Annotated in this window: 55 protein-coding genes; 20 read left to right on the forward strand and 35 right to left on the reverse strand. The window is 63.7% G+C overall.

Annotated features, from left to right (window positions below):
• Nucleotides 1-341: 341 nt before the first annotated feature.
• From VLT15_06900 to VLT15_06950, 11 genes are all read right to left on the reverse strand, one after another.
• Nucleotides 342-1700, reverse strand: coding sequence for a TrpB-like pyridoxal phosphate-dependent enzyme (locus VLT15_06900; GenBank protein HSR44941.1), 1359 nt, complete (start codon nucleotides 1698-1700; stop codon nucleotides 342-344).
• Nucleotides 1701-1840: 140 nt separating this feature from the next.
• Nucleotides 1841-3604: a hypothetical protein gene (locus tag VLT15_06905; protein ID HSR44942.1), complete on the reverse strand. Its 1764-nt coding sequence runs from the start codon at nucleotides 3602-3604 to the stop codon at nucleotides 1841-1843.
• A gap of 79 nt (nucleotides 3605-3683) precedes the next feature.
• Nucleotides 3684-4997, reverse strand: coding sequence for a protoporphyrinogen oxidase (gene hemG / locus VLT15_06910; GenBank protein ID HSR44943.1), 1314 nt, complete (start codon nucleotides 4995-4997; stop codon nucleotides 3684-3686).
• Complete coding sequence (hemH, locus tag VLT15_06915) at nucleotides 4994-5962, reverse strand: ferrochelatase (protein ID HSR44944.1); 969 nt, start codon at nucleotides 5960-5962, stop codon at nucleotides 4994-4996. The genes hemG and hemH overlap by 4 nt, the downstream gene beginning before the upstream one ends.
• Before the next feature lie 7 nt (nucleotides 5963-5969).
• Complete coding sequence (hemN, locus tag VLT15_06920) at nucleotides 5970-7355, reverse strand: oxygen-independent coproporphyrinogen III oxidase (protein ID HSR44945.1); 1386 nt, start codon at nucleotides 7353-7355, stop codon at nucleotides 5970-5972.
• A complete protein-coding gene (gene hemE / locus VLT15_06925; GenBank protein HSR44946.1) occupies nucleotides 7352-8347 on the reverse strand; it encodes a uroporphyrinogen decarboxylase in 996 nt (331 codons plus the stop codon). The genes hemN and hemE overlap by 4 nt, the downstream gene beginning before the upstream one ends.
• Entirely contained in the window at nucleotides 8344-9612 is a 1269-nt protein-coding gene (gene hemL, locus VLT15_06930; GenBank protein HSR44947.1) for a glutamate-1-semialdehyde 2,1-aminomutase, read from the reverse strand. The genes hemE and hemL overlap by 4 nt, the downstream gene beginning before the upstream one ends.
• Nucleotides 9609-10592, reverse strand: a complete 984-nt coding sequence (gene hemB, locus VLT15_06935) for a porphobilinogen synthase (GenBank protein ID HSR44948.1) — start codon at nucleotides 10590-10592, stop codon at nucleotides 9609-9611. The genes hemL and hemB overlap by 4 nt, the downstream gene beginning before the upstream one ends.
• Nucleotides 10589-11275 (reverse strand): uroporphyrinogen-III synthase, encoded by a 687-nt coding sequence (locus tag VLT15_06940; GenBank protein ID HSR44949.1) that lies wholly within the window; start codon nucleotides 11273-11275, stop codon nucleotides 10589-10591. The genes hemB and VLT15_06940 overlap by 4 nt, the downstream gene beginning before the upstream one ends.
• Entirely contained in the window at nucleotides 11272-12135 is an 864-nt protein-coding gene (gene hemC / locus VLT15_06945; GenBank protein ID HSR44950.1) for a hydroxymethylbilane synthase, read from the reverse strand. Before hemC ends, VLT15_06940 begins: the two co-directional genes overlap by 4 nt.
• On the reverse strand, nucleotides 12125-13357 hold the full coding sequence (locus VLT15_06950) for a hypothetical protein (protein ID HSR44951.1): 1233 nt from the start codon (nucleotides 13355-13357) through the stop codon (nucleotides 12125-12127). Before VLT15_06950 ends, hemC begins: the two co-directional genes overlap by 11 nt.
• 260 nt (nucleotides 13358-13617) lie before the next feature.
• Between VLT15_06950 and VLT15_06955 the strand changes: the two genes are divergently transcribed.
• The 3 genes from VLT15_06955 (at nucleotide 13618) to VLT15_06965 (ending at nucleotide 16789) form a co-directional block, all read left to right on the forward strand.
• Complete coding sequence (locus tag VLT15_06955; protein HSR44952.1) at nucleotides 13618-14430, forward strand: prephenate dehydratase domain-containing protein; 813 nt, start codon at nucleotides 13618-13620, stop codon at nucleotides 14428-14430.
• Nucleotides 14431-15063, forward strand: coding sequence for a nucleoside deaminase (locus tag VLT15_06960; GenBank protein ID HSR44953.1), 633 nt, complete (start codon nucleotides 14431-14433; stop codon nucleotides 15061-15063).
• Between the two features lie 145 nt (nucleotides 15064-15208).
• Entirely contained in the window at nucleotides 15209-16789 is a 1581-nt protein-coding gene (locus VLT15_06965; GenBank protein ID HSR44954.1) for a NapC/NirT family cytochrome c, read from the forward strand.
• 135 nt (nucleotides 16790-16924) lie between these two features.
• Here VLT15_06965 and VLT15_06970 read toward each other — a convergent pair whose 3' ends face one another.
• The 8 genes from VLT15_06970 to VLT15_07005 all read right to left on the reverse strand — a co-directional run bounded on the left by VLT15_06970 (nucleotide 16925) and on the right by VLT15_07005 (nucleotide 26611).
• Nucleotides 16925-18436, reverse strand: a complete 1512-nt coding sequence (locus VLT15_06970) for a c-type cytochrome domain-containing protein (GenBank protein ID HSR44955.1) — start codon at nucleotides 18434-18436, stop codon at nucleotides 16925-16927.
• Nucleotides 18429-19478, reverse strand: coding sequence for a cytochrome c3 family protein (locus VLT15_06975; protein ID HSR44956.1), 1050 nt, complete (start codon nucleotides 19476-19478; stop codon nucleotides 18429-18431). Before VLT15_06975 ends, VLT15_06970 begins: the two co-directional genes overlap by 8 nt.
• Nucleotides 19479-19668: 190 nt before the next feature.
• Entirely contained in the window at nucleotides 19669-21792 is a 2124-nt protein-coding gene (locus tag VLT15_06980; protein ID HSR44957.1) for a hypothetical protein, read from the reverse strand.
• A gap of 148 nt (nucleotides 21793-21940) precedes the next feature.
• Entirely contained in the window at nucleotides 21941-22630 is a 690-nt protein-coding gene (locus VLT15_06985) for a cytochrome c3 family protein (protein ID HSR44958.1), read from the reverse strand.
• A gap of 106 nt (nucleotides 22631-22736) precedes the next feature.
• Entirely contained in the window at nucleotides 22737-23339 is a 603-nt protein-coding gene (locus VLT15_06990; GenBank protein ID HSR44959.1) for a redoxin domain-containing protein, read from the reverse strand.
• Nucleotides 23336-24169 (reverse strand): tetratricopeptide repeat protein, encoded by an 834-nt coding sequence (locus tag VLT15_06995; GenBank protein HSR44960.1) that lies wholly within the window; start codon nucleotides 24167-24169, stop codon nucleotides 23336-23338. The genes VLT15_06990 and VLT15_06995 overlap by 4 nt, the downstream gene beginning before the upstream one ends.
• Entirely contained in the window at nucleotides 24166-24579 is a 414-nt protein-coding gene (locus VLT15_07000) for a cytochrome c-type biogenesis protein (GenBank protein HSR44961.1), read from the reverse strand. Before VLT15_07000 ends, VLT15_06995 begins: the two co-directional genes overlap by 4 nt.
• Nucleotides 24572-26611: a cytochrome c-type biogenesis CcmF C-terminal domain-containing protein gene (locus VLT15_07005; protein HSR44962.1), complete on the reverse strand. Its 2040-nt coding sequence runs from the start codon at nucleotides 26609-26611 to the stop codon at nucleotides 24572-24574. Before VLT15_07005 ends, VLT15_07000 begins: the two co-directional genes overlap by 8 nt.
• Before the next feature lie 258 nt (nucleotides 26612-26869).
• Between VLT15_07005 and ccmA the strand changes: the two genes are divergently transcribed.
• The 4 genes from ccmA (at nucleotide 26870) to VLT15_07025 (ending at nucleotide 29455) form a co-directional block, all read left to right on the forward strand.
• Nucleotides 26870-27526: a heme ABC exporter ATP-binding protein CcmA gene (ccmA, locus tag VLT15_07010; protein HSR44963.1), complete on the forward strand. Its 657-nt coding sequence runs from the start codon at nucleotides 26870-26872 to the stop codon at nucleotides 27524-27526.
• The gene (locus VLT15_07015; GenBank protein ID HSR44964.1) at nucleotides 27523-28203 is read left to right on the forward strand and encodes a heme exporter protein CcmB; all 681 of its coding nucleotides are present in this window, start codon (nucleotides 27523-27525) and stop codon (nucleotides 28201-28203) included. The genes ccmA and VLT15_07015 overlap by 4 nt, the downstream gene beginning before the upstream one ends.
• Nucleotides 28200-28925: a cytochrome c biogenesis protein CcsA gene (gene ccsA, locus VLT15_07020; protein HSR44965.1), complete on the forward strand. Its 726-nt coding sequence runs from the start codon at nucleotides 28200-28202 to the stop codon at nucleotides 28923-28925. Before VLT15_07015 ends, ccsA begins: the two co-directional genes overlap by 4 nt.
• A 107-nt stretch (nucleotides 28926-29032) precedes the next feature.
• On the forward strand, nucleotides 29033-29455 hold the full coding sequence (locus VLT15_07025) for a cytochrome c maturation protein CcmE (GenBank protein ID HSR44966.1): 423 nt from the start codon (nucleotides 29033-29035) through the stop codon (nucleotides 29453-29455).
• 75 nt (nucleotides 29456-29530) lie between these two features.
• Here VLT15_07025 and VLT15_07030 read toward each other — a convergent pair whose 3' ends face one another.
• The 10 genes from VLT15_07030 to VLT15_07075 all read right to left on the reverse strand — a co-directional run bounded on the left by VLT15_07030 (nucleotide 29531) and on the right by VLT15_07075 (nucleotide 38688).
• Nucleotides 29531-29995 carry a cytochrome c gene (locus tag VLT15_07030; protein HSR44967.1) on the reverse strand — a complete coding sequence of 155 codons (465 nt, stop codon included), beginning with the start codon at nucleotides 29993-29995 and terminating at the stop codon, nucleotides 29531-29533.
• Nucleotides 29988-30494: a Rieske 2Fe-2S domain-containing protein gene (locus tag VLT15_07035; GenBank protein HSR44968.1), complete on the reverse strand. Its 507-nt coding sequence runs from the start codon at nucleotides 30492-30494 to the stop codon at nucleotides 29988-29990. Before VLT15_07035 ends, VLT15_07030 begins: the two co-directional genes overlap by 8 nt.
• A complete protein-coding gene (locus tag VLT15_07040) occupies nucleotides 30491-31027 on the reverse strand; it encodes a hypothetical protein (protein ID HSR44969.1) in 537 nt (178 codons plus the stop codon). Before VLT15_07040 ends, VLT15_07035 begins: the two co-directional genes overlap by 4 nt.
• A complete protein-coding gene (locus tag VLT15_07045; GenBank protein ID HSR44970.1) occupies nucleotides 31014-31751 on the reverse strand; it encodes a cytochrome b N-terminal domain-containing protein in 738 nt (245 codons plus the stop codon). The genes VLT15_07040 and VLT15_07045 overlap by 14 nt, the downstream gene beginning before the upstream one ends.
• Nucleotides 31748-33544, reverse strand: a complete 1797-nt coding sequence (locus tag VLT15_07050; GenBank protein HSR44971.1) for an FAD-dependent oxidoreductase — start codon at nucleotides 33542-33544, stop codon at nucleotides 31748-31750. The genes VLT15_07045 and VLT15_07050 overlap by 4 nt, the downstream gene beginning before the upstream one ends.
• A gap of 122 nt (nucleotides 33545-33666) precedes the next feature.
• Complete coding sequence (locus VLT15_07055; GenBank protein ID HSR44972.1) at nucleotides 33667-36057, reverse strand: c-type cytochrome; 2391 nt, start codon at nucleotides 36055-36057, stop codon at nucleotides 33667-33669.
• The gene (locus VLT15_07060; GenBank protein HSR44973.1) at nucleotides 36054-36749 is read right to left on the reverse strand and encodes a cytochrome b N-terminal domain-containing protein; all 696 of its coding nucleotides are present in this window, start codon (nucleotides 36747-36749) and stop codon (nucleotides 36054-36056) included. The genes VLT15_07055 and VLT15_07060 overlap by 4 nt, the downstream gene beginning before the upstream one ends.
• Entirely contained in the window at nucleotides 36746-37228 is a 483-nt protein-coding gene (locus tag VLT15_07065; GenBank protein HSR44974.1) for a ubiquinol-cytochrome c reductase iron-sulfur subunit, read from the reverse strand. The genes VLT15_07060 and VLT15_07065 overlap by 4 nt, the downstream gene beginning before the upstream one ends.
• An 87-nt stretch (nucleotides 37229-37315) precedes the next feature.
• Nucleotides 37316-38383, reverse strand: coding sequence for a hypothetical protein (locus tag VLT15_07070; protein ID HSR44975.1), 1068 nt, complete (start codon nucleotides 38381-38383; stop codon nucleotides 37316-37318).
• Entirely contained in the window at nucleotides 38380-38688 is a 309-nt protein-coding gene (locus tag VLT15_07075) for a hypothetical protein (GenBank protein ID HSR44976.1), read from the reverse strand. The genes VLT15_07070 and VLT15_07075 overlap by 4 nt, the downstream gene beginning before the upstream one ends.
• Nucleotides 38689-38820: 132 nt before the next feature.
• Here VLT15_07075 and VLT15_07080 point away from each other — a divergent pair, with 132 nt between their 5' ends.
• From VLT15_07080 to VLT15_07115, 8 genes are all read left to right on the forward strand, one after another.
• Nucleotides 38821-39024 carry a helix-turn-helix domain-containing protein gene (locus VLT15_07080; GenBank protein HSR44977.1) on the forward strand — a complete coding sequence of 68 codons (204 nt, stop codon included), beginning with the start codon at nucleotides 38821-38823 and terminating at the stop codon, nucleotides 39022-39024.
• A 75-nt stretch (nucleotides 39025-39099) separates the two neighbouring features.
• Nucleotides 39100-39330 carry an ATP-dependent Clp protease adaptor ClpS gene (locus VLT15_07085; protein ID HSR44978.1) on the forward strand — a complete coding sequence of 77 codons (231 nt, stop codon included), beginning with the start codon at nucleotides 39100-39102 and terminating at the stop codon, nucleotides 39328-39330.
• Entirely contained in the window at nucleotides 39327-39779 is a 453-nt protein-coding gene (locus VLT15_07090; protein HSR44979.1) for a DUF2017 family protein, read from the forward strand. Before VLT15_07085 ends, VLT15_07090 begins: the two co-directional genes overlap by 4 nt.
• A gap of 20 nt (nucleotides 39780-39799) precedes the next feature.
• On the forward strand, nucleotides 39800-40975 hold the full coding sequence (locus VLT15_07095) for a class I SAM-dependent RNA methyltransferase (protein ID HSR44980.1): 1176 nt from the start codon (nucleotides 39800-39802) through the stop codon (nucleotides 40973-40975).
• Between the two features lie 78 nt (nucleotides 40976-41053).
• Nucleotides 41054-42202: a M15 family metallopeptidase gene (locus tag VLT15_07100; GenBank protein ID HSR44981.1), complete on the forward strand. Its 1149-nt coding sequence runs from the start codon at nucleotides 41054-41056 to the stop codon at nucleotides 42200-42202.
• 4 nt (nucleotides 42203-42206) lie between these two features.
• The gene (locus VLT15_07105) at nucleotides 42207-43253 is read left to right on the forward strand and encodes an XdhC/CoxI family protein (GenBank protein ID HSR44982.1); all 1047 of its coding nucleotides are present in this window, start codon (nucleotides 42207-42209) and stop codon (nucleotides 43251-43253) included.
• Between the two features lie 56 nt (nucleotides 43254-43309).
• On the forward strand, nucleotides 43310-43900 hold the full coding sequence (locus VLT15_07110; GenBank protein HSR44983.1) for a nucleotidyltransferase family protein: 591 nt from the start codon (nucleotides 43310-43312) through the stop codon (nucleotides 43898-43900).
• Between the two features lie 77 nt (nucleotides 43901-43977).
• Nucleotides 43978-44382 carry a DUF4332 domain-containing protein gene (locus VLT15_07115; protein ID HSR44984.1) on the forward strand — a complete coding sequence of 135 codons (405 nt, stop codon included), beginning with the start codon at nucleotides 43978-43980 and terminating at the stop codon, nucleotides 44380-44382.
• A gap of 104 nt (nucleotides 44383-44486) precedes the next feature.
• Here VLT15_07115 and VLT15_07120 read toward each other — a convergent pair whose 3' ends face one another.
• From VLT15_07120 to VLT15_07135, 4 genes are all read right to left on the reverse strand, one after another.
• A complete protein-coding gene (locus VLT15_07120) occupies nucleotides 44487-45005 on the reverse strand; it encodes a hypothetical protein (protein ID HSR44985.1) in 519 nt (172 codons plus the stop codon).
• A complete protein-coding gene (locus VLT15_07125) occupies nucleotides 45002-45385 on the reverse strand; it encodes a helix-turn-helix domain-containing protein (GenBank protein HSR44986.1) in 384 nt (127 codons plus the stop codon). Before VLT15_07125 ends, VLT15_07120 begins: the two co-directional genes overlap by 4 nt.
• Nucleotides 45386-45447: 62 nt before the next feature.
• Nucleotides 45448-46644, reverse strand: coding sequence for a 1-acyl-sn-glycerol-3-phosphate acyltransferase (locus VLT15_07130; GenBank protein ID HSR44987.1), 1197 nt, complete (start codon nucleotides 46642-46644; stop codon nucleotides 45448-45450).
• A complete protein-coding gene (locus VLT15_07135; GenBank protein HSR44988.1) occupies nucleotides 46641-47588 on the reverse strand; it encodes an NAD-dependent epimerase/dehydratase family protein in 948 nt (315 codons plus the stop codon). Before VLT15_07135 ends, VLT15_07130 begins: the two co-directional genes overlap by 4 nt.
• 55 nt (nucleotides 47589-47643) lie before the next feature.
• Here VLT15_07135 and VLT15_07140 point away from each other — a divergent pair, with 55 nt between their 5' ends.
• From VLT15_07140 to VLT15_07150, 3 genes are read left to right on the forward strand one after another with little or no spacing between them, the layout of a single operon-like run.
• A complete protein-coding gene (locus tag VLT15_07140) occupies nucleotides 47644-47919 on the forward strand; it encodes a hypothetical protein (protein HSR44989.1) in 276 nt (91 codons plus the stop codon).
• A 5-nt stretch (nucleotides 47920-47924) separates the two neighbouring features.
• Nucleotides 47925-48938, forward strand: coding sequence for a 3-deoxy-7-phosphoheptulonate synthase (aroF, locus tag VLT15_07145; GenBank protein HSR44990.1), 1014 nt, complete (start codon nucleotides 47925-47927; stop codon nucleotides 48936-48938).
• Nucleotides 48935-49957, forward strand: coding sequence for a prephenate dehydrogenase/arogenate dehydrogenase family protein (locus tag VLT15_07150; GenBank protein ID HSR44991.1), 1023 nt, complete (start codon nucleotides 48935-48937; stop codon nucleotides 49955-49957). The genes aroF and VLT15_07150 overlap by 4 nt, the downstream gene beginning before the upstream one ends.
• A gap of 38 nt (nucleotides 49958-49995) precedes the next feature.
• Here VLT15_07150 and VLT15_07155 read toward each other — a convergent pair whose 3' ends face one another.
• Both VLT15_07155 and VLT15_07160 read right to left on the reverse strand, forming a co-directional pair.
• Complete coding sequence (locus VLT15_07155; protein ID HSR44992.1) at nucleotides 49996-51171, reverse strand: amidohydrolase; 1176 nt, start codon at nucleotides 51169-51171, stop codon at nucleotides 49996-49998.
• Between the two features lie 92 nt (nucleotides 51172-51263).
• Nucleotides 51264-54191 (reverse strand): bifunctional [glutamine synthetase] adenylyltransferase/[glutamine synthetase]-adenylyl-L-tyrosine phosphorylase, encoded by a 2928-nt coding sequence (locus VLT15_07160; protein ID HSR44993.1) that lies wholly within the window; start codon nucleotides 54189-54191, stop codon nucleotides 51264-51266.
• A gap of 40 nt (nucleotides 54192-54231) precedes the next feature.
• Here VLT15_07160 and VLT15_07165 point away from each other — a divergent pair, with 40 nt between their 5' ends.
• The gene (locus tag VLT15_07165; GenBank protein HSR44994.1) at nucleotides 54232-55941 is read left to right on the forward strand and encodes an NAD+ synthase; all 1710 of its coding nucleotides are present in this window, start codon (nucleotides 54232-54234) and stop codon (nucleotides 55939-55941) included.
• Between the two features lie 60 nt (nucleotides 55942-56001).
• Complete coding sequence (locus VLT15_07170) at nucleotides 56002-56835, forward strand: aminotransferase class IV (protein HSR44995.1); 834 nt, start codon at nucleotides 56002-56004, stop codon at nucleotides 56833-56835.
• The last annotated feature ends 100 nt before the right edge of the window (nucleotides 56836-56935 follow it).

The following is a 56935-nucleotide window of genomic DNA, read 5'->3' on the forward strand; positions in this document are numbered from 1 at the left end:
GTAGGCTTCGCCGGCCAGTTCGGTATGGAACCGCCGCATCTGCTCGATGAGAACGTCATCGACGATCTGGATAACCGAAGATATGCCGTAGCGGGCGACTTTCAACGGCGTGTCGATGGTGAAACCCGTTCCCATCACCGGGATGTGGAACGTGTGGACGGCAGCCGTCATGTGTAATCCTTGTTCGGTCGGAATCAGTCAAGCAGAGGCTGGGGCCTACCGGAAGGGCGAAAAATCAAGGGGCTCAGGTTGTGGGTTTGGTTTCTGAGCTCAAGACATGCACGTTGTGATCAGCAACTGGACCTCGAAACCCACAACCAACGGACCCGACTGAGGGCCGCTTACACGTCCGGCAGCCGTTCCAGCGCCGCGGCTACCTTCTCTTCCGGGTACGCGTAGTCGGTGATCTCTCCGGCGAGGAACTTGTCATAGGAGGCGAGATCGAAGTGGCCGTGGCCGCAGACTGCGGTGAGAATCACCTTCTCTTCGCCGGACTCCCTGCACGCTTCGGCTTCGCGAATGGCGGCTGCAATCGCATGGGTCGGCTCGGGCGCCGGAATGATGCCTTCATTCCGGGCAAATGTGAGGGCGCTCTGGAAGCATTCGGTCTGTCCGATGGCAATAGCCTCGATCAAGCCGAGTTCGTAGATGTGCGAGAGCAGCGGAGACATGCCGTGATAGCGCAGGCCACCGGCGTGGATGGGATCGGGTACGAAGTCGTGTCCGAGCGTGTGCATCTTCATCAGAGGCGTCATGCCTGCCGTGTCGCCGAAGTCGTAGGCGTACACGCCTTTTGTGAAAGATGGGCAGGCGGCCGGCTCAACGGCCCTGATCGTCGGGTTGATCCTCCCGGCCAGCTTCTCGCGCAAGAACGAGAAGGTCAGTCCGGAGAAGTTCGACCCGCCACCGGTGCATGCCACGATGACGTCGGGGGCCTCTCCAATCTTGTCGAACTGGCGGATCGCCTCTTCACCGATGATCGTCTGGTGGAGCAGCACGTGGTTCAGCACGCTGCCCAGGGCATAGCGGATCGTCGGATCCTGCACTGCTGCCTCGACGGCTTCTGAGATGGCGATGCCGAGCGAACCGGGACTGTCGGGATCCTGCTCGAGGATGGCCCGACCGGCAGCCGTGAGCGGCGAAGGGCTCGAGTGAACCGTCGCCCCCCAGGTCTCCATCATCGATTTCCGGTATGGCTTCTGCTCGAAAGAGGCTGCCACCTGCCATACCTCGCATTCGAGACCGAAGAGAGCACTGGCGAAGGCGAGCGCGCTGCCCCACTGACCTGCGCCCGTCTCGGTGGTCAGCTTCTCGACCCCCTCCTGGGCGTTGTAGTAGGCCTGTGGGACGGCGGTGTTGGGCTTGTGCGATCCGGCCGGGCTGACTCCCTCGTATTTGTAGTAGATGCGGGCGGGCGTATCGAGTGCCTTCTCGAGCCGTCGAGCCCGATAGAGAGGGCTGGGCCGCCACAGGCGGTAAACATCGAGTACCTCGGCGGGGATGTCGATATAGGAGTCGGTGCTCACTTCCTGCATGATCAACGCCATCGGAAAGAGCGGGGCGAGATCGTCCGGCCCCACCGGTTGCTTGGTTCCGGGATGAAGCGGCGGGGGAGGAGGCTCCGGCAGGTCGGGAACGATGTTGTACCACTGCGTGGGCATCTCGGATTCTTCGAGCAGGATCTTTGTGGCGTCGCTCATGTTTCCCCTCCGGAAATCTGTCCTCGATGGTAGCCACGGCCGGTCTTGCATCGCTCGCCAAGCGGTGCCAGGACCTCAGTGAGCGAAACAAGAATCGAGTCGATTGGAGAGCGGTGGAGTCCCCCCGCTATCGGCTTCGCCTACTGGTAGCTCACATAGGAAGGGAGCGGGTCGAGGTCCAGCACCTGCTCGGGGGTCGGAGTAGGTGAGTCCTCGTCGTAGAAGTTCTTCCATCCCCACCACCACTGGTCTGCGTCGGGCCGGCCGGTCAGGGTCGAGTACGTTGTGTACTTGGTGCCGATCGGTCCCTGGCCGTCGGCGTGGATCATTACGGCCAGTTCCGGCGGCCGCTCGATGGAGCCTCTGTTGGTGATCATGCTCAGATTGAACTGGTGGACGATCAGCAACTTCTGGGGAAGGCGGTTGGCGCGGACCAGGTGTGCCAGCCATTCGGCCACCCGGTTGACCTCTGCGGCGTCGACAGAGCCGATCTGGGTCAGATGGACCTGGTTCGGTTTGAGCCGCCACTCCGGGTCGAGCGCCAGTCCGACGTGGGGCAGGAGGAGCAGTTCCTCATACAGGCGTGCCTGGTCGAGGAAGTCGGATCGCCCGGGCTGAAGGTCGAGCACAACGTATAAGCCTTCCCGGCCCGCAGCTTCGACCCAGGGCAGCAGAACTTCGACGCTCATCTCTGAGGAGTAATCACCGTCGCTTCCGGCACTGACGGAGGCAACAGAGGCGATGATCTCGAAGGCGGGGAGCACCTCGACTCCGTCGGCGCCGTAGGGCTCTGCTACTCGTCTGGCGCGTTCGATCGCCTCTTCGACCCCTTGCTCGCCGAGTACGCCCAGGTAGGGTGTCGCGGGGTTCCCATACAGAGCGACCAGGCGACGGCCCGGGAACAGCAGGAGGCCTCCCCCCGGCAGTTCCGTTCCGGCCAGCAGGGTTCCGAGGTGCCAATCTGCATCCCCAGACATCTCGCCGGCGATGTGGATTCGGGTGATCTCCTCGGGACCGGCGTGCATTGCCGAGACGACGCTGCGGTGCCCCCGCAGGTCCCTTCCGTCTACGAGCAGTGCGGTACCTTCCCCGCCGAGCGCAGCCCCGGCGAGCAGCGCGAGACCGGGGGAGCAGACGTCGATCAACCAGGTCTCGCCGCCTGCGGCGCGTTCGTCTGCCGCCCTGGCTATCGCGGCTGCAGCCTCCGGAGACCCCGGATCGCACTCGGCAGCAGCCCGGGTCGGGGCGGTTATGGTCCGGCCGGTTGAAATCGACAGGAGCGCTTCGGCGATCGTACTCGGGCCGGTTCCTTCGCGACCGACCCGCGCGACGGCGCCGCCCGCCCGCAATGCCAGGTCGGCCAGTTCGGTCAAGGATCCGCTCAGCACCTCTACCTCCCCGGACGGCACGGACAGCCATTCCGGTGCCACCTCCATCAGCACGGTCCGGGTCGGTGCCAGCCTGGCCAGCTCATCGTTGAGCTGCGTCGAAGCGGCCTCCGAGAACAACAGGAGCGAGCCCCGGCCGGCGGCAGCCAGCTGGGCTGCCACGACGATGACGGCGAGGTCGTCTGCCGGGGCGATGACGACCAGGTCGGAGCACCGGAAGTGATTCCGCGACAAGAACAGCGCGGCCGCCGCCAGATCGGTCTCTTCGATTGTCTCGAAAACAGGCTCGCCCGGTTCCGGGTCGATCGAGCAATCACGAGGAAGGGTGACCGTCGTGGTTGTCGGGTCGGGGGCGGCAGCGGCCGCTGTGGTCGTTGTCGTGACCGGTTGGGCGGCATCGGTGGCGGATGTCGTTGAGACGCCGGCCTCGACTGAAGTGCAGGCAGACGCCACCAGGAGCACCGCGAGGGCCGCAATGGAACGCCGGTAGGTTGCAGCTGACCGCAGGGACCACATCGGAGCAACAGTAGACCGCGCTCGGATCGGCGCAGCGGAACCCGGCTTCGTCCGCGGCGCCGCCCCGGTTCCGGCTAACTCAGCCCCCCAGTGCGTTGCCGATCCGAGCGGCCTCCGTTCCGAATCCGGACACGCCGATTCCGCGGTAACCCCATCCGGCCAGGTGAAGTCCGGGATGGTTCGCCACGGCGTCGTCGAGTCGGCGCATCCAGGCGACGTGACCCACGTTGTACTGGGGGATGCCGGGATCATGGCGGACGACCTTCGTCCAGCTCGGCTGGACCCTGGTGCCGATGACCCGGCTGGTTTCGTCGATCATCAGGGCGACCAGCTCGTCGTCCGATAGGGCGAGAACCTCCGGGTCGGCACCCCCGCCGTAGATTCCCTTGGCGAGGTGGTGCAGCGCCGGCGCCCGGCCTGGGGCATACTGTGACTCCATCAGGATGCCGAGCACCCGCACATCCGCGTCCGGGCCGATCAATGCTCCGAACCCTGCGGGAATGGGAACGTCCGCGGCGCGTCCGCCGATACCGACAACTGCGACCGGGGCAACCGCCGCATCGGCCATCAAGGTCGCGACGTCACCGGGTACGAGTCCTGCTGCGATGTGCGGCGCCAGGGCCAGAACGGCATTGTCAGCCTCGAATGTGTCTCCTGCCTCGACGATCCAGCCGGTGCCGCTCTTGCGAAGCCCGGTGACCCGCCGATTCGCCTGAAAAGATTCGCCCAGATAGGCGGCCAGGTCGTCGGCGACTCCCTTCATGCCGCGGGGCGGAACGTGCACGGAAGCTCTCTTCGCTCCCTTTTCCCGCTGCCTCATACGGGCCAGCATTCCCCGAATCATGCTGCCGGCCTCGTCTTCGAGAGCGACCATTTTCGGGAAGGCGCCCCGCATCGAGAGCTTCGCCGGGTCGCCGGCGAAAACACCGTGTGCCATCAACGTCGATCCCAGCACGCCGACCCCGTTGCCGAATCGCCGGCTGAAGAAGCCTTCGATCGACTCATCTTCGCCGGGAGGCGGGGTCTTGACCCACGGCTCCCGGACCGCCCGGAACTTCGCCCTCCAGGAAACGAGTCGTGAGAAGGCGATGGCCGGAGATGCGGGGATCTGGAAGAGTGTGCCGTTCTGGTAGACGAACCGTGCCCCGGCGGCCGGGTCGGCAGCGAGGAGCTCGATACCGGCCGCGTCGAACACGGGGGCCAGGTCGGCGTTCGGCCACAGCAACGACCCTGCTCCGGGTTCGAGCAGGTAGCCGTCCTCCTGCACGCTCGAGGCCACTCCACCCGGTTCGCCGGTCGCCTCGAGCACTAGAACGTCTTTGCCGCGTCGTTTCAACTCGGCACCGACGATCAATCCGCTCAGGCCGCCGCCCACCACGATGGCGTCTCTCACAGTGAGCTCTCCAGGACGTCGGCGAGCATCGGCCCCACCTCGGGCCGGTCGTTCATCATTTCCGACCGGAAGTAGTTGTGGATCCCGAGCTTTCCGGCTTCCTCCCGGAAGAGCATGTCGACCTCGTAGAGCGTCTCGATGTGGTCGGTGACGAAGGAGACGGCAACCATTCCGACGGTGTCGTACCCGTCGGCGGCGAAGTCGGCCAGCACATGCTCTGTCCCCGGCCCTATCCACTTGACCGGCTTCGTGCGGGATTGGTAGCCGAGGCGAGCATCGATCTCGTAGGGGACCCGCTCGATGACGGCCTTCACGGTTGCGGCGGTCTCGTCGGGATACGGGTCGCCCTTGGCGACGACGCTCTCGGGCAGTCCGTGGGCGGAGAACAGCACGGCAGAGCCGTTTCGCCGGTCGGCCGGGCGGGTCTCGAGCATTTCGGTAACCAGCTTTGCCTGTAGATCGAGGTAGGAGGGATGGTCGTACCAGGTACGCACCACCTCGAGGGGGATGGTCACGTCCAGTTCCGCCAGGACCCTCCGCAGCTCGTTCTCCGATGAACCTGTGGTCGCGGTCGAATACTGCGGGTACATCGGCAACAGGACTATCCGGTCGACATCGGCTCTGACCAGTTCGCGAACCGCGTCGTACGTGTCGGGCCGGGTGTAGCGCATGGCGACCGACACGTGCGTGTTGTGACCTCTTTGGCGCAACGACTCCTCGAGCAAGCGTCCCTGAGCCAGGGTGATCTCGAGGATGGGGGAGCCGCCGCCGATCAGCCGGTAGTTCTTGCGGACGAACGGTCCCCGCGCCTTGGCGACCGCCCAGCCGAATATCTTGCTGACCATCTGCCCACCGGGGAGCGGGACGAGGTCGGGATCGGCAAAGATGGCGCGGACGAACGGCTCCACCTCGCGTTGGTCGCGTGGTCCGCCCAACTGGGCAAGGATGATTCCGGTCTTGGACATTCTGCTCCTACACGGTTCTGGAGAACACGGGCTTGTCCCGCTTCACTTTCTTGAGATAGATGTCGAAGGTCATCGCGACGTTGCGAATGAACACCGACCCGAGCTCGGTGGCTGTGATGTGGTCTTCGCCCACCGACGCCATGCCCTCTTCGACGGCTCCGCCGGGGCCGGTCATTGCCGTGAGCTCCTCACCGAAGTAGGCATGGAAGTCGATCCCGAAGCGTTGTTCGACATCGCCGAAAGACAGGTATGAGTTGCACATGAGCTCGGTGATCACGTGCCTTCGGATCCTGTCGTCGTCCGACAGTGCAACACCTCGCTCGACGGGCAGCTCGCCGGCCTCGATCGATCGGTAGTAGGAGTTCAAGCGCTTGTGGTTCTGGGCGTAGGCACCGGCGACGTCGCTGATTCCCGACGAGCCGAGTGCGACCATCTCGGTGCCGCGCTTCGTCGTGTACCCCATGAAGTTGCGGGAGAGCGAACCGTTGTCCATCGCCACCGACAGCTCATCACCGGGGAGCGCGAAGTGGTCCATCCCGATCGCCCTGTAGCCGCCGCCGACCAGACGGTCGGATACCTGCGCCAGCAGAGCGAACTTCATGTCACGGTCGGGAAGAGTGGACTCGTCGATGCGCTTCTGGTTGGGTTTGACCCACGGGACGTACGCGAACGAGTACACGGCCAGCCGGTCCGGCAACATCTCGATCGTTTTCTCGAGCGTTGCTCCCATTGTGTCGAGGTTCTGTCCGGGCAATCCGTAGATCAGGTCGATGTTGATCGACTCGAATCCCAACCTTCTGGCTTCGTCGTAGAGGGACTTGGTCTCCTCCCAGGTCTGATTCCGACCGATCATTTCCTGCACGGCGGGATCCAGATCCTGCACGCCCAGCGACAGGCGGTTGAACCCGAGGTCCCGCAACATCTCCAGATGCGCTCTACCCGTCACCCGCGGGTCTACCTCGAGCGCCACCTCCGCGTCGGGCGCCAGCGTGAAGTTTCCCAGCAACGCTCGATGCAGCTTGGCCAGGTCGTCCGCCGAGTAGTAGGTGGGAGTGCCGCCCCCCCAGTGGTACTGGACGAGCGTGCGGCGCTCTCCAAGGTGTTCGGCGACGATCGCGGCCTCGTCGATCAGTCGCTGCAGGTAGACGTTCGATACGGATTCCCGCCTGGCGATCACGACGTGGCAGCCGCAGAACGAGCAGCGGGCGTCACAGAAAGGAAGGTGAACGTACAACGAGAGCGGACCGTCGACATCCCGGCCGGCGATTCGAAGCCGTTCGCCGTATGCCTCCGGCCCGAACTCGGGGGCGAACTCGACGGCAGTCGGGTAAGACGTATAGCGCGGACCGGGACGGTCGTACCGGGAAAGGAGCTCGGGCGTCAGTGAGATCATCCTGCTCTCCCCAGAACGGTTTCGACCATCGCCGCCACGTTCTCCACGGGGCTGTGCCGGTTGATCCCGTGACCCAGATTGAAGATGTGGCCGGGTCGCCCGGCGGATTCGGCCAGTACTCCGGCCACCGCCGACCGGACCCGTGCAGGATTCGTCAGCAGCACGGCCGGGTCGAGGTTCCCCTGGATGGGGTGCTCTTCGCCGACCAGTTTCCAGGCTTCGCCGAGAGGCAGCCGCCAGTCGACCCCGTAGGCGGTGGCGCCCACGCCTCCGAAATGGGGCAGCAACTGGGGTCCGTGCGGAGCGAAGTAGATAGTCGGAACGGTCTGATATTCCAGGGCGGCACGCGCCGCGGGAAGTGCGAAGTCCACGAAGTCATCAACGGAGAGGATTCCCGCCCAGGAATCGAACAGTTGAACCGTGTTCGCTCCCGCGTCGATCTGTAGTTGCAGATAGGCCGACATTGCTCTCCCGAGCTTGCAGAGAGCCTCCGTGGCCAGAGCCGGGTCCGTCTTGATGGCGCTCCGCAACGCCATGAACTCCTTGCTTCCGCCCCCTTCCAGTAGGTAGGCGAGAAGGGTGATCGGCGCCCCGGCGAAGCCGATGAGTGCCACGCCATCGGGTAGGTCCGACCGCACCTGGTCGATCGCCTCCGCGACGAAGTCGACCCGGTTTGGCTCGAAATCTGGAAGGCGGGCGACGTCGCGGAGGGTCATTGCTTCGAGCTTCGGTCCCGGGTCGAACTCGACCGCAAGGCCCATCGCCTCGAGTGGTGTCATGATGTCCGAGAAGATGATGGCCGCGTCCAGGTCGAATCGCCGGACCGGCTGGAGCGTGATCTCGGCCGCCACGCCGGGAGTATGGACGGCTTCCTGAAACGTGTGCCGTTGTCGCAGTTCCATGTACTCGGGCAGATAACGACCTGCCTGGCGCATGAACCAGATCGGCGGCCGATCCAGCGGTTGCCTGCGGAGTGCCTGGAGGAGTCTCACGATGCTGCCTCGGCGATCGACTCTTCGAGTGCGGTGAGCGCGATGTCGAGCGTGTCGTCCAGATGGGATTCCATCAGGAACCAGGCCTCGAACGGTGAAGGCGGTAGCAAGACTCCCCGTCGCAGAGCGCCGTGGAAGAACCGATTGAAGAGGTTCGGGTCGAGGTCGGCGACGTCCGACCAGGTTGTTGCGCGGTCCACGCCGAGGAATACGCCCACCATGCCTCCGACCGCCTGCACCACGCCGGGCAGCCCGGCCGCCTCGAGTGCAATGCCGAGCCGGTGCTCGATCAGCCTGCCTGCATCTTCGAACCGGTCGTACAGGTCGTCGTTCGCTTTGAGCCATCGCAAGGTGGCCAGTCCGGCGGCGGTGACCAGCGGATTGCCCGAGAGGGTGCCGGCCTGATAGACGGGACCATCCGGAGCGATCATCCGCATCAGGTCCTCACGGCCACCGTAGGCCGCTCCGGGGGTTCCGCCCGCAATGACCTTGCCCAGGGTGGTCAGATCCGGTGTGACGCCGTATCGGCCCTGGGCTGATTGCGGCCCGACACGGAAACCCGTCATGACCTCGTCGAAGATCAGAATGGCATCGAACTGGTCGCAGAGCTTGCGCAGACCGGTGAGGAAATCTGCTGCGGGGGGGATGCAACCCATGTTTCCGGCAACGGGCTCGACGATCAGCGCGGCGACGTCACCGTTTTCCAGGTGCGCCTGTACAGAGGCGAGGTCGTTGTAGTCGGCTACCCGCGTGTCGGCAGCCGTGCCTGCCGGGACTCCTGGGCTCGACGGTATTCCGAAAGTAGCCAGGCCGCTGCCCGCCTGGACCAGGAAGGGGTCGGCGTGGCCGTGGTAGCAACCGGCGAACTTGATGATTCCGGCTCTGCCGGTCGCGGCGCGGGCCAGCCGGACGGCAGAAGCGGTCGCCTCCGTGCCGCTGTTCACCAAGCGCACTACGTCCACCGAGGGAACCATCTCGGCGATCATCTCGGCGAGCTCGACTTCTGCAGTCGTCGGTATGCCGAAGGAGGTTCCGCGCGCAGCCGTCCCGGTAACGGCTTCGACTACTGCCGGATGGGCATGTCCGTGGATCAGGGCTCCCCACGATGCGATGAAGTCGATCAGCTCACGACCGTCGGTGGTCGTGACCCTCGCACCCGATCCGGAGGCGATGAACGGCGGGTCGCCACCGACCGCCTTGAAAGCTCTGACGGGTGAATGCACGCCGCCCGGGATCACCGCGGAGGCTCGTTCGAACCAGCTCATCTCGATCCCTTCAGCGCCCGTGCTGCATCGATTGCGAAATAGGTCAACACGATGTCTGCCCCGGCGCGCACGATGCCGGTCAGCGACTCGAGCATGACTCGGTCCCGGTCGATCCAGCCGCGGGCGGCGGCAGCTTCAATCATCGAGAACTCGCCGGACACCTGGTAGGCGGCCAGCGGGAGTTCGGTGCGTCCCCGGAGGTCACGGATGACGTCCTGGTACGGCCCGGCCGGTTTGACCATGATCATGTCTGCGCCTTCGCCCTCGTCGAGGGCAGCCTCACGCCGTGCTTCACGGGCATTGGCAGGGTCCATCTGGTACGAGCGGCGATCCCCGAAGGCCGGCGCAGACTCGGCCGCGTCGCGAAACGGACCGTAATAGGCCGAGGAGTACTTGACGGCGTACGAGCAGAGGGCGACGTCCCGATGGCCCGCTTCGTCCAATCCCGCCCGGATGGCTGCCACTCGGCCGTCCATCATGTCCGAGGGGGCGACGATGTCGGCGCCCGCATCTGCGTAGACGGCGGCGGTTTTGGCCAGGAGTGGGAGAGTGGCGTCGTTGTCGACTACTTCCCCGTCGAGTGGTCCGCAATGGCCGTGACTGGTGTATTCGCACAGGCACACATCGGCCCACCGGACCAGATCGGGCGCAGCCTCCGCAACGGCTGCGATGGCCTGCGGCACCGGACCGGCCGGGTCCCAACCCGGCGATCCGATCTCGTCTTTGTGGGCGGGGATGCCGAAGAAGATCAGGCCGCCGACCCCGGCGTCCTGGGCCTGCCCGGCCAACTCGACGATACCGTCGACCGAGAGTTGGAAATGGCCGGGCATCGAGGCGATGGGCGTGCGGATTCCTCGTCCGGGAACGACGAAAACCGGCAGGACGAACTGTGCAGGATCGAGCCGGGTCTCGGTGACCATTCTTCGAAGTGCCGCGGTCCTGCGGAGGCGCCGCGGCCGGACGGTTGGGAACTCATTCATACTGCGACTCCTAGGTGCTCGGCCACAGCCTGGGCAAGTGACTGGAAGGTGGGAAGAGGGGCAACGACGGCAGCCGCCCCACCGTTGTTCTCAACGGCACGAAGGGTGGTTTCCCCGATCACCCCAATCTGCGCGCCGTCTAGTGATCTCGAAAGCTGCCATCCGGCGACTGCCGATGGTGAGGCAAATGTGACGGCATCCACCCGATCCAGCGGGGGAGCGATGGGTCGGCTGGAGTAGATGGCAGGGGCGGTGAACCTCGCCGCCCGAGTCGCCAGCATCTGCAGGGGTGCGGGATCGGCGCCGGACGCGTGCGGCCAGACCAGGTGCTTTCCTGCCGCGTGCGGAGCCAGGTTCTCTGCGAGCTGCGCGGACCCGCCGGAGCCGGTGACTGCGACACGGCCGCCTCTCTCAATCACCGCGCGGGCCGAGGCTGCTCCGACCACGGCGAACTCGACATCCGGAAGCGGGCCATCCGGCCAGAGGACATCGATCGTTCTGCGCGAGCTGACGACGAGTAGGTGAGCTTCCCTCGAGGCTTTCCTGGTTGCGTCGAGTGTTTGCTCGTCTGCCGGGTCGACTTCGATGCATGGGAGGACCACGGGTCGCAGGCCCATGAAAGTGAACGGAATCGAAGCGGCCTCCGCCCGGTCGGCACTGGTGGTGACGGCGACGAGCTTCACAACCCGAGTTCCTTGCGGGCAGCAGCCACCACCTGGCGGGGGTGATCGCCGGTGACGCGAGCACGGCGTGCTCCGCGCTCATCCTCCACGAAGGCGTCCATCTGGATCCGTCCGCCGGCCCATTGCGCCAGAGCCCCAAGAGCCGATCGACATCCCGCCCCGGTTTCGGCGAGCAACGACCTCTCCGACTCGACCAGATGGGTCAGCTCGGGTTCGCCGATTGCCTCGACCAGGTCCCGGATGGTGCCGTCGGCGCGGGTTTCAACCGCCAGAACGCCCTGGCCGGGGGCGGGGACCATCATGTCGATTGACAGGACCTCGGAGATTCGGTCGGCATGCTCGAGCCTGACGAGGCCGGCCTCGGCGAGCAGCGCCGCATCGACTTCGCCTGCTGCGACCTTCCCCAGACGGGTGTCGACATTGCCGCGGAGCTCCTGCGTCCGAAGGTCGGGTCGGAGGGCCCTGAGCTGGGCGATGCGTCTGGGGCTGCCGGTTCCTACTACCGCTCCATCCGGCAGGTCGCCCAGCCCGGCACCCACCAGCGCATCCCAGGGAGTTGCCCGCTCGGGAAATGCGGCGAGAACCAGGCCGTCGGTCTGCGTTGTCGGAAGGTCCTTGAGCGAGTGAACGGCCGCGTCCGCTCGCCCGTCGAGCACTGCAGCCTGGACCGAGCGGACAAACGCGCCCATCTGCGTCAGCTGGGCGACCGGTGAAACTCGATCCAGGTCACCCGTCGAGTCGATCTCAACGAGCTCGATCGCGACGTCGGGGTGGACCGCCAGCAGACACTCTGCAACCCGTCGGGCCTGATACAGAGCGAGTGCGGAGCGTCGCGTGGCGAGGCGAATCTCAGTCGGCACCCGCTACCCCGAATACTTCGGCGAGGATGGGCGCGGCGTGCGCTCCCTGTTCGTCGGAGCTCAGGTAGGACAGCGGCCTGTGGAGCACCCGGTGTGCGACGGTCTGAGCGAGCTGGTTGAGCACTCCGAACTGTGCATCGTCGGCGTGGAGCTTGCCGGCGAACCTCCGCACCTCCTCCTCTACGGCCTGACGTGCCTCTGCCAGAATCGCCGATATGACCGGGCCGACTTGATCGTGATTGGTCAGCTTGGACCACATGTCGGCGGCCAGGTCCTCGAGCACGGCTTCAACCTCCTCCGATGCCTGCCGGCCCCGCGCCTGCTCGGCCAGATCATCGAGGTTGAGGTAACGAAGCTCGTCGCGAGCCCCGTTGGGGGAGAAGTCGGGTGGCATGGCAAGATCGACGAGCAGCAGGCGATCGGACCGGGCGGAGAGAGCCTCGCCGAGGACGGCTCCGTCGAAGAGTTCGCGTTTCGACGACGTGGCACTGATGACGACCGGAAAAGTGGCCAGCGCTTTCGGAGCCTCGGACATGTCGCGAATGTCGTCGGCGTCGAAACCGACTGCGGTCGGCCTGCGTGCGTAGACGGTGACCCGCGGCGGGGCCTCCTTTCTGCGCAGCGTCTCGGTCGCCGCCCTGGCCATCGCCCCGGCGCCGAACACTGCAACCTCGCCGGCGTCGGCCGCCAGGTCGGCGGCGACGAGAGCCAGCGAACCGGTGCCGGTTTCCGGCAGTTGCTTGCGGGCTGCCCGGCCGGCCCTGACGGCCGACTGCAGGAGCTTCTCGAACATCCCGCCGGCGGCACCATGAGCCCGGCTCATTTCGAGGGCTCCTCGGAACTGGCCGAGGACTTCGGGTTCCCCGACTATCGGGCTGTCGAGGCCGGCGGCTACACGGTACAGATGCCGGATGACATCCCGGTCGAATCTGACGACCGGTTCGGGGAGTTCCTGGTCGCCGTAGAGTAACTGCAGAACACGACGATTGGCCCGATCACAGCCCACGTTCACCACTTCCACCCGCAGGCAGGTTGCCAGCACGAAGGCGTCGACACCGGCGCCGCGGACCCGGTCGAGCGCTTCTTCGAGACGGGCGGGTTCGAGAGCGAGTCCGGCACGTTCAGCACTGGTGGTATCGGGATGGGCGAACGACGCAGACGTGACCCGGAAGGTCGGTTGGTTCCCCGCCGTGTGCGGATGCACAGGGGTGGTCAATGACATCTGTCTCCCCGAATCGCCGCTTTCTCTCCATCAGGTTGGCCCAGGGTTTCCTCTACACCGCAGGGTGAGAAGTCCCCAGCCATCGGGCCACGAGGCCCTATAGAAGTCGAATCTCGCCGCAATTGACCTTCGACGCGAAGTCGAAATCGAGCCGACGCGACGTCGGACAATTCGCGCCGCGATGCCGGGTCCCGATTGCCGGGTACCGCACGTCTGCTGCAGCGCGGTCCCATGGCCTGGAACCGATTACTCTCCAGCCCATGCCAGTTGGATATCAGGGAGAAGCCTTCTCCTACAGCGATCGAGCCACGCGCGAACTCTTTCCCGACCGCGAACGGATCGGCTTCGAGAACTTCGTCGATGCGTTCACGGCGCTGACCGGCGGGGAGGTAGGCCGTCTGGTTCTCCCGATCGAGAACTCGACGACCGGAAGCGTGCTACCCGTGCTCGATCAGCTGGCGGCGGGCGGAGCGAAGATAGTCGCCGAGCACTACGTCGAGGTGCGGCACGCGGTGCTGGGTGTGCCCGGAGCCAAGCTCGATGAGATTGTCAGCATTCGATCTCATCCGGAAGCGCTTTCTCAGGCCGGCGGAGCGATCGCACGACGCGGCTGGCAGCCTGTTCCCGTCCACGACACGGCCGGTGCCGTGCGTGTGATCGCAGAGCGCGGCGACCCGACCCGCGCCGCGCTTGCTCCTCCTGAGGCGGCTGCTCCGCACGGTCTGGAAATCCTGCTCAGCGATGTCGTCGACAAGCTGCACAACACAACCCGGTTTGTCGTTCTCGAGACCGGTGAGCCGGAAATCCCGGCTGATGCGGACAAGTCGAGCGTTGCGTTCGAGACTCTGCACCGCCCGGGCGCCCTCGCCCTTGCCCTGACCGAACTCGGCTTGCGAGGTGCCAATCTGACCCGCATCGAATCGCGCCCGACGGAAACACCGTGGAGATACCGGTTCTTCGTCAACCTGATCCACGCCCCGGGTCCGGGCGGCTACAAGGCAGTATTCGACCCGCCTCCGGTGACGATGGCCGAGATCCATCATCTCGGCACCTACCGGTCCGAGCTGAGCTGAATGGACTCGCCGACCGCCTGGGACGCCCTGGACATGGGCTGGCAGGCGGCTTTCCGGCAGGCTTGGAAGTCCTTCGGGAAGGGGTCGTTTCCGGTTGGCTCCTCCCTGTTCGCCCCGAATGGAATGCTGATTGCCGTCGGCCGCAATCGCATCTTCGAGACGGGTGGCGATCCGCTGGCGGGGTCGCTGCTCGCCCACGCGGAAGTCGGTGCCTTGAGCCGTCTCTCGACGGATGAACGAAACGATGACGTCACGTTGTACACGACCCTGGAACCCTGCCTCTTCTGCGTGGGGGCCGTCGTGCTCTGCCGGGTTGGGACCGTTCGCTTCGCAGGGTCGGATTCATATGGTGGGGCGGCCAAGCTGTCCCTCGACATCAACTCGCAGACGGCCAGATACGAGCCGTCGATCGTGGGGCCCCTGGACGGTCCATTCGGTCGCCTGGCGGCTGCGCTCCCCCTGGTCTTTCTGGCCCGATCCGGTCGCTGGACACGGGTCCTGGATCACTTCCGGCGGTCCGACTCCGACCTCGTCGAGCTGGCGGAGGATCTCGAAACCCTCGGTCCCTTTCGGGATCCGAGTTTCTCTCCTTTGGCGAAAGCTCTCGAGGAAGCCTGGCCGTATCTCTCATGATTCCGCCGGACCCACGAGACAACCGTGACTGGCCGATCCCGGCGATGACGCAACTGTCCCCGCAGGATCGGGACCATGGGCCCTATGGAGCAGCCGCAATGACTTCGTATCCTCGACATGAGACGAGGGGTGCATAATGGACGACATGTCCGATCGGCCAGAAGATCCGGGCGGGGACAAAGAGCCGGAGATTCTGGAAACCCAAATCACCGGTGGCGATGAGATCACGACGATGTCCCTCTACGGCCACCCCCTGGCCGCGCTCGGCGGCGCGCTCATGGTCGCCGGGATGCTCGTGTTCATCGTCCTACTCGGTCTCGACTACCTCTCCGACGCCGAGAACCCGTATCGGTCGCTCGTCGCCTTCATCGGAGCACCGGTTGTCGGGATCCTCGGTCTCTTGTTGTTCTTGATTGCCATCCGGGTGCAGGTTTCGTCGGCGAAACGGAAGGGACTGCACGTCCGCTGGCGGCTGACGATCATCCCGTCCAGCGCCCGCTATATGCGCAACCTGTGGCTCTTCCTCGGGCTGAGCGGATTCCTGGTCGTCGTCTTCATCTATGCCGGCTTCCGCGGATACGAAGCAACAGAGTCCGTTGCGTTTTGCGGCGAGACCTGTCACACGGTGATGGGCCCGCAGATCGAAACCTACGGTGATTCGGCCCACGCCCGTGTGCCTTGCGTGGAATGCCACATCGGCCCCGGTACCTCGTTCTGGGTCCAGTCGAAGATCGATGGAATCCGGCAGGTCCTGGCGGTAGCGATGGATTCATACACGAGGCCGATCCACACGCCGGTGGTCAGCCTTCGGCCTGCTCCCGAGACTTGTGAGGAGTGCCACTGGCCGGAGCAGTTCTACGGTCAGAAGCTGAAGACGAAGCAGTATTACCGCACGGACGAAGCCAACTCACCGTGGACGATCTCGCTGCTCGTCAACATCGGCGGCGGCAATCCGCAGACAGGACGCGCTGAGGGAATCCACTGGCACATGGTCACGGACAGCCTGGTCGAGTACATCCCGCTCGATACGAAGCGCCAGGAGATTCCTTGGTTCAGGGTGACCAAACCCGACGGGACCGTGGAGGTCTATGCCGATCCCAACGCCACCTACCCGGACCCGGAGGGCCTCGAGACGGAAATCCGGGTCATGGACTGTGTGGACTGTCACAACCGGCCCAGCCATCAGTTTGAACCCCCCGCCGTAGCCGTCAACCTCGCCCTCTCCAAGGGCGAGATCTCCGGCGATCTGCCCTTTATCAGAGCGGTCGGCGTCGATCTTCTCAATGCCGAGTACGCGACACTGGATGAGGCTCTTGCGAAGATTCCGGCCGGACTGCGTGCCTACTACGCCACCGAGTACCCGTTCCGCGTCCCGGACTTGAGCGATGACATCGAGCAAGCGATCGAGGTGCTGGTAGGCATCTACGAAGGCAACTTCTTTCCCGAGATGAATACCGACTACCGGGCGCGCGAGAACAACCTGAGCCACTTCGTCAACGACGGCTGTTTCAGGTGCCACGGCGGGGATCAGGTCAATGAGGTCGGGGAGGCTCTGTCGCTGGAGTGCACCACCTGTCACTCGATAATCGCCCAGGGAGCGTCCGACGATCTCAGCCAACTGGACAGCGACATCGCCGGTGTGGAGTTCATTCATCCGCTCGAGATCGGCGATGTGTGGCAAACGGTCAAGTGCACGCAGTGCCACACCCGTGAGTCTGGTTACTAGGGCGGCGCCGCGGCCCGCGATTCTCAGTTCGCCGCGCCCTTCGACCGGCCGTCCGCTGGTCCGGCCTGAGGCAGATTGCGAACGGGCTCTGCTCCGCGGCGCGGACGGCGGTCGAGGTCATCCGAAGAAGGCCGGTTACGGTGCCCCGGATTCGATCCATTGGCGGATGGTCGCCAACTCGTCGGCGGTGAACTCGCCGGGGTGGCCACCGGCCTCCTGAACCAGCACCATCCGGCTGGCGTCGGCGTCGCCCGGGACCACGACGTCGCCACTCGCCAGCACCGCCTCGAGCGACGACAAATCGATGCCCCCCAGTGCGACCGTGTCGGAGTGACAAGCACCGCAACGGAGGATCACCGCGGTGCCCACTGCACCGTCCCAACTCGAGGGAGCGGCAGGTTCTCCTTCCAGGGGTGCTCCTGCGGAAATCCAGGAGGCGACGAGCGCCAGATCGGCGGCGGCCAGCCGGCCGGGATGTCCTCCGGCCTCCAGCACGGTGATCAGCAAACTCGAGGCGGGATCACCCGCAACGACAACGCCCTCTCGGGCGAGTGTTGCCCCATAGGAGCTCAGGTCGAGCCCACCCCGCGCATTCGACGACGAGTGACACGAGCTGCAGGCATCCGCCAGCAGCGGCCCGACGGTCGCCCAACTCTCGTTGCCGGTCGGGTCCGGCACAGACGTGTCGGTAGGCACCGTTGTGTCGGGGATGACGATCGTCGGCAGCGGGTTGTCTTCGGAAAGGGCCGGCCCGCCGTTGCCCCGCAGCTCGGGTGGCAGGGGCTTGTAGGCCACAACATCTTCGATCGGCTCGATCGTGGCGATCGAAGTCTCCTCGTATGTGATGAACCACCAGGTTCCGACGAGCATTATCAACGCCGCGACTCCAAACGCCGGCCAGAACCTTCTGCGCCGCTCGGCCATCTCCGTCGCGGTTGCCTGAGGTCCGGACAAACCGGCTTCGATTGCTTCGAGTTCCAGTCCGTGTTCCTCGACCATCTCCTGCCGGCTGATGTAGCCGGTGAAGATGCTCTTGTTGAAGTGCTTGATGTGCACGTGATAGATGTGCCAGACGAGGATGGCCAGCACCGCCAGGAGTGCTTCACCGCCGTGGGCGGCCTTCGCAGCCGGAATGAAATCGCCTGGGAGGAACTTGGCGGTGGTGATCGGGTTCCACAGCATGTAGCCGGTGGCGATCATCAGTACGGTTCCCCACACGAACGACCAGTATTCGACCTTCTCGGCGAACGTGAAGCGACCCTGCTTGACCGGTTCGTGACGTTTGCCGGCGAGGAATGCGATGGACTCCTTGATGGCCACCCAGTCCTTCATGCTCGGAACCATTGCTCGCGGCCGCTTCTCGACGTACGTGCGGTATCCGGCCTTGCCGAAATGCCAGATCACGGCCAGCATCAGGACCGTGGCCAGCCAGCGGTGAATCACCCGTACTTGAGGGAGTCCGCCGAGGGATTCGATTACCCATTGGGAGAAACCGGCCTCGAAGAACTTCTGGACCAGGCCGGTCAGACCCAACCCGACGAAGGTAACGACTTGGATCGCATGCTCGATTCGATCGGCCTTTCCGAATCTCAGGATCCGATCGGGTTTCTCGACGTCCTGTTTCTCCCGCGCGAGGATGTCAGACATTTCCGACCGCCCTACGACGATGCTGGAGATGGCGAATCCCGTCGATCGTCACCCAGATGAGCATGCCGCCGACTACTCCGGGGATGACAAGTCGGTAGAACCAGCCGACCAACCAGACGAGAACGGCCTGATCCGAGGTCGGCTGGTAATGGCGCAGCCAGGAGTTGGGGAAGTTGGCGGTGGCGTCGGGATGGCACCGCTGGCAGGTGAGGAGGAGATTCTCCTTGTAGACCGTCGAGTCGACCTCATCAGAGGCCAGGATGTTGTGAACACCGTGACAGTCGATACAGACGGGGGTGTTCGTCGTCTGATCCGGAGCGAGCTCCTCGAACAGCATCACCGTCGTTCCGTGGAAATCTGCGACGTAGGTGTCGAACACCTCGGTACTGATCCCGTACTTGCCCATCAGGGCCTCGTCCGCGTGGCAGTCCTCGCAGATCTTCGGTGAAAAAAGATGAAACTGGGAGTGGGAGGGGCCTTCCACGGCGTGTACCCCGTGGCAGTCGGTACAAGTCGGCACGTCCTGAATGTCATGCTCGAGCAGAGCTGCCCCGTGGATGCTCCCGGCGTAGAGGTCGTAGATCTCCGAGTGGCAGCTCCGGCACGTGCGCGGGATCGCCGTGGTATCGGCGCTCGGATGCGTGACGTTGTGCGCGCCGTGGCAGTCGGTGCAGATTGCCGCCTCGCGGTCGCCGCCGGCCAGTGCCTCCGTATGCATGTTGTCGAGAGTGTCCGTGTACTCGCTCTCGTGGCAGTTGAAACAGGATGTGTACAGCTCTATGGCGAGGTCACGGCGTGTGACGGCCGACATCGGGTCGTGCGGGTACTGACCGATGTCGGTGTGGCAGTCGATGCACGTGAGGCCGGACTCACCGTGAATGGAGGCTTCGAACACGGTACGCGGCACAACGGCCGGGAGCATCTCACCAGATGGGAAGTCGAGGATGATGTTGCCTGCTTCGTGGCAGCCGAGGCAGTAATCGTTCACCTGCGCGTCCGCATCCGACTCTTGAGCAGATGCGGCGAGTGGCACCGTGAGCACGGTGGCCGCCAGTATCCCCAGGAGCAGCAGCGTTGATCTTGTCGACAGCGTCGGCCTCCTACGCGGCCGAGGCTCCTCTCCACTGCCAGCCTACGATCCCGAAACAGGCAAGGATCAGGGCCGACGGACCCTTACCGGCAGGCCGGTTAGTTCACTTGAAAGTTGACCTTCGGCGGCCCGAGTCGCCGGGTTACGGTCGTGTCATGAGGTCGTTGAAGCCTCCGACGGCATCAATCGCGTCGTACAGCATCTGCATGACGTACTTGGCGTTGTGGGCGAAGGCGCCCGGGTCCTTCTGCGCGTACTGGTAGATGTACGCAGCACGGAGGAGGTTCGGTGTCCACGTCGAGTAGACCTCGCCGGATTCGGTGAAGAAATACGGGTAGGTGTGCGAGTCGTAGACGATCCGAACCGGGCCGCCGGGCTCACCTCCGTACGCCCGCATCGCCCCGTACAGCATCTCGAGCATCGTGTTGATCTCACCATCGACGCCTTCGGTTATGTTGCCGTCTCCATCCCAGTCCGTATCCCAGATCCGGATCAACGACAGGTCTTCTGCCGTCTCGACTTCGTTGTGGCATGAGGCGCACGTCTCGTATTTCACCGTCAGCTGATGCTGGTCGTGGCATGCCGTGCAGGTGTTGAGGCTTGCGACGTGGCCGAATCGGCCTACGTAGGTCTCGCCGGCGAACTCGTATCCGCCCTGAACCTCCGTACCGTAGACGGTGGCTCCGGCTGCAAAGTAGTGGATGTTGATGAACCTGAGACCTTCGAGGACTTCGTCACCCGGAGCATCTCCGATGGCGGCGTCGACCGTTGAAGTCGACGATCTGCCCTGGTGGCAGCTTATGCACAGGTTCATCGCCTGATCTCCGCTGTTCACCGAGGCCCCGCTCGGGAAGGTGACGTCCTGCTCGACATCGTTGATGAGCGAGAAATCTTCGAGACTGGCGTGGCAGGTGCTGCAGAGGAATCCGTTGGCCGGGCTGGTGCTGATGTTCACGCCCTCCCGGATGTAGAGCGGCAAACCGTCTGCTGAGTGGCACCTTGCGCAGGAGCCGGGCACGGAGCCCTCCTCGTCCCAATGCCTGAAGGCCTCTTCCGAACCTGCGAAATGACCGTGATCGATCCTGGTGCCGACGGCCACCGGGTTGGCCAGCACCTCGTTGAGGCTTTCGGTGGAGTCGGTCATCAACTGGAGAACGTACTTGCCGCCGTGGGCAAAGGCTCCCGGATCCTTGAGCGAAAGCTGATAGTTATAAGCCGCCTTCAGGAGGCGTGGTGTCCAGTTCTTGTACTGGTTGCCGAAGTTCGCTTCGTCTTCGCCGGCCAGGCCGTCGCCGTTGGTGTCGATGAAGAAGTATGGGTATACCAACGGGTCGTAAGCGATCGTGCTGCCGGTCTTGTCGGCCGCGTACGCCTTTATCGCTTTGAAGAGCGTTGCGCGCACACCCTCGAGTTCGTAATAGATGCCCTCGGCTATGTCCCCGTCGCCGTCGAAGTCGACCGCCGAGCCCGGCATGCGGACGTTGCGGAGGTCTTCGAGTGTCGCGACGCCCGTGTGGCAGGTAGTGCACTCGGCGATTCTCAGCTCAAGTGTGTGGGGGTCGTGACATTGAATGCAGGTCGTATATCCCTCGACGTGGACGAAGAATGCATCGTATGACTTGCCGTCGTATTCGTAGCCGCCCTTGGCTTCCGATCCGTACTTGGTGGCGGCTGCCGCGTAATAGTGAATGTTCTTGAAACCGAGATCCTCCGAGACGGTGTCCTCATCGACACCGGCTGCGGCGATCGATTCATCCACGCTGAACTTCGATTCCCTGCCCTGGTGGCATTCCATACAACGAGACTCATCTCCGAGTCCCGTCAACTCGATGCCGGAAGGCATGACCACACTGTCCTTGGAAATCGTCACGTAGTTGTGGCAGGTCTGGCACTCGATCGTCGAACCCGTCGGGGCTGCCGCATCAACAACGCCGCCGGCGCTACCGTCGACTCCAAGGAAGTCGAGGTAGCCGGTCGAGGTGTGGCACTTGGCGCACGAGGTTGGGACCTCCTGTGGATCTTCCTCATCCCAGTGACGGAAGGCCTCAGCGGTGGCGTCGTTGTGTCCTGAGCCCTCCCAGGCTGCCAAGAATCGAATCGCGAAATCCAGTCCCTGGGGATCGGCGGCGGGAGGGGTTGTCGTCTCCGTAGGTGTCGGGGCACCCGTTGCCGTGGTGGTCGTGTCGTCCTCGCTGCTCGTGCAGGCCATGAGAACCAGCAGCAGCGCGACAAACACGACTACATGCGATCTTCGAAGTCGGCTCATGTTCCCTCCCCTGGGAATTGTCTAGCTCGCTTCCCGACATGATGACGGGTCGCCGCCCCACTCGCGTAGAGCCTTTCGACCCCTTAGCGGCTACACAAGAGGTCGAAAATCCAAGACCGGGCCCTCTTTGATGGAGGCCCGGTAAACCTCAACCTCGTTGTCGCACAGACCGCCATGCCACCATTGCCAGCCATACGAGGACGACGAAACCTATCAGCAGCCCACCAACGACGAGGAGAATCGTGAAGCCGCTCGTGCTCCCGTGTTCGGGAATCTCCGGGGCCGAATGGATTCCCTCTGCCGGGATTGTGACTCCTTCTGAGTGGCATTCGTTGCACGACACCTGAACCTCAGCCGACACCGGCTGTGCGCTGCCCGTGGTATGCGGATCATGGCAGTCGGAACACAGCAATCGACCCGCCTCGGTGTGCAGTTCGTCGGCCACTTTCGTGTAGTGGTCTCGATGGCACATCTCACAAGTCCCGGACTGTTGAGCGGAATAGTCCGAGAGGCTTCCGGCGGTGAATTCCGGATGTGGGTATCCGCTGATGTCGAGGTGACAGTTGCGACATTGCACGCCGGTCTGGCCGTGCACAGAGCGTTCATACTCCCCCCGGAACACGGCCAGGCTCAATGTCTCGTTCGAAGGAAGCGGAACCGCCAGATCGGACTGTTGATGGCAGGCGAGACAGGTGTCGCTGCTCCAGAAAGGATCGCTATTTCCGGGTCCCTCCTGAGCGTTTGCCGGCCGGCCCATCCACAGCAAGAGAGCGAACGCCAACAGAGCCAGCCGGGCGACGCGCTGGATGTTGCAGGCGGTTCGAGTTGGGGTTTGCATGCCTGTCTCCCCGGGCAGGATCATTCGCCGGATTCATGTTCGCCGATTCGTTGCGCCGTCGCCCAGGGGCCTAGTTCCCCGACCGACGGGCCGTTCGCCCTTGACGTCACCCAGATCCGGTTCCGGCCAGGACTCTCTCGAGCTCGGCTGAGAGTTCGTCGTACGTGATCGCACCGGTGAACTTGTGGGTCACCAGGCCGGCCCGGTCGATCACGAAGGTCTCGGGTACGCCGAACGTTCCGAACTCCACACCTGCCCTGGCATCCGGGTCGGTCAAGTACGAGTAGTTGGTACCCCATCCATACCTGTCCAGGAAGGCGATGCTGTCTTCCGGCTGATCGCTGGTGGCGATGCCGACGAACCGGACTCCGCGGTCCGCGTAGTCGGCGGCTGCCGCGGTGAGGTGCGGGTGTTCGTCCCGGCAAGCAGGGATGCACCAGGAAGCAAAGAAGTTGACAACGACGACGTCGCCTCTGAGGTCGCCTATGTTGAGGGTGCCGGCCCGATCGAGATACTCGAGTTCAACGTGCGGAGCAGGAAGTCCCACCAGCGGTGACTCAACGACCCGGGGATCGACACCGAACCTGCTTCCGAACACGATGGCCAGAGCGACGAAAGCCGCGCCGACGACACCGGCGACAATCCAGACTTTCGTGTTCCGTTGAGAGCCTTCCGAGCTTGGTTCGATGGCGTTGTCTACGCTGGTCATGATCCTTGGTTCCCTCCACCTTCGAAGGCAAGAGCTTCTTCGATGTTGGCGATCGTGTCTGGATCGAGGTTCGGCAACTCCAGCACTTCCTCCAGGTACGGAACGCCGTCCGCATAACGGTCGAGTTCGTAGATGAGCATCATGCCGTACCAGTACTTGGCGTCGTAGTTCTGGTCGTCGTTCTCGGTTGCGACCTTGAACAGGTCGGCTGCCTCGGGCATTCTTCCGATTTGTAGATTGAGGAAACCGAGGCCAAACGACGCGCTCGCCCTCTCGATGTCCGTCGGGTCTCCGTCCAGTACCGCTTGGTAATGAGAGATTGCCGACATGGCATCGCCCGTCTCGGCGTAGCAATCCGCAACCGCCAGGCGGAACTCGTTGCCCGGATGAGCGTCCATGGCCGCTTCCAGTTCGGCGCAGCCGGCTGATTGAGGGAATGTCGGGGCGGCCGTCTGCTCCGGCTCGCTCGAGTTCTGCACCGAGATGAGTATCACGGCGAGGGCTGCAATGAGGATCCCGGCACCTACCAGCCAGCGTCTGTTCAGTCCGGCGGTATCCTCCCGGCCCTGCTCGGCGGGAGACAGGGCCGGGGATGATCCGGATTGCTTGCCTGCGGGTGGTGTCTTCTTCGGCGCGGGCGGCTTGCCGAGTGCGGCAAGGGTTGCTTCGGCCGCAGCCAGTTCCGCCTCATACCCGGTGCGAAGTCCGGCAGCGGTAGAGGCGTCTATTTCGCCGTCTTCGACTTGCTGGGCGAGTTCCTCGAGGTCGGTCTTCGCCAGCTCTCGCCGGCCGACTGCGCGGTCGTATGCCTCCTGATTGAAGTTGGTCACTGCCGTACCTCGCTGGATTCGGTTGCCGGAGCCGTGCGCCGGGTGAAGATCAGGTAAACGCCGGCGACTACCGCCAGTATCGGAATAAGCCAAACCATGAGCGTGTTTCCGGCGAAGGGCGGGTCGATCACGATGCTGTCGGTGTAACGCTCGGTGAAGTAGTCGATGATCTGATCGTCCGACCAGCCTTCTGCGATTCGTTCCTCGACCACGTCCATCATGGCTCGCGCCGTTTCAGAAGGTGAATCGGCTATCGCCACTCCCTGGCAGACGGGGCATTTCACGCGACTGCCGATCGCACGGGCGCGATCTTCATCGCTCTCGTCACCCTGGATCAGTCCGACGACGACGACAACCGCCAGAGCGATGGTGACGACGGCGGCGATGGTCTTGCGAACCGAGTCAGACATCGGCGGACTCCCGCCTGGTGGACCGCTCCGGTTTCTTGGCTGTGTAGGCCCAGGCGCCGGCTCCGGCGGCCAGGAAGCCGCCGACCCAGATCAGCCATATGAACGGGAACCAGAAGACCTCCAGTACGACGGTCTCCGGGTCGATGCTGCGGAGGGACAAGTAGAGGTCACCCGAGAACATCGTGTCGACTGAGGGTGTGGCGATGGACGACGTGTTGTTGCTGTACTGGTTCAGCCTTGGTTGGTACGCCCCGACGGTCGAACCACCCTTCGTCACCGTGATATCTGCACCTGTGACGAACCTTCCCGGTTCTTGACGGCTGAACTCCTGTTCGTATGTCACCTCGAATCCGGCGAAATTGACCGTTTCGCCCTGGTCGATGGAGATCGTGCCCGTCTCAGCCAGGTTCGATGAGAAGACGATGCCCAGGGCGAGGATGGCTATTCCCAAGTGGGACATCTGGCCGCCCCAGTAGTGCGGGTCTCCGCGCATCAGACGGGAAGTTGCCGAAGCGGTCCCGATTCCCAGCTTCTCAGAGCGAGTTCGGGCCGTCACGTAGAGATTCCGGATGATGGCGCCGATGACGAAGACAGCGGTGAGAATGCCGAGGAGCAGGAACGGGTTCCTGTAGCCGAGTACAACTGCCAGTGCGGCCGACCCGAGCGCGATGCGGACCGGCCAGCGGATGCGCTCCCAGATGACCGCGGCGCTGGCCACCCGGTAGGGCGCGATGGGGCCTATGCCCATGGCCAGCAACAGAAGGAAAGACAAAGGAATGGCCATCCTGTCGAAGAACGGACGACCTACGCCGACCGTCGAGTCCGAGAAGGCTTCGACGAAGAGCGGATAGAGGGTCCCGGTCAGCACCATGAAAGCGAACACGGTCAGGAGCAGGTTGTTGAGCAGGAACACGCCTTCCCGGCTGTTCAGCGCGTCGAGTCGAGGTGACGAGGCGATTGTCTGGGCGCGTACCGCGAACAGTCCCAGTGATCCCAGCAATACGACGAGAAGGAACCCGAGGAGGGCCGGTCCTATCGCCGATTGCGAGAAACTGTGAACCGAGACGATGACGCCGGAACGGGTCAGGAAGGTACCGAGAATCGTGAGCGCGAAGGCCGTGATGACGAGGACGAAGTTCCACGACTGCAGCATGCCCCGGCGCGCTTGCACGACCGCCGAATGAAGGAAAGCCGTTGCAATGAGCCACGGCATGAATGAGGCGTTCTCTACCGGGTCCCACGCCCAGTATCCGCCCCACCCGAGCACCTCGTACGACCAGAGCCCGCCGAGGATGATTCCGCCGGTCAGGAACATCCAGGCGAAAAGCGTCCAACTGCGTGTGCGGGCCAACCATTCGACCCCGGTCGCCTTGACCATCAGCGCGGAAACGGCGAACGCGAACGGAACTGTCAGTCCGACATAACCGACGTACAGCGTGGGGGGGTGAAGGGCCATCAGCCAGTGGTTCTGCAGCAAGGCGTTGGCTCCGATGCCGTCGATCGGTGCCGCGATCACGTCACCTATCGGGCCCCAGGCCCCCTCGGCGCAACCCACGCCTCCCGACCACGCTTGCAGGCAAACGGCGAATGGGTTCGAGATCGATGCCATCAAACCGAAGAAGTACAGCGAGACGAGGCCCATGATTGCCAGGGCGCCCGCCGACAGTCTGTCACCCTCCTTGCTGCGGAAGAATCGTGTGTAGACGCCGTACGTGAAGCTCGCCAGGACGAGGCCCCACAACACGATCGATCCTTCCAGCGACGCCCAACCGGACGCGAATTTGAAGAGTGTCGGAGTGGCACTCGAGGAGTTGTTGGCGATGTATTTGATGGAGAAGTCGTCGGTGAGGAGGCCGAGTTCGAGGAAGAACATCGCTGCGACTGCTCCTCCGAAGAGGGCTACGACGGGGAGTCCGAGGTAGGAGGCGGTCGCCCTCCCGGGGTCTCTCATCGCAATGAAACCCCGCACCGTGATCCCCAGTGCACCAACCAGCGCAACCAGAACCGAGAGATACCCAAGAGTCGCGTTCATCTATTGGTGCCTTCCTCCGCTGGGACTATCGAACTCTCCGAGCTCGAGGTCCCCCGTATTGCCATCAGCTTCCCTGAGGATAAGAGTATCTCGACCGTAGACGTACGGCGAAAGGCCCCGCTGACTGGGGCACTTGGGCCCTGCCTGCCGGAACCTCCTCCGTGGAACCCTACTCGGGTGATGTTCGGGAGGAACCAGGTCGCTAATCCGGTCGCGTCCGTTTCGGTGGAGGATGCTTCGGGCGTACACTCGTCCGCCATGTCCGATTCGCCAGTTGTCCGGTTGAAAGACGTCGCCGTTCGCTACGGTCGTGTTCCCGTGCTCAAGAGCGTCGAACTCGAGGTTCCGGCGGGCGAGGCCACAGGAATCGTAGGTCCCAACGGCTCGGGCAAATCGACCTTGCTTCGGGTACTGGCCACGCTGCTCCGGCCGACGGAGGGCAGCGTTGCGGTATTCGGGAGCGAGATGGGCCGGGAAACCGCATTCTCGATAAGGCGGCGAATCGCCCTGATCGGACATCAGCCCGCCTTGTATCCCCAGTTGACGTTGCGCGAGAACCTCGTCTTCGTCTCCCGTTTGTCGGGTCATAGCGAGGAGCGCGTCGACGAGATGCTGGACCTCGTCGGTCTGGCAGGTGCGAAACACCGGCGAGCCGAGCAGTCATCGCACGGGATGCAGCGACGCGTTGAGTTCGCCAGGGTGATTCTCACGAAACCCGACCTGCTCCTGCTCGACGAAGCCCACGCAGGTCTCGATCGAGAGGCGGGTCAACTCGTCGACGCGGTCGTCGAGAACGTCCGCGCGCGAGGGGGTGCCGCCGTTTTCGTCTCTCATGAGCTCGATCGGATGCTTCCGCTCGTACAGTCGACCTACGAGTTGGTCGGGGGCGCCGTCGTACCGGGAGGCTCGCGATGACGGGTCCTTCTTTCTGGGGCCAGGCCTATGAAATCGGCCGCAAAGACATGCGGGTCGAGGGTCGCTCCGGCGAGGTGCTGAACATCACGATCCCGTTTGGTGCGGTGGCGCTTCTGCTCATCCCGCTGGCGATAGGAACGGACCGGCCGATGATCGCCTCGGTTGGTCCCGGCATGTTCTGGGTCGTGACGCTCCTCTTTGGCATGCTCGTCACGTTCCGGCATTCCGCCACCGAGACCGTCGCCAACCGCGAGATGATGGTGCTGCTCGGAATGGACCCGGCCGCCCAGTTTGTGGGTCGGGTGAGCGCCAGCTTTCTCCTCCTGCTCGTCTTCGAGGGGGTGCTCGCACCCCTCACGATCGTGCTGTACAACCCGGACCCCGTCTCCGGTTGGCCGGTGTTGCTCGTGGTGCTGCTGCTGATGGCGATAGGCCTGGCTCTCATCGGCACTTTGGCCTCCGGCATCACGTCCGGTCTGCGTTCCCGCAACACTCTGGCGCCGCTGCTGGTCGCACCCCTGTCTCTGCCTCTGCTGGTCGGAGCATCACAGACCTATGAGGCTTTGTCGCAAGAGTCAAGTATCCTCACGCCCATCCTTCTGCTGGTTGCCGTTGTTCTCGGCCTGGCAGTGGTAGGTGTGCTGACCGCCCGTTTCCTCGAGGAGGCCTCACGTTGAACAGACATCGCATATTGGGATTGAGTGCGCTGGTGGTGATCGCCATCGGCTTCTACTTCGGCAGCCGGGCGCCCCTCGATCAGTTGCAGGGCGAGTACACGCGCATCATGTATGTGCACGTACCGTCTGCCTGGCTGGCCTATCTCGCGTTCCTGGTCACGCTGGTGGCTTCGATTCTGTGGCTGACGAAACGTCGGCTCGTGTTCGACCGCGTCGCCGAGTCGAGCGTCTCCATCGGAGTGTTCTTCACCGCGCTGGCTTTGATGACGGGCATGATCTGGGGTTACCCGGTCTGGGGCACCTTCTGGGACTGGGGTGACGCCCGCATGATGACCACCGCTCTCATGTTCTTCGTCTACGTTGGTTACCTGGCGCTGCGGCGCAGTATTCCGGATCCCGCCATGCGGGCCACACGTTCGGCGGTGCTGGGCATCGTCGCCTTCTTCCTGGTGCCCCTCTCCTATCTGTCTGTTCTCATTGTGCGTACTCTCCATCAGGGGATCACGGTGGCCCGTCCGGATTCCCCGATAGACGGAGAGATACTCCTCGCACTCCTGAGCAACGTCGGTGCATTCACCGTCGTCTATTTGGCCTTGATGAGCCTGAGGACCGCCATTGCCAGAGGCGAAGAGGAACTCGAAGAACAATCAGCGGCTGTCGATGCCACGCCTGCAGGTGCGGCGATCACAGCTCCCGACCTCGAGGGGGTGCGAGATGTCTAACGGATGGGTCTTGTTTGCCTATATCGTCGTGTACGGCTTCATGATCGGTTACGCAACGTTCCTGATCATGCGCCTGCGTAACGTCCGCGGACGGGTGGAGGGCTGAGATGATGCGCTATCGCTGGTTTGTGCTTCCCGCCATCGGAGCCATCGTCGTGATCATCGGCTGGATGGTGTTCCTCAGCCTGGGTGAGAACCTCGTCTATTACCTGACGCCCAACGAAGCAGTTGAGCAAAGAGCCGAATTCCCAGACGGCGAGCGCTTCCGGCTCGGAGGCCAGGTGGAAGAGGGCAGCCTGATCGAGACGAACGACGGAGTCGAGTTCACCGTCTCAGACGGAGCCCACGAGGTTCACATCGTGCACGTCGGCGCGCCACCGGAACTGTTCCGTGAGGGTGTCGGAGCCATCGTCGAGGGAGCGTGGGATGGCGACGTCTTCCGCAGCGATGAGTTGGTCGTCAAACACGACGAGCAGTACCAGGCGCCGGAAGACGAAGGCCACCCCTACGAGGTTCCGACCGACGCGTAGGTGGTCGCGGGTCGCGAGTCACCCCCGCGGTTTTCGCCTGCCGGCTAATCCATCTCTCCCACTTGCCGTGGGGGGCTAACTCGCCGGTTCTACCACTGCTCGCCAGTCCGGATCGTCGGGAGCATCCTTCTCCAGCGAGCGAAGGTAGGTGGTGATTGCGGTGATCTGTTCGAGGGTCAGTGGACCGCCGAAGTCGATCGAATAGGCGCCCATCTGCGAACCGGGGACACCAACCGAGGTGAGACTGATGATCTGCTGGTCCGTGGCGGCCTCCAGGAACTGCTTTGAGTTCAATGACGGTCCCACCTGCCCGTTCCGGCCGGCTTCGCCGTGGCAGGCGGCGCATTGGCCGGCGAACAGACTCTCTCCGGACGCGGCCAGCTCTTCGGTCAGCAACGCGCGCGCCTCGCTGCGATTGCTGGGTTCGAGGAGCCTGTAGGCGGGGAAGGCCAGCACCAGGACAACCATGAGGGCCAGGCCTGCCTGCATCCACCTATTGGTCGCCTCTTCGAGTCGCGTATCGACGGGACGCTCACCCATGCGAGCTCTCCTCGCAGGATGGCCCGCGGACGGGTTCGTCGAGGGTTTCGATTCCCACGGCAGGCCCGGCGATCGTTGCTCCTGTGTCCACGAGGACGATACCGTCGACGATCTCGACCGCGTAGCGGTCCATGCCCCGGGGAGCAGGGCCTGCCCGGTACTCGCCTGCCCTGTTGAAGTACGAGCCGTGGCACGGGCACTCGAACTGTCCGGACGAGTCACACCAGGGCACCCGGCAGCCGAGATGCGGACACTTCTCCGACAGGGCGACTACCTCGCCGTCGATCTTCGTCAGGTAGGCCCTCGCAGCTCGGATGGCCTCGACGCCGGCATCGGGAACCGTTTCCACTGGTTTGGTCTTGATGACCCCGCCGAATCCCCCGGTGATGCGGGGTTGGAGGACATCCCACGTGGTCCATCCTCCGGCCAACCCGATGAGGGCCGCGCCCCACTTCCACGCCCTGGAAAGGAACTCTCTTCGACCGATTCCGTTGCTCATAGCTCTCCATACCACTCTTGCCAGGGCCAGACCCAGCCCCAGTTGGGGCCGCGAAAGGCAAATCCGATGATCGTCAGGATGATCCACACGACCATGAAGATCGTGAAGGTGGCCACAGCGACCTTTCGGAAACGGGGCTCGGTCCTGGGGCTGCGGTCGATGTAAGGGAGAGCTGCGAGGCCGAGGATTATGGCGCCGGGGACCAACACACCGGCGACCAGGGGATGGAACATGGACAACAACTCCTGAAGCGCGGCGAAATACCACGGAGCTTTCTCAGGGTTGGGAGTCAACGTTGGGTTGGCAATTTCTCTGAGCGGGGCGTCGAAGAAGATGGCCAGCACCAGAACCACCGCCATCACGACCAATGCTGCAACGCCGTGCCTGACGAGCAGATGCGGCCAGACCATGACCGGCTCTTGCTCGTCGAGAACCTTGCGGTCTCCGCCCGGCGGCTTTCCGGGGACTACTCCCAGCACACGCCGACCGCCGATGATCTCCGGGTTCTCCTGATCGGGTCTAGGCACCGGCATCAACACCCTCCTTCGCAGGATCCAGCATGCTGTCCTTGCGCCACCGCCACAGATGGATGGTTATCAGGAGGACGAGGGCGACGGGCAGCACGGCAACATGCAATACGTAGAACCGGAGAAGAGTAGAAGAAGCGACCACGGGTCCGCCCAGCATCATTTCCTTCACCGTGTCGCCTATGAACGGAACGAAAGCGGCCATTTCGGTACCGACCGTCACCGCCCAGAAGGCGAGTTGGTCCCAGGGGAGCAGGTAGCCGGTGAACGACAGCAGGAGTGTCAGGACCAGGAGCACAACACCGATGCCCCAGTTGAACTCGCGCGGCGACTTGTAGGCGCCCCGGTAGAAAACGCGGGCCATGTGGGCGGCAACTACGAGCACCATGAGGTGCGCAGACCAGCGGTGCACGTTGCGGATGTACTGGCCGAAGGCGACCTGCGTTTGCAGATTGAGGATGTCGCCATATGCCTGCGTTGGCGACGGCACGTAGAAGAACATCAGGTAGATACCGGAGACGACCAGCGACCCGAACAGCACTGCCGAAGCCACCCCCAGATACCAGGAGTACCGGAAGGTGATTTCCTTTCGTCGTACTTTCACCGGATAGATGTGCAGGAAGAAGTTCGCCCAGTGGCCGGCGGCCTGGTCGCGTTCCGTGGCGCGATCGGTTGCGCGCCAGATCGAACGGCCGATCGTGCTCTCCCTGATTCGTTGCCCCAAAGTCATACCGCTGCTCCCACGGTCGGCACTCCAACTCCGGTCCAGAGACCCATCGACAACGCATCCGTCGGACACCGCTCAATGCAGAGTGCACAACGGATGCAGCTTTGCTCATTCAACATCAATGCCGTGCCTCCCGGGTCATCGGGATGGATCTCCTGAGAAGGGACCAGCGAGATCAGATCCAGCGGGCAGACATCTGCGCACAGGGCGCACAGCACACATTTGTCTGTGTCGAGCAGGATGTTGGCGAAGCAGCGAAGGCACCGCTGCGCTTCACACCTGGCCTGTTCGACGGTGAAACCGGTTTCAACTTCCGCCAGGCCGATCCGGCGGTCGGTGGGGAGGGTTGGCACGTCGACCCGTGGAACCCGGTCGTAGACGTCGTCGAGACGATGGAACTGCTCGAGCTGGACCATCGTTCCCGCACTCGCCTCGGTGAAACTGCCGCCGAAAGCCTCATGGATCTCACGGGCGGCGCGGCGGCCGTCGGCTATGGCCTCGATGAGGGTACGCGGACCACGGGCGGCATCCCCACCGGCCCAGACCATCGGAAGTGAGGTGGCGAGGCTGTCGGTGCCGACCTGGATGGTACGCCGGGGGCTCAACTCGGGGCCGTCATCGCCGAGTACATCGACATCGATGGCCTGGCCTATCGCCATGATGATCGTGTCGGCTTCGAGCTCCATACTGTCGGATTCGTCGAACTCGGGTGCGAACCTGCCCTCATCGTCGAATACCCGGGTAACGGCGATCGTCTCTATGCCGGTCACCTTGCCGTTCTTGGTGAGAATCCGGGCAGGCCCGCGGCGGTTGACGAACCTGATCTCCTCGTGCTCGGCCTCTTCGATCTCGAATTCCGATGCAGGCATCTCGTGCCTGGCTTCCAGAGACATGATCGTTATGTCCTGGGCTCCGGTCCTTGCTGCAGTGCGGGCGACATCCAGGGCCTCGGTCATCGAAGCTCGTTCGTGGCCCTCGTCGTAATCGGCATTCCTTCTTGCGATCTCGTCGTAGGTCGAAGCACGGAGGGCAGTGCGGGCGGCGTCCATGGCCACGTCACCGCCGCCGATTACCACGACCTTCTCGCCGATGCTGGTCGCGAACCCCTGGTTGGCGTTGATCAGGAACTCGATCGCCTTCAAAACGCCGTCTGCCTCGTGCCCTTCCAGATCCAGTCCACGGCCGAGCGTCGCGCCGATGGATAGGAACAACGCATCGTGGCGGTCGCGAAGTTCATCGAGTGTTACGGCATCGCCGAGTTTGGTGTTCAGGTGCACTTTCACGCCCAGATCGGTGATGGCTTTGATCTCCGCGGCCAGGAGGGTCCTGTCGAGCCGGTATTCCGGAATGCCGAGGAGCATCATGCCGCCGAGTTGCCCGGTGGCTTCGTAAAGCGTGACGCCGTATCCGAGCCGGCGCAGGTCGTGGGCCGCCGACAGGCCGGCAGGGCCACCGCCGACGATGCCGACGTTCTCGGGTCGGGACTCCTCCGGCGGTGCGGCTACCTGTTTGTAGGTATCCATGCCGGCTTCGACCCCGAACTGATCAGTCACGAAACGTTTGAGAGCCCGGATGGCGATGGGCTTGTCGATCTCGCCCCTCCGGCAGGCATCCTCGCACGGAGCTGCGCAGACCCGGCCGCAAACCGAGGCAAACGGATTGGGTAGACGGGCGGTCAGGTAGGCGAGCTCATCGAGTCCATCTGCGATCGCGGCAACGTACATGCCTGCGTTGGTGTTTACGGGACACGCCGCCAGACAAGGGATGTTCTCATCGAAAAAATGAAGTTTCTCCATCCCTAATGCTCCGTCGTCGACACCCTATCGCACGCACCCCGGCGTGTTTTCCGGGGTGCGTAGGAGAGTAGCAACCCGACCCGACGCCGCGTCGAATCGACGGCTCGGGATTTCCGGCTTCGCTACTCGGCTGCGCCGCTGTTGACCCAATAGATGAGAATCGCGATCTGATCGTCCGAGAGCGGAGCACCCGGGGGCATCAGGGCACCTTCTCCGAGCAACCGCTTGATGAACGTGCTGTTGTCCGCGTCTCCAGGTATCACCGCAGGCCCGCCGTTCCCGCTGTTGACCGTCGAGTCGTACGTTGAAGCGTCCCATCCACCGGCGGATCCGTGGCATGCCCCGCAGCTGGCCTGGAGGATCGGACGGACGTCCCTCGTCCACGTGTAGTCGCCATCGGCCGATGGCGCCCCTCCCACGGATACCTCGGCGGTCGCCCCGCCGGCGATCCACTGCTCGATCAACTCGATCTGGCTGTCGGGGAGCGGCGCGGCGGGAGGCATCAGGTTACCGATACCGCGCATACGCTTGACCAGGGTGCTGCCGTCGGGGTCGCCCGGGATGACGGCCGCACCGCTGTCGCCGCTCTCGATGACCTTGGCCATCGTCGATGCATCCCATCCTCCCGAGGAGCCGTGGCATCCGCCGCACGACGCCTGGAAGATCGGCTCGATGTCGCGTGAGTAGACGATGGTCTGGGCGGCCCCGCGACCGCCGAGCGAACGGATATGCTGGACCAGATCATCTATCTGAGATGCCGTGAGAACCTCTCCCCAGGCAATCATCGAGGTGGCCGCATGCCCATTGGCGATGACGTCGTGGAGGCTTTCGTCCGTGTACGAGTCCTGGAAGTCGTCCGACGTAAGAGACGGTCCGACCAAACCGGGACCACCGGCACCGTCCCCACCGTGACACTGTGCGCAAAAGGCGCTGAAAAGCTGAGTGCTTCCACCGGCGACCGGTCCACGACTCAGGTCCGGTGGGAACTCGACGGGCGGATTGGCTTCCCAGGAACGCATGAAGGCGACCAAGGCGGCGACTTCATCTTCTGTCAGAGGCCCACCCTCAGAATCCAGGAACGGCGCCATGCCCTGATCTGGCTGGCCCTTCGAGATGATCGCCCGCAAGGTTGCGTTGTCGCGCGTCTCGAGATACAGGGCCGTGCTGATCGGAGCGATGATGTCGGCCACATCCGTGGGGTGAGGGCCGCCTTCGCCGAAGTCACCGTGACATGACGAACAAAGCCGTCCGTACAGCTCCTGCCCGATGATCACGGGAGTACCGCGGCTGGCGTCGAGTGTGTAGCTGACGAGCGCGGTTAGTTGCTCCTCCGTCAAAACGTCTCCCCAAACCGGCATAGACCTGTGTTCGGCACCGCCGGCGATTATGTCGATGGCGGTGTCGACATCGGTCGCAGTGGGCACGCGACCTCCGTGGCAGTCGGCGCAGTGCTGTGCGAAGAGATTCGCGCCGTCGGGTGATGTCGACGGTTCTACGACAAATTGAGCCAGCAAGATGATCTCGCTCTCGGGGAGCACATCCCGCCACTGGGTCATATCCAGGTGATTGCCGCCTTGCCGGATGAGAACGTCAAGTTGATCGCGGTCGCCTTCCCAATCGATGGACCGGCCGTGGCACTGGGAGCAATACAGCGTGTAGAGACGTTGGCCATCCGGCGCCAGCAGGAAGTTGAGCAGCGCAGTGCGATCCTGTCCGAATACGACATCGTCCCACTCGGGTATTTCCAGGCCTGCGTGGGCTGCATATTCGGTTCCCTGGCTGAGGGAAGCCTGAAGTTCGAACGGGCTGACTGCGGCCAGATCTCCCGAATCATGACATTCAGCGCAGTTGGCGGTGAAGATGGATCCGCCCTGCGGTGACAGGACGAATCCGGCCAGGGCGTCTATCTCATCGGTCGACAGTGTCGCGGAGAACGCCGGCATGCCTTCATGGCCTCCGGCGATCGTCTCGTGGAGGTTCGTTCCGCTGGTGATATCTATCGAAGCCCCGTGGCACACGGAGCAGTTGGCAGTAAAGAGCGCGGCCGCGTTGATCTCGCCGGTGACGTCGGCAGGCAACGGAATGTCGATCATCGACTGAACTGTGAGGAATCCCATTCCGGTTACTGCTACGCCCAGCGACGCCATGACCCAGGTGCGGTTGGTGAAATGGCGGAACTTCGTCTTGTCGAGGTACGGCATGGCAAAGAGGACCGCAAAACCGAGGGCCGGCAAGAGGATGACCCCCACGAACTCGAGATTTCCCGGGAAGTATTTGAGCAGTTGGAAGAGCCACAGGAAGTACCACTCGGGGCGCGGGGTGTAGTTGCTGTCGGACGGGTCGGCCCGCTCGTCGAGCGGCGCGCCTTCGAAGTAGGAAAGCCCGATGAGCACTACCAGAACGAGGAACCCGACCAGGACGTCTTTGAACACGGCGTCCGGGAAGAACGGGATACCTTTCTTCTTGTCCTCGGAGTATTCCTCCAGGTACTCGGAGCGCTCCTCCGGCTTCATGCCTCGACCTCCACATCGGGCTCTTCGCTCTCAGATTCGGAAGCCTTCGGTGGTGCGGTGATTCCGATACGAACCACCAGGAACATGTGGATTCCGACCAAGAGCAGCAACAAGGCCGGGAGTACCCATATGTGCATCCCGTAGAACCGGGTCAAGGTGACCGCCGAGAGCTCCTCCCCGCCCCGGGCGAAACGGAGCAACCACGGTCCGATAACCGGAACAACCTCCAGCATCCGGGTCCCCACCGTCGTCGCCCAGTAGGCCTTCTGATCCCACGGCAACAGGTATCCGGTGAAACCGAATGCCATCGTCACGGCCAGGAGTCCGAGGCCCGTGAACCAGGTCACCTCGCGTGGGAACTTATAGGCTCCGTGAACAACCACTCTGACCATGTGAAGTCCCGCCAGTACCACCATGGCGCTCGCCCCCCAGTGGTGGAGGCCGCGGATCAGCCACCCTGCCGTGATCTCATTGGTGATGAAGGAAACGCTGTTGTACGCGTCCTGAGGGCTCGGCACGTAGTAGATGGTCAGCAGGATCCCGGTGAGAATCTGGTTGATCATGACCAGCAGCGTTGCGCTGCCCAGGGTGTAGAACCAGTTGACCTTGGGGATGTTGCGGAGCGCCAGGGCCTTCCAGATCGGCTTCCAGCCCATCCGCTCTTCGAACCAGAGGCCGATCTTCTCCATCATGCTTCGACCTTTCCCACGATGAAGAGCTGATCATCTTCGACCGAGATCTCGTATTGATCGAGTGCTCTAGGGGGAGGGCCGGACGCAACCGTTCCGTTCTTGTTGAAAGCTGCGCTGTGGCACGGGCAGAAGAACTGCTCTTCGCTGTCGAGCCAGCGAACTCTGCATCCGAGGTGCGTGCAGACGTTCGACATGGCGGTGAAGTTCCGGCCGTCTTCGGTCAGGAGATAGAAGGCCAACTCCTCGGTCTGTGTTACCCAGCCCGTCTTTCGTTCGATGGCGGTCTTGAACAGGGTCGGTTCGCCGATCGGTACTTTGGAGGCCGGTCCGAGGGGTATGGCATCGACTCCAAGACCTCCCCTGGCCTTAGCCGGAGAAACGAGATACGCGACTGTAGGGATGCCCATTAGCGCACCGATCCCGCCGACCACTGTGGTGGTAACGCGACTCAGGAATGTGCGCCGACTCATCTTTGCCATGCGGCCCCCGATGCTCTGTTGTTCCTCTCCGTCACAATACCGTAGTGACTTCGAGGTGACTCACAATGGGGCAAAAGGCCCCAAGAACTAGGGACTCTTTCCAGGGGCCCGGTCGCTCTGCCGTTTGCGCCCCGAGAGGAGGTTGGTCACGAGGGGAGCGAGGAGCCCATCCGGAAAAGTCGAGCCCGGATCCCGGCGAGTGTCCATCTCCGGAACCATCGTGTGTGGTTCGAGTCCCAGTGCCCGGCGCGCGAGCCGGACCGTCTCTTCCTCGTGCCCGGGTTTCACGCGATTGATGACCACGCGAGGAACCGGCCCCTCCCAGTCTTGGACCAGCCGGGCCGCCCTGATGAGATTCATCGGTTGTGCGTCGCAGACGAGCACTACTTCGTCGCTGGTGGTGAGGAGCGTGTTGGAAGGTTGCCACGGGCCAACATCAGCGATCGTGATCTCGAAGGCGGCCAGCGTCGATTGGAGGAGATCCGCCAGGCCGAACCGCCCGGCGGCTTCGACCGGCAGTGGAGAGGGCCCGCCGATAACGGTCAAATCCCCGGGGCAGCCTGCTCTGGTTGCGATCAGCCGATCGAGCGAGCGGAGCGCATCGGTGATGTCGAAGAGGCTCGGTCCGGGCTCAATGCCGAGACGAAAGGCAACCCCTGGTGCCTGCAGGTCGAGGTCGAGAATGGCGGTCCTGTTTCGTTGCCCGATGCTCCGTGCAAGTGACACGGCGATCTCGGTTCGACCTGGAGCCCCTCTCGGCCCGGTCACCGATATGAGACGTCCGCCGCTATCGGAGTCGAGTGCATCCGCAGCGGCCAGGGTGGCGGCAGTGAGTAGTTCCTCGGGCGGTGTCGTATCCGGTAGCGCGGCGTCGGCACCTCCCCGGCACAAGAGCTCACGTCCCGGAACGTCGCCCATCGGATACACCCCGACTACCCGGGTCCCGCCGCGCCGGATCGAGCGGATCCGATTCGACGTGATCCACGAAGTCTCCGAGCCGACGATGACCGTATCGAGCGGGGCGGCGCGCTCCAGGTCCTCCGGCTCGTACGCGCGCCGCACGATGCGGACGGTAGGGTCCCGGCGGGCTGTGTCGACCAGGCGGGGTTCCCACTCTCTTGCCGACAGCACAGTCGCGATGCGCGGCCGGTTCACTCGACTCCCTCGAATCCGGCCGCGACGATTTGGTGCAACAGGACGAATCGTTGCCGATCGCCCACCCGGAGCACCACGTGATCGGATCCGACCGCTTGGACGACGCCGAGCACCGCCCGACCGTCTCCGCACCAGAGCGTGGCACATTCGTTCCGATCTTCAGCATCGATGAGCCGGTCCCGCAGCGAACGGCGGCGCCACCAGAGGGCGCGAGCCGCCGCTTGTTCGGCCTCCGCGACTCGTTCCCATTGGCGACGCAGGCGGCGGGAGACGTCGACGAGGTCAGGGTGTCTGAGCGGGTCCATCATAATCAATCTGTTGAAACATAACGATAGTTTATAAAAGTTAACATAGTTCGGGGATGTAGAAAGAGGAGATGTTTTCGCGACCTCGTGTGCGCTTGCCGTGCGGACCCGTCCGGCATACGCTGTCGTCAAATGAAGCGCATCGAAGTGGACATCCCCAAAGAGTGGCTTTCGGTCGCCGACATCAGCGAGTACATGGATGTATCGAGCTTCGTCGTGACGGGTGTGCTGCGTGCCGGAGAACTTCCGGCGGTCAAGTTCGGGAGGGAATGGCGCATTGCCCGGATCGACTTCGAGGACTGGATCAACGACGCCAGAATCGCGGGACGCGAGTGACGGGATCCAGTCTTTGGGGAGTTCGCCGGTACTCAAACCTGCAGGCATCGCCGGCAGGCAACTAGCGTCAGTGACATGGAAATGTGGAATGTTGTCGTTTGGAACGATGAGGTGAATCTCGCCGCGCACGTTGCCTATGTGTTCCGGCGGCTCCTCGGCATGGCAAGGGAGGACGCCACTTCTCTGATGCTCGATATTCATCGCACGGGTTCCGCAACGGTGGCATGCGGCGCGCGTGAGCACGTCGAGCTGACCTGTTTCCGGCTGCGGACCCACGGCCTGGACGCGACGCTGGAGCTGGCGTGAGCGAGCCCTTCGCTCCTTGCGCCGGCGGCGTCCGGTTGACGCTTGCCCCCTGGGAGGTCGACCTTCTGTCGCTCGTCCCGGCACTGCTCGATTCGGTGGGGAAGTTCGATTCGGATCCGGCTGCCGAGCGGCTGGCCATGCGCGCCTACCCATTCGACGAAGATGCCGACGATGAGTTCAGGCGCTTGCTCGCCGGTGAGCTCGAACACGGCCGGGCGGCCGACCGATCGGCTTTCGCGCTGACGGTCGAGTCCGGTGTGGAGGGAGTCGTGCTCTCCACCGCCGAAGCGGAGGCCTGGCTGCGCGTCCTTGCCGAGGCGCGACTGGTGCAAGCCGCACGCGCCGACCTGGCGGGCGGAGCCGGCACCGAGTCAGATCGAGCCCTGTTCGACTACCTGTCGTGGATGCAGGGTTCGTTGGTGGAGATCCTGGACGAGGTCCTGCCCTGACCACCGTTCGTACCCATGAGATGGCCCACGGAGGAGAGGCCGTCGGTCGCATAGGAGGCAAGGCCGTCTTCGTCGACGGCGCCCTTCCCGGCGAGACCGTTGTGGTCGACATCCTGGAGGAGCGCGGCTCATGGGCTCGTGCGATGCTCGTGTCGGTTGTCGAGGCCTCCCCAGAGCGGATCGAGCCACTGTGCGGACATTTCGGTCACTGCGGCGGATGCCAATGGCAGTTCGCCTCGAGAGAGACGCAGGCGGAATGGAAGCACGACGTGGTTGCCGGCCAGTTGCAGCACCTGGGCAGGATCATCGATGCCGACGTTCGCCCGACGCTGAAGCCCGGCCCGGATTTCGGTTATCGCAACCGTATGGACTTCCGGGTCGAGCGGGGCCGTCCCGCCCTGTACCGGCGCCGGTCGAAGGAGCGCGAAGCGCTGGATGAGTGCCCGATCCTGTCGGATGAACTGGCCTCGATGCTCGATGAGGTCGGCGATCTCACACCCCTGGATCGGATAACGCTTCGGGCAGGTTCCAACACCGGCGACCGGCTGGCAATCGTATCGGGTGAGGTGCCGGAGGAGGCCGGTGGTTGGTCGTTTCCGGTGTGTCGCGTTCGACGCGGGCGGGCGGAGCCGATCCACGGTGCCCCGTATCTGACGGAGAAGGTAGGTGGGACGACCTTTCGAATCACTGCCTCGGCTTTCTTCCAGAACAACACGGCAGGAGCCGAGGCACTGGCCGACCTGGTGGGGGAGGCCCTTCAGCTGACCGAAGAAGACACCCTCCTCGACGCCTACGCAGGAGGCGGCCTGTTCGCGCTGACTTCCGGGAGGGGTGCCGGGCGAGTTCTGGCGATCGAATCGGCCGGGCTGGCCGCCGCCGATCTCGCCTACAACAGCAGGAATGTCGGCGTGGAGGTCGAGGTAGTAGCCGCATCTGTTGAAACCGGAATAGGCGGCGAGAACTGGACGGCTGTGGTCTGCGACCCGCCCAGGACCGGTTTGGGCGCAGCCGGGGTCGAGGCTCTAGTTGGACCGGGGCCGCGGGTAATCGCCTACGTGGCCTGCGATCCGGCGAGCCTCGCCCGTGACGCCCGGCTGCTCCGTCAAGCCGGATACGACCTCGACTACGCGGTGCCGGTCGACATGTTCCCGCAGACGTTCCACATAGAGACGGTGGCGCGTTTTCAACTCCGATGATTTTTCTCAGCAATGCTGGTGCGCGTGGGGAGCAACAGTATTGCCGAGAAAACTCCGAGCGATGGGTACGCTGAGCCAATGCGCGCCTCGTTGATTGTCGTCACGGCTTTCGCCGCCATTGCGGGAGTTCTGCCTAATCCCGCCGGCGCCGCCGTCCGAACCCCCGGATCTTTCGTCATCAGCGTGCACCAACCTGGTGGGCTCTCGACCGATTCCGAGCTGGCTGTGCTCGGAGTGGCGGCCGAACATGGTGCCCGGTCCCTTGCCATCCACCGCGGGACCATCCAGATGTCGGGTGTCTATCGAGAAGGAGAGGTAGTCCAGGAGGCTGAGGCCGGTTATTTCATTCCCATGTCGTCACTGGCGGTCGACCCCGGTCGCGCCTCGCCGTTGATCGGGGCCGAGGTGGCGGAGGCGCTGGCCGCCGGCGCCGTCGTGTTCGGCGCGACGTCGGCCGGCCTGCGGGGCGCGCAGGTGGGCGACGAAGTCGAGTTCGTCGGTTGGGACGGTTCTCTGCAGCGTCTGCGCGTCGGTGCCATCGCTCCCGACGCCGACGTGTGGTGGGCCGAGCTCGCCTTCTCCGATACCACCGCCGCCTCATTCGGGTTCGAGCGAAAGTCATCGATGGCCGTCTGGGGATTCCGCGCCCAGGACGAGATCGTGATTGATCTCTGGACCCGCCTGCCGAAGGTGCGGCTGCGCATAGGTAGCCCGGACGATCCCTGGGATCCCGACAGCGTCTTGCCGACCGTGCTGGTCAAGCAGCGCTTCGGCGAGTTCTCCTACCGTCCGACGGGTGTGGGCGACGCCGTGGTCATCGAACAGGCATGGAAGGACGAGAACATCGTCGACGTCACCCTTCCCCTCCTGGGTCCCTTCAAGTGCCATCGCGCCGTCGTCCCCTACCTCCGGTCTGCCATCGGTGAGGTGATCAGCCTCGGATTATGGGCGCACATCGACCGGCGTGATTTCCAGATCCAGGGCGGCTGTTACAACGCCCGGCTGATTCGCGGTGGTGACAAGGGCGGTGCGATCTCACGGCACACATGGGGAATTGCCATCGATATCAACCCCGGCGACAACCCCTACGGCGGTCGTATCGGAATGGATCCCGACATCGCGGCGGTCTTCCAGAAGTGGGGCTTCGCTTGGGGAGGTGGCTGGACCTACTCCGATGGCGGCCATTTCGAGTGGAATCACGTGCCCGAACACCTGCTCGAAGGATGACACCGTGGAGCTAGCGCGCAGCATCGAGGTGGCCAGGCGCTGGCGATCAGAGGGCAAAGCGGTCGCCGTTGCCACGCTGGTTCGCGTCGGCGGTCCCGCCCCCAGGCCGCTCGGGAGTCGGTTCCTCGTTTCGTCGGCCGGCGACATGGAGGGGTCTGTCTCCGGGGGCTGCGTCGAGAACGACGTCTTCATGCACGCTCAGCGAGTGCTCGAGGATCAGCGGCCGGCGCTCGTCGACTACGGCATCTCAGACGACGTGGCCTTCGAGGTCGGGCTTTCCTGCGGCGGCGCGATCGATGTGTTCATCGAGAACTGGACTGATGAGATCTGGCGTCGGTTCGATCCGAAGAGACCCGTAGTCATCGCAACGGTGGTGGCCGGGCCAGCTGCCGGCAGCAGAGGTATCTTCGATTCGAACTTCGAGTCGATCGGCTCGGATCTTCCGGAGTCCCTCCTGCCTGAGATAGAGCCCTTCGTGCGGATCGCTCTCGAGACGGAGAGGCCCGCGATCGTCGGCGTAGGCGAATCCGAGCTGTTCCTCGAGGCGGCAGGTCCGCCGCCCCGACTGGTCATATTCGGCGCGGTCGAAATCGGTCAGGCTCTCTGCGCCCTTGCGTCCCGGGTCGGTTTCACGGTGATCGTGTGCGATCCGCGGGCGGCCTTCACCACTCCGGAGCGGTTCCCTGATGCCTCCGAGATCATCACGGCCTGGCCCGAGGACGCTGTGGAGCAGCTGGATTTCGATGGACGCACCTTTGTCGTCGTGCTTTCACACGATCATCGCTATGAAGATCCCGTGGTGAAAGCGGCCCTGGCGAGGAATGTTCGCTACCTGGGAGCGATGGGGAGTCGAAGGACTCATGGCAAACGGCTGCAACGTCTCGCCGAGGCAGGAGTTCCGCCGGACACACTTGCGCGCATTCACGGGCCGATCGGCCTCGACCTCGGAGCCGAGGCGGCGGGTGAGACGGCCGTCGAGATACTCGCCGAGATCGTCGCGGCGCGCCGGGCGAGAGAGGACGGCGGATCAGAGGGCACGGTCGCCGGTTGATTCCGGCGCCAGTCCCGAACCGTATAGTGGACCCGTCACCGCACCGAAAGTCTCCGATGTCGATTGCCGCCCTGATCCTCGCCGCAGGCTCCTCAACTCGCCTGGGATCTCCCAAACAGCTCCTGCCGTGGGGAGAGAAGACGCTGCTCGGACATGTGATCGAGAGAACCCGGTCGTTCGGAATCGATGAGATATGGGTGGTGATCGGCCATGATGCCGAAGCCGTGCTCGAAGGTGTGGACTTCGGCAATGCAACCGTCGTGGTCAATGACGAGTTCGAGGAAGGCATCGCCTCTTCCATCCGCGTCGGCCTCGATGCTCTCACTCGTGAGTCCCGCGCCGGCAAGGTCCTCATCGCAATGGGAGACCAACCTGAAATCCGCCGAGATGTCGTCGCCGAGTTGATCGATGCAGCGCGACGGGAGAAACGGCCCGCCCTCGTGCCGAAGTATCGCTACACCTGGTCCAATCCGATCATCGTCGACCGGTCGCTGTGGGCCCGTCTGATCAGCCTCGAAGGAGACACGGGAGCTCAGCGCCTCCTTCAGGCGCATCCTGAGTGGGTTAGGGAGATCTGGTTCGAGCACCTTCCGCCCAGAGACGTGGACACACAGCAGGACGTCGATGATCTGCAACCGCGTGGCTGACCCGGCACCCGGTGAGCGGGTTTCGGTAGGCTTCGGCCAACCAGAGACATCCGGTAGGAAGCGGGAAAGGAGCGGTAGTGCCTTCAATTGACGCCGTCGAGGGTATCGGGCAGCGTACGGCAACGAAGCTGAGGAAGAACGGTATCCGCACGACCGAAGCGTTGTTGAAGCGGGCCGGAGACCGGAGAGGTCGCAAACTGCTGGCCGCAGATACCGGGTTCGCTGAGAAGCAGATCCTTCAGTGGGTGAACCGCGCCGACCTGATGCGATGCAGGGGGATAGGCGGTGAATACTCCGACCTTCTCGAGTCCGCCGGCGTGGACACTATCAAGGAACTCCGCAGACGAAATGCCGTCTCACTGACGAAGAAGATGGTCGAGATCAACGAGAGCAAGAAGCTCGTTCGCCGTCTGCCCACCGAAGCGATGGTGGCGCGCTGGATCGATTCAGCTCAGGCCATCGAGCCGTTGGTGAAGTACTAGGCGGCCAGGGGGCCTCGAGTCCGGATCCCGGCCCCGTTCCCGGTTCACAAGTCGCGTGTTGAGGGCCCCGGAGGGCCCTCAACAGAGGCTGGTCGCGGTCGACGCTACTTAGCGGCAGGTTGCTCGGCTGCCGGCTTGGCCGCAGTCCGGGCGGCCGGTTTCTTGGCTGCCGTTGTGGCGGCTTTCGTTGCCGGCTTCTTGGCCGCCGGTTTCTTGGCCGCCGGTTTCTTGGCCGCCGGCCTCTTGGCCGCCGGCCTCTTGGCCGCAACCTCGACCACAGGCTTCTCGACCACTTCGCCGGGCGAGAAGGACTCCCGCCACGATGAGAGAATGTCCTCGAGCTGGTCGCGCAGCTTTCCGACACGCTCCTGGATTTCATCGAGGTCCACCCTGGCACTCAGATCCTCGACGACCTTCTGCTCTGAGATCTTGCTGACGAGCTTCTCGCCTTCCTCAGCCCACAGTTCGAACTCTTTGCGAGCGTCTCCAGTCAGCTTCTCGCCCATGTCGCCGACCCGGTCGGTCAGCTTCTCGGAGAGTTCCTTGAGGGCATCGCCGGCCCGTTTCATGGCGACCATCGGTGCACCGACGGCGGCGTAGAGCGCCTTCTTGGTCTCGATCATTTCTTCTCCTGTCGTTGCGGCTCGATCCCGTCCGACTCGATCAGAGTGCGGTAGAGCTCGAGCAATACCTGTTTCTGGCGGGTGTTCAACACCGGGTCCGCTTCGACGGCCTCAACGACCGTCGGCGGCGAGAACCCATCGTCGAGCAATCCGGCCCGCACGTACATCGATTCAGCTTGAATCGACAACGCCCGGGCAAGCGACTTCAGGATCTCGGCGGACGGCTTCCGGAGTCCCCGCTCGATCTGGCTCAGGTAGGGGTTCGAAATCCCTGCCCGATCTGCCAGTCTTCGCAGTGACATCTTGGAGCGCTCACGCTGTTGACGGATGAAGTCGCCGAGCTCGAGGCGGCTCGATGCTTGTTCCGGATTCTCGCTCATCATTAGCAATATATCGCAGCTTGCTAACTTTTGCAAGCAGCGGTGAGAGTCTCCCTGCGGGCTCAGAACATCGAGCCGCGTTGTGCGAGCATCTCGTCGAGAGCCTTCTGCACGACCTCTCTGGTGTGTTCGGCCAGTTCCAGAACGGCCAGTCGATCTGTGCCCGTCCCCGGCTCCGGCGGGTCGATCGGGGGTAGGAACCTGATCTTCCATTTCACGGGGAGCGGGATCGGATTGAGGAACACGCCGAGCTCCTCGACTCGCTGTTGCGGAAAGAACTGCTTGAACAACTGGGCCAGTCGGCGTGAGCTGAACAGCGCCGGATGGACGTCCTCGGATCCGACAATCGCGACCGGGATTATCGGGGATCCGGCTTCGATGGCGAGCTCGGCGAACCCACCGCGACCGAACCGCCGGAGTTGGTAAGCCTCTGCATGCGGCTTCTGAAAAGCAGGAACACCCTCGGGAAATGCGCCTAGTAAGAAGCCGTTCTTGAGAACCCAGCGAGCGTCTTCCCTGCTGGCGAAAGCAGCTCCCGCCTTGCGGTATAGATGAGACAGAAAGGGAACGAGGTTGAGTATCTCGGTACCGACGACCCGTACCCTCCGCGGCAACTCTGCCTCATTGAGCACCGCCAGCTGGAGCATCATCCCGTCGTAGGGGATGAAAGCACCGGCGTGATTGCACACCAGAACGCCTGGCCCATGAGTCGGTACGTTCTCGATCCCTTCCACATCCACACGGAAGTACTCGAAGTAGAGGAAGTTGGCGACGTGCCAGATCATCTCGGAGACGACCGGATCGAGACCCAGCGCGTCGATGTCGTAGGAAGCCAGCAAGAGGTGCCTGATGAGGCCGGGCCAGGTGTCGAGTCCGAGATGGCCGGCGGCAGGCACGGCCAGGTCGGAGATGTTGGTACCGCCGTGCAGTGCACAACGCTCTTTGCCGGCGATGACCGGGAGTCCGCACGCGAATCCCTCGATTGTCCGCAGGGTGCACGATTGGCGGGCGTCGACCATGGATTCAAATCGTCGACCGGCACTGATTCGTCGCCTGCGCGCCTCCGAGAGTTCCGCCGGCGATACCGGTGAGCGCTCCCTTCTCCAGGGCTTCGCCTGTGATTGGAGTTCGACTCGGAGCGCTTCGATCAGTTCGCTCTTGGTCATCTTCGAGCGGCCGGAGATCCCCGCTGCCCTGGCGAAAGCGCGAAGTTCGTCCCGGGTGAGACGGTCGAGGAGCAATGACATCGAATCGGTCATCTGGTGACCCCGGGAGCGGCGACCCGGCCGTAGGCGGTCAGCACCGCCTGGCGGGCGGTGAGCTGCGGCTTCCACCCGAAGGCCTCTTTCATGCGCGTCGTGTCCATGATCCGACCGTACCGGAGGTACTGCTCGAGACTCCCCGGGAATCGATTCCCGAACATTCCGAGCGCCCCGAGAGCGACTCGATGCTGCCTTGGAAGAAGGGGCTGGGGGAGGCGTCTCCCGAGCCTCAGCACACGACTCAGGTACAGCTGGCCTTCGGCTGCGATGTTGAACGTCCCGTGGACCGGCTGTGCAACTGCATGGAGTAATGCAGAGACCACGTCTTCCTCATGGATCACCTGTATTCGCGGGTCGTATCCCAGAAGCGTCGGCACCACCGGTAGCTGTATGTATCGGCTGAGGATGTTGCCGATCTCGGTGCCGATGATCGGCGCGAAACGCAGAGTCGTGAAAGTCACGTGCGGTATGTCGAGGGCGACTTCGCCCAGCAGGCGCTCGACGTCGCGAATGCTGAGCGAGTAGGCACTGGTGGTGCGCTTCGGGGTGGTGTCCTCGTTGAGTATCGAAGGGTGGCGGGGCCCCGAACCGTAGAACACGGAGTCCGACTTCATCACGACCTTCTCGATCTCTGAGCTCCGCTCCAAAGCCCCGAACAGTCCGCGTGCTCCCATGATCACCCTGCTGTGAGACTTCTCTCGCCCGAGGATTGCGGCCCTGTCGATCGCTTGCAGGTGGACGAGAACGTGCGGCCGGACATCGAGGAAGAAGTGAGCGAAATCGAGTTCGTCGATTTCGAGCTCGTGCATCGGCGAATCGAAATCGACGGTCGGCGACAACTCGTCCACGGCGATGACTTCGACATCGGGCTGAGCCTCGAGGCGCTGAATCAAGCGGCCGCCCGTCCACGTCGCCGCTCCGGTAACCATGATTCGCCTCATCTGGCAATTGTACGACCTGGAACGGTGTCTTCGATCGGTAGGTACCATGCCCCTGATGCGAGCTCTTCTGGTTGAATCACCCGCCGACCTGCCTGCCGACTGGCTGCGGGAGCTCGCCGACGACTTCATCGAGGATCCGCAGTGCCGGGTGGTGATGTTCGGCGGCGACGAATCCGGTGCCGTTCTCTTCTCCACCTGGGCGCAGTCTCTGGTCGAGGAGGTTGCGGATGGGCTGCGGAGCACCATTCCTGCGGGTGCAACCGTTCGATTGCTCGCGTTGGCCGACAGCGGCTTCGGTGAATCCACGTCCGGCGGAGTGCTTGGAGAATGAGCTCAATGATCATCGTCATGAAAAAGGACGCCACCCAGGAAGATGTGGCTCACGTCGTCGAGCGGCTCAAGGCCATCGATTCGGAAGCCCACATCTCGGAGGGCCGGTTCCGAACAGTCATCGGGGCACTCGGCGATCGCGCCCGAATCCAGCAACTGCCCTGGGAAGCCATGCCGGGCGTCGAGCGAGCAGTCCCGGTTCTGAAACCGTTCAAGTTCGTGAGCCGCGACTTCCAGGAGGAAGACACCGTGATCGAGGTGCGCGGCGTATCGATCGGCGGGGGCAGTTTCACTCCCATCGCCGGGCCATGCGCCGTCGAGGACCGTGACCTGCTGTTTCGGGCGGCAGAGGCAGTGAAGAAGGCTGGTGCAACGGTCCTGCGCGGAGATGCTTTCAAACCCCGAACCTCCCCCTACTCATTCCAGGGGCTCGGTGAGGCCGGGCTGCAGATGCTTGCCGAGGCCCGCGAGGAGTTCGACATGCCGTTCATCGCGGAGATCCTCGATCCGCGCGATATCGAGTTGGTTGCCTCGTATGCGGACATCCTCCGGGTCGGCACACGCAACATGGCCAACTTCACATTGCTGACCGAGGTAGGGAGGCAGAGCAAGCCCGTCATGTTGAAGAGAGGCCTCACGGCCACCATCGAAGAGTGGCTGAACGCCGCGGAGTACATCTACAAAGAGGGCAATCACGACATCCTGATGTGCGAACGCGGCATCCGCACTTTCGAGACCGCCGCGCGCAATACGCTGGATATCACAGCAGTACCGATTCTGAAGAACCTGTCGCATTTGCCGGTCATCGTCGATCCATCGCATGCTGCCGGTCATCGCCACCTGGTTGCTCCGCTTGCCAGGACTTCGGTGGCCGCAGGCGCCGATGGGTTCATGGTCGATGTCCATCCGGACCCCGAACTCGCCAAGGTCGACGGTGCACAGGCGCTGCTGCCGGAGGAGTTTGCCGAGTTGATGGGGTCGATTCGCCGACTCGTCGCGGCCGTCGGTCCTCAAGGGTGACTGCTCGACAGGCTGCCGTGGTCGGCACCGGCTTGATCGGTGCTTCCACCGGGCTCGCCCTCCGCTCGACCGGATGGCGGGTGGTGGGCTGGGATCCCGATGAGTCGGCGTTGGCCACCGCCCTCGAAGGCGGCGCACTCGATGCTGCGCTCCCGTCGTTGCCCGCCGCGATCGAGGGAGCACAACTCATCGTTCTCGCCGGACCTCCGCGAGCGGTCATCTCTACCCTCGGAGATCTGGACACCGGTGCTCTCGTCATCGATGTCGCCGGTGTCAAGGAACCGGTCTGCCGGGCGGCGGCCCACCTCGACCATTTCGTCGGCACCCACCCGATGGCCGGGCGCGAACAGTCCGGCCCGGGAGCCGCTTCCGGTTCCCTGTTCCGCGGTGCCAGCTGGGTGATCGTTGAGGATGGAGCCGACTCTGCAGACCTGGAGAGGGTCGCCGGGATCGTGATGTCCATGGGCGCTAATCCGGTGCGCATGTCGGCGGCCGAGCACGACCTGGCCGTCGCGATCGTCAGTCATCTGCCGCAGGTGCTGGCGGCGACTCTTCTCGGCGAGGCCGAGCGGCACGATGAGGCCCTTCCTCTCGCTTCCGGCAGTTTTCGCGACCTGACCCGAGTCGCCCTCTCCGATCCGGAGTTGTGGAACGAGCTGCTGGGGGAGAACCGTGCTGCCGTCGTGTCGGAACTCCGCAGCTTCGCCGAGCGACTCGGAGTCATCGCCGACGATGTCGAGTCGAACACAGGCGTTACGGAGTTTCTCAGCAGGGCGAGGGCTCTGCGGAGAACCCTGGCCCCGCCGGTGATGGCCGTTCGAGTGATACTGGAAGATCAGCCCGGTGAGCTCGCCGCGGTGGGCCGTGCCCTAGCCGTCAGCTCGGTCGATGTTCGTGACCTTCAACTCCGGCACGGCCCCCAGGGAGGCGGCGGCGTGCTGACACTTTCGGTGCGCCCCGGCGAGGCGGAAGCATTGCGCGGTGCGCTGGCGAATGAAGGCTTCACGCTGGGGGATTGACAGGGCGCCGCGTCCCAATGTCGGTTGGCGAATCGGACTCACCACCTGCATTGCATCAGGCGCAGCATGCTCGCCGCTCCGACCAGGATCCCGTGTTCGATCGCGTCTTCGTCGATATCGAATGACGCCGAGTGCAGATCCACCTTCCTATCCGGGAGGCCGGAGCCGAGGCGCAGGAGGGCACCGGGGACCAGATCCAGGAAGCGGGCAAAATCCTCGGCACCGAGGCTTGCGTGGGTCTCGGCGACGGCCTGGGTTCCGAGCACCTCATGTATGGCGAACTCGACTTCCGATAGAACCCCGGCGTCGTTGACGACGGGGGGAATGCCCCGCTGGTAGTGCACGTCGGCCTTCGCTCCGACGGGAGCCACGATATCTCGCACCAGGGCGTGTACCCGATCGGGCATCAAGTCCCAGGTGGTTCGATCCAGGATGCGTACCGTGCCCGTCATCGTGACGCTGGTTGGAATGACGTTGTCTGCCTTGCCGCCGTGAATGGTTCCGAAAACGAGCGACATGGGAGTCCGGGCGTCCAGAGTGCGGTTCAGGAGAGTCGGTAACTCCGTCACGACGCGTCCGGCCGCGTAGACGGCGTCGACCGTTTCGTGAGGTCGCGCGGTGTGCCCGCCGGGGCCGCTGACCGTGATTTCGAAGCGATCGGATGAACTGGTGATTGGTCCTATCTTCAACCCGATCTTGCCGGTTGTCAGCGATGGATCCATGTGGAAGGCGATGAGGGCTGAGACACCCTCGACGACGCCTTCGCGAACCATGTCGAAGGCGCCGCCCGGGAAGGTCTCCTCCGCTGGTTGGAAGATGAACCGCGCTCGTCCCGGCAACGGTCCGAACTCCGAGAGCACCAGTGCAATTCCCAGACCAATAGCCGTGTGCCCATCGTGCCCGCAGGCGTGCATGACGCCCGGATTGGTCGAGGAGAAGGGCAAGTCGGTTGCTTCGGTTATGGGCAGGGCATCGAGGTCCGCCCTGAACCCGATCAATGTTCCCTCTGTTCCAAGGTCGGCGGTCAGGCCCGTATGTCCGAGCCTGACTCTGGGCCGGATCCCCACGTCGCGAAGGGTCGCGTCGATGAGCGCAGTCGTTTCGTATTCCTCATTTCCCAGCTCAGGGTTGGCGTGAATGATCCTGCGCAGGCTTATCGCCGTGGGAGTGACCTCCCTGACGATTTTCTGCAGTCGTTTCACATCGGTGTTCATGGGTGCCTTCCTGACCGCGCCGTTGGGGGTCAAACCGGCGGGAAATCCGGTGCAATGGTATCGGTTCCGGGGAAGCTCTGCGTCGCCGGTGCTCAGTCCTCGTAGAACCGTTTCTCGAAGACCCCCCGGGAGCGCCGTGTTGCCTTCCGATAGTCCTCACGAAGGCTGCTGACCGACCCGCCCGGGTAGCCGAGCAGCACTGCCAGGCGAGCGAGTTCGACGGGGTCGGTGGGCAACGAGCCGACATCGCGGCCGGTCTGCAGGTACAAACGGTTGCGCAGCCTGGTGCAAAACCGGTACGCCTGGGCAAGATAGGCCCCTTCGGATTCGGTCAGCAGGCCGGTGTCGACGGCTGCTGCGAGGGCCGTCAACGTTGCCGGTTCCCGTAGCGCCTCGATGTTTGCTCCGTGTCGCATCTGCAGTAGCTGGGTGAGGAACTCCACATCCACGAGACCCCCTCTTCCCAACTTGAAGTGGAAGTCCGGGTCTTCCCCCGGAGGAACTCTCTCTGCCTCGATGCGAGCCTTCATGGTGCGGATTTCACGGATACCGTCCGGCATGAGACTTGCTGGGAAGGCGAACCGACTTGCCAGGGCTGTGAAGGCTTCACCGGGCCCAGGATCGCCACCGGCCCACCTCGCCCTGATGAGTGCCTGGTGCTCCCATATCGCCGACCATCGCTCGTAGTACTGGCGGTAACCGTCGATGGTGCGGGCCAGCGGACCGTCCTTGCCTTCCGGTCGCAGACCCGCGTCGACGCGGTACGCGATGCCCTCCTGAGTCACCTTCCCCAGAGCTGCGGTGAACGAACGAGCCAGCTCATCGGCGGCCGTTCGAGCCGCCTCCCCATCGACGCCCGCGGGAACGTCGTAGACGAAGAGTACGTCGAGATCGGACGGATATCCCAGTTCCAGCCCACCCCACTTGCCCATCGCGACCACGGCAAAGGGAAGCTCGGTTACCGCCTCTCCGGCGGATTCGGCCCTGGCAATTCGGAGGGCGGCGGCTACCGCTCCGTCGGCCAGGTCTGCCAGTTCCCGGGCGATCGAGGATTCCTCGGCGAGGTCGAGAAGGTCGCGGGCGAGTATCCGCAGGAGTCTGCTGCGCACAAATCTCCGCAGGGCATTCAGGCGCCTGTCGTAGGACGGGCGAAGCATGACGTAGTCGACGGCATCCTTGATCACACCCGACCGGTCGATCGGACGGCCGATGCGGCCGTCGTCGCCGAGTTCGGGCAGAAATCGAGGAATGCGATCGATGAAACGTCCGGCCACCCGGCTGGATCCGAGCAGGAAGCACAATCGTTCGGCTGCCACCGGGTCATCCCGAAGGACTGAGACCAGCGGGTTGTTGTCCTTGGTGTTGGTCACGAGGAGGCGCAACTGCTCCAGACCCATATCCGGGTCGGGGGTTCGGGACAACCACTCCAGCAGCAGAGGGAGCGTCTGCTGCATGAGTTTCGACCGGCGTGACAGTCCGGCCGTCAGGTCGCCGGCGGCCCGGCGGGCACCGGAAACGTCGCGGAATCCGAGGGCAGTGAGCTGGCGGTCCACCCCTTCCGGCGTCAATGTGACTGTCGGGGACGCGCCGAACGCTTCGAGCAGCGGGCGGTAGAAGAGCCTCTGGTGGATCGTTCGCGCCACGCTGCGATGTGTAACGAGATCTTGCTCGAAGAGCCGAAGAGCCGCGACTCCTGGTTCGTCCCGGTAGCCCATCGCTTTCGCCAGACTCTCCCGCTCGCCCGACGTGTCGGGCAGAGTGTGGGTCTGGCGAAGATCTACGAGCTGGATACGATGTTCGAGAGTGCGCAACCAGACGTATGCGACCGACATGTCCTCCGCGTCGGTCCGGCCCACGTATCCCTCATTCGCGAGGGTTCGCAGTGTGTCCAGCGTGTTCGCCGAGCGGAGGTGAGGGTCGAATCGGCCGTGCACCAGCTGCAGGAGCTGCACGGCAAACTCCACATCGCGAATCCCTCCGATTCCACGTTTGATCTCCTTTTCCTCCACGCCCTGGTCGGCTGCCCGTCCTTCAATCCGCCCCTTCATCTCGCGTACCTCTCGCACTGCGGACGGATCGAGGGTCTCCGGATAGATGAAGGGCTCGACGGCAGCCATGAAGGAAGCTCCGAGTTCATCGTCTCCTGCTGCGGGGCGCGCCTTGATCAGAGCCTGAAACTCCCAGGTCTTTGCCCAGCGCTCGTAGTAGGTCCGGTAGGAGTCGACGGTGCGGGTGAGCGGCCCGCTCCGCCCTTCGGGTCGAAGGTCGGCATCGACCTTGTAGGCCGCTCCGTCTGCGGTCAGCTGGGCCAGCGCCGCCATGAAAGTGATCGACACCTTCCGTGCGTAATCTGCTGCTCTGGGTCCGTCGACCCCCGGCGGGGCACCGTGCACGAACAGGACGTCGATGTCCGATGAGTAGTTGAGTTCAAGGCCGCCCCACTTCCCCATCGCGATGACCGCGATCGGGATGTCGGGGAGGTCAGAAAAGGCCGGAGCGGCGCGCACCGCCCGGTGGGCTGCCTCGAGTGCGAGCGCGGCGGCCCGGTCTGCCAGTCTCGCCAGGGAGTTCCCCACTGCCGCGAGGTCATCGAATGCCATGAGATCTCCGACCGCGATGCCGAGCATCGAAGCTCGAACATATCGTCGTATGACCCGGAGCGATTCATCGAAGGTTCCCCCGAGTTCGGGTAGCCGGGGAGGAGCCTCGCCGGGTCCGCGCAGCAATCCGGGCTCCGAGATCAGTTTCTGGGAGAAGTTCCTGCTGGCGCCCGCGATGGCAACCAACGCCAGACCGAACTGACTGTCGGTGAGAGTCCTCGCCGCTACCTCGGAATCCCGCTCCAGGATCGAGGCAATGCGCTCGAGGGCTCCCTCCGGGTCGGGTCCGGACCGTACGGCACTGAGGAGCGGGACGGCGGCGCCGGCGACCCGGCCGTCGGTCAGCCATCCGGCCCGGGTTAGCCGCGGAGCCAGTTCGGGCCAGATGCCGTATCGGGATGGTGACCGGTTTGCGTTCATTCCCGCCCTTGGATAGTCGGCGCTTTCCTAAGCTACGCCCATGCAAAACCTTCGCGTGGCAGGAGCGCAACTCGACGTGGTCGTTGGAGACCTGCTCGGCAACGAGCAGAAGATCATCTCCGCCATGACCTGGGCAGAGGAAATGTTCGCAGATGTGCTGGTCCTGCCCGAGCTGGCCGTTACCGGCTATCCCCCTGAGGACCTCTTGTTGCGAGAGGGTTTCATAGACGCAAATCTGGAGGTGCTGCAACGATTGGCGGCGGCTGCCGGGGACGTCGTCACCGTGGTGGGGTTCGTCGACAGAACCAGCACAGGCCGTCCTCCTCACGGGGATGCAGTAGGGCGGTCCCTCGCCAATGGAGCTGCACTCCTCCACGACGGGGCCGTGCGCGGTGTCTATCACAAGGTCCTCCTGCCGGACTACGGGGTATTCGACGAGACCCGCTACTTCGTGCGCGGCGGCGACGACGCGGCTCTCTGGGGAATCGACGGTGTCGCGGTTGGAATCTCCGTCTGCGAGGACATCTGGGTGGAGGACGGGCCGCCTTCGCAGCAAGCCGCGAGCGGTGCTCAGATCCTCTTGAACATCAATGCCTCTCCGTTTCACTACGGCAAAGCGACCCAGCGCGAGGAGATGCTCCGCCGACGCGCGATCGAGGCGGCGACTCCCGTTGTCTACGTCAACCAGGTGGGTGGACAGGACGAGCTGGTATTCGACGGTGCAAGCGTCGTCCTCGGCGCTGATGGAGGGCTTCTCTATCGCGCCCCGCAGTTCGTCGAGCAGAGGTTCGTCGTCGACGTGCCGGTCGCCGAACGGAAGTCCGACCGGGTGCTCGACTCGATCTCCTCGGAACGCGTGGGCAGGCGCTCGCTCGGTCCCGTCGAGCCGGTTCCGCTCCTCCAGTCCCCTGAAGCCGAGGTGTATCGAGCGCTGGTGGTGGGCCTCAGGGATTATGTGCGCAAGAACGGATTCGAGCACGTCGTCGTCGGACTCTCCGGCGGCATTGATTCGGCGCTGACTGCGGCCATTGCAGCCGATGCGCTGGGGCCGGATCATGTCTGGGGTATTTCGATGCCTTCTCGTTTCAGCTCGGAGGGATCTGTGGCGGATGCCAGGGAGCTCGCCGAGCGTTTGGAGATACGATTCGATGTCATCCCGATGGACGGCGTCTTCGCCTCCTACCTCGACACGCTCTCCCCGGTCTTCGCAGGCGAGCCGTTCGGGGTGGCAGAGGAGAACCTCCAAGCCCGGATTCGCGGTGCAATCCTCATGGCGGTGTCGAACAAGTTCGGCGGGATGGTCGTCGCGACGGGCAACAAATCAGAGATGGCCGTCGGCTACGCCACTCTCTACGGGGACATGGCAGGTGGATACGCCGTTTTGAAAGACGTGCTGAAGACTCTCGTCTACCGTCTTTCGGAATGGCGCAACCGCGACCGGGAAGCGATACCGCGCTCGATCATCGACAAACCGCCGTCTGCCGAGTTGCGCCCCGGCCAACTCGACAGCGACAGCCTTCCCGACTACGAAACGCTCGACGGGATCCTGGCGGGATATGTGGAGGAGGACCTCTCGGTGGCGAGCATCGTCGCCAGAGGCTATCCGCAGGACGTCGTCACGAAGGTGACCCGAATGGTGGATCGGAACGAGTACAAGCGACGGCAGGCGGCCCCGGGAGTCAAGATAACGACGAAGGCTTTCGGCAAGGACCGCAGGCTTCCGATCACCAGCAGGTACGTCGACGGCTGAGAGGCGCTGCCGGACCGGCAGGCGACCGACGAACATCGGCTCACAGCTACCCTCCGTCCCATGCGAGTCCTAATAGACGGCCATGAGGCCGACCCTGCAACTGCATCCATCTCTGTGTTCGACTGGGGAGTAGTGCGAGGAGACGGGTGCTTCGAAGCGCTCCGATCTTACGAAGGCGTCGCCTTTGCCGTTGATGCCCATTTGGATCGGCTTTGGAACAGCGCCTCCGTCCTGGGCATGGAGGCTTCACTGCCCGATCGCGAGACTCTGGCCGGCTGGATCGCCGCGGCGGCCGCTGATGGGGGCGACTGCGTGGTACGGGTCATCGCCACCCGAGGCGGCACCGATGCACACGTCGAGGCACCGCCGAGGTTGATCGTCTTCTGGGAGGAACTGCCCGACCTTCCCGCCTCGCTCTCACTGGCGGAGATTTCCGCACCCTGGCATCCCGGTGGGTTTCCGTGGGCGCTCGCCGGCGTCAAAGGCCTCTCATACGGGCCGAACATGGCATCGATGCGAATGGCGAAGGCGGCCGGTTTCGACAATGCGCTGCTGGTGAGCAGGGAGGGCGTGATGCTCGAGGGTCCCACCAATTCGATCGGGTGGGTGGTCGATGGCGGAGTCGAAACCCCATCGCTCGATCTCGGCATATTGTCTTCGATAACCCGGACCGTGACGCTGGAAGCAGCGGCCGAGCTCGGATTCGATGTTCGCGAGGGTCACTTCCCGACTTCGAGACTCGATCTGGCCGCGGAGTTCTTCATCTTGTCGACGGTCAATGAGGTGATGCCGGTAACTCAGGTCGGCGATCGGACCTTCGAGCCCGGGCCCGTTACTTTTCAGTTGCAGGAGGCCTTTCGCCGGCGCGTCCGGGCGGCAACACGTTCGATCTGATCGCGCCGGCCGGGTTCCGGCCGCGCCGGAGTTGGGGGAGCGCCGAAGTCTGCTTGCCGGCGGATGGTCGAAGGAACTAGGTGGAGTTCGTGTACGTTTC

Source organism: Acidimicrobiia bacterium (genome assembly GCA_035471805.1).
Lineage (GTDB): Bacteria > Actinomycetota > Acidimicrobiia > Spongiisociales > JAHEDJ01 > JAHEDJ01.

Excerpts from the sequence above, each read along its gene's own strand:
- VLT15_07100 (HSR44981.1), top strand. The coding sequence starts at position 41,054 with ATGCGCGCCTCGTTGATTGTCGTCACGGCTTTCGCCGCCATTGCGGGA.
- hemL (HSR44947.1), bottom strand. The coding sequence starts at position 9,612 with ATGAGCTGGTTCGAACGAGCCTCCGCGGTGATCCCGGGCGGCGTGCAT.
- hemN (HSR44945.1), bottom strand. The coding sequence starts at position 7,355 with ATGATCTCACTGACGCCCGAGCTCCTTTCCCGGTACGACCGTCCCGGT.
- VLT15_07110 (HSR44983.1), top strand. The coding sequence starts at position 43,310 with ATGTCGATTGCCGCCCTGATCCTCGCCGCAGGCTCCTCAACTCGCCTG.
- ccmA (HSR44963.1), top strand. The coding sequence starts at position 26,870 with ATGTCCGATTCGCCAGTTGTCCGGTTGAAAGACGTCGCCGTTCGCTAC.
- VLT15_06970 (HSR44955.1), bottom strand. The coding sequence starts at position 18,436 with ATGTCTGACATCCTCGCGCGGGAGAAACAGGACGTCGAGAAACCCGAT.
- VLT15_07155 (HSR44992.1), bottom strand. The coding sequence starts at position 51,171 with ATGAACACCGATGTGAAACGACTGCAGAAAATCGTCAGGGAGGTCACT.
- VLT15_06960 (HSR44953.1), top strand. The coding sequence starts at position 14,431 with ATGGACTCGCCGACCGCCTGGGACGCCCTGGACATGGGCTGGCAGGCG.
- VLT15_07130 (HSR44987.1), bottom strand. The coding sequence starts at position 46,644 with ATGACCGATTCGATGTCATTGCTCCTCGACCGTCTCACCCGGGACGAA.
- VLT15_07085 (HSR44978.1), top strand. The coding sequence starts at position 39,100 with ATGGAAATGTGGAATGTTGTCGTTTGGAACGATGAGGTGAATCTCGCC.
- VLT15_06980 (HSR44957.1), bottom strand. The coding sequence starts at position 21,792 with ATGAGCCGACTTCGAAGATCGCATGTAGTCGTGTTTGTCGCGCTGCTG.
- VLT15_07170 (HSR44995.1), top strand. The coding sequence starts at position 56,002 with ATGCGAGTCCTAATAGACGGCCATGAGGCCGACCCTGCAACTGCATCC.
- VLT15_07140 (HSR44989.1), top strand. The coding sequence starts at position 47,644 with ATGCGAGCTCTTCTGGTTGAATCACCCGCCGACCTGCCTGCCGACTGG.
- VLT15_07030 (HSR44967.1), bottom strand. The coding sequence starts at position 29,995 with ATGGGTGAGCGTCCCGTCGATACGCGACTCGAAGAGGCGACCAATAGG.
- VLT15_07060 (HSR44973.1), bottom strand. The coding sequence starts at position 36,749 with ATGATGGAGAAGATCGGCCTCTGGTTCGAAGAGCGGATGGGCTGGAAG.
- VLT15_07050 (HSR44971.1), bottom strand. The coding sequence starts at position 33,544 with ATGGAGAAACTTCATTTTTTCGATGAGAACATCCCTTGTCTGGCGGCG.
- VLT15_07160 (HSR44993.1), bottom strand. The coding sequence starts at position 54,191 with ATGAACGCAAACCGGTCACCATCCCGATACGGCATCTGGCCCGAACTG.
- VLT15_07015 (HSR44964.1), top strand. The coding sequence starts at position 27,523 with ATGACGGGTCCTTCTTTCTGGGGCCAGGCCTATGAAATCGGCCGCAAA.
- hemB (HSR44948.1), bottom strand. The coding sequence starts at position 10,592 with ATGAATGAGTTCCCAACCGTCCGGCCGCGGCGCCTCCGCAGGACCGCG.
- VLT15_06990 (HSR44959.1), bottom strand. The coding sequence starts at position 23,339 with ATGACCAGCGTAGACAACGCCATCGAACCAAGCTCGGAAGGCTCTCAA.
- VLT15_07080 (HSR44977.1), top strand. The coding sequence starts at position 38,821 with ATGAAGCGCATCGAAGTGGACATCCCCAAAGAGTGGCTTTCGGTCGCC.
- VLT15_07165 (HSR44994.1), top strand. The coding sequence starts at position 54,232 with ATGCAAAACCTTCGCGTGGCAGGAGCGCAACTCGACGTGGTCGTTGGA.
- VLT15_07005 (HSR44962.1), bottom strand. The coding sequence starts at position 26,611 with ATGAACGCGACTCTTGGGTATCTCTCGGTTCTGGTTGCGCTGGTTGGT.
- VLT15_07120 (HSR44985.1), bottom strand. The coding sequence starts at position 45,005 with ATGATCGAGACCAAGAAGGCGCTCTACGCCGCCGTCGGTGCACCGATG.
- aroF (HSR44990.1), top strand. The coding sequence starts at position 47,925 with ATGATCATCGTCATGAAAAAGGACGCCACCCAGGAAGATGTGGCTCAC.
- VLT15_07045 (HSR44970.1), bottom strand. The coding sequence starts at position 31,751 with ATGACTTTGGGGCAACGAATCAGGGAGAGCACGATCGGCCGTTCGATC.
- VLT15_07125 (HSR44986.1), bottom strand. The coding sequence starts at position 45,385 with ATGAGCGAGAATCCGGAACAAGCATCGAGCCGCCTCGAGCTCGGCGAC.
- VLT15_07075 (HSR44976.1), bottom strand. The coding sequence starts at position 38,688 with ATGGACCCGCTCAGACACCCTGACCTCGTCGACGTCTCCCGCCGCCTG.
- VLT15_06965 (HSR44954.1), top strand. The coding sequence starts at position 15,209 with ATGTCCGATCGGCCAGAAGATCCGGGCGGGGACAAAGAGCCGGAGATT.
- VLT15_06905 (HSR44942.1), bottom strand. The coding sequence starts at position 3,604 with ATGTGGTCCCTGCGGTCAGCTGCAACCTACCGGCGTTCCATTGCGGCC.
- VLT15_07040 (HSR44969.1), bottom strand. The coding sequence starts at position 31,027 with ATGCCGGTGCCTAGACCCGATCAGGAGAACCCGGAGATCATCGGCGGT.
- VLT15_07135 (HSR44988.1), bottom strand. The coding sequence starts at position 47,588 with ATGAGGCGAATCATGGTTACCGGAGCGGCGACGTGGACGGGCGGCCGC.
- VLT15_07095 (HSR44980.1), top strand. The coding sequence starts at position 39,800 with ATGGCCCACGGAGGAGAGGCCGTCGGTCGCATAGGAGGCAAGGCCGTC.
- VLT15_06955 (HSR44952.1), top strand. The coding sequence starts at position 13,618 with ATGCCAGTTGGATATCAGGGAGAAGCCTTCTCCTACAGCGATCGAGCC.
- VLT15_07055 (HSR44972.1), bottom strand. The coding sequence starts at position 36,057 with ATGAAGCCGGAGGAGCGCTCCGAGTACCTGGAGGAATACTCCGAGGAC.
- hemH (HSR44944.1), bottom strand. The coding sequence starts at position 5,962 with ATGTCCAAGACCGGAATCATCCTTGCCCAGTTGGGCGGACCACGCGAC.
- VLT15_07000 (HSR44961.1), bottom strand. The coding sequence starts at position 24,579 with ATGTCTGACTCGGTTCGCAAGACCATCGCCGCCGTCGTCACCATCGCT.
- VLT15_07035 (HSR44968.1), bottom strand. The coding sequence starts at position 30,494 with ATGAGCAACGGAATCGGTCGAAGAGAGTTCCTTTCCAGGGCGTGGAAG.
- VLT15_06900 (HSR44941.1), bottom strand. The coding sequence starts at position 1,700 with ATGAGCGACGCCACAAAGATCCTGCTCGAAGAATCCGAGATGCCCACG.
- VLT15_06950 (HSR44951.1), bottom strand. The coding sequence starts at position 13,357 with ATGTCATTGACCACCCCTGTGCATCCGCACACGGCGGGGAACCAACCG.
- VLT15_07065 (HSR44974.1), bottom strand. The coding sequence starts at position 37,228 with ATGGCAAAGATGAGTCGGCGCACATTCCTGAGTCGCGTTACCACCACA.
- VLT15_07025 (HSR44966.1), top strand. The coding sequence starts at position 29,033 with ATGATGCGCTATCGCTGGTTTGTGCTTCCCGCCATCGGAGCCATCGTC.
- VLT15_06985 (HSR44958.1), bottom strand. The coding sequence starts at position 22,630 with ATGCAAACCCCAACTCGAACCGCCTGCAACATCCAGCGCGTCGCCCGG.